This is a genomic window from Pararhizobium arenae (assembly GCF_001931685.1).
GTDB classification, from domain to species: Bacteria; Pseudomonadota; Alphaproteobacteria; order Rhizobiales; family Rhizobiaceae; genus Pararhizobium; species Pararhizobium arenae.
The window spans coordinates 170,817-225,879 of the sequence record NZ_MOOY01000004.1; the positions used below are offsets into that span (position 1 = coordinate 170,817).

Sequence of the window (55,063 nt, forward strand, 5' to 3'; positions counted from 1 at the left end):
GCCGACATGAAGAGGTTGGCCCGTCACCTGAAGGATACGTTCAATTTCGCGCCCGGCGCATCGGTTAGCGTCGAGATGGACCCGAACGACATGGATGAGGCGCGCTTTGATGCTCTGGCTGAAATCGGCATGACACGCGCCTCTCTCGGTATCCAGGATTTCGATCCGAAGGTGCAGCAGGTCATCAACCGCATCCAATCCTTCGAGGATACGGCCCGGGTTGTGGAGAATGTTCGCGCACGCGGCGTCGGTTCGGTCAATCTGGATCTTCTGTATGGTCTGCCGCACCAGACGATGGACGGCGTTGCCACAACGATCCGGCAGACGCTGTCGTTGCGCCCGGACCGGCTGGCACTCTTTGGCTATGCTCACGTTCCCTGGTTTAAGAAACATCAGACGATGATCGACGAGGCGAGCCTGCCGGATGCCGGCGAACGGCTCGCGCAGGCGGACGAGGCCCGGCGGATCATTCTTGAAGCCGGTTACCGGGCGATCGGTATCGATCATTTTGCCTTTGCATCAGACAGTCTTGCGCTTGCCGCGCAAAGCGGTCGGCTGCGGCGCAATTTTCAGGGCTATACCGATGACAGCTGCGAAAGCCTGATCGGGCTGGGTCCATCCTCCATCAGTCAAGTGCCGCAGGGCTACCTGCAGACCATGCCGGCAACAGGCGAGTACATGCGTATCGTCAAATCCGGGCAGATTGCAGCCGTGCGCGGCCTTGCGCTGAGCGAGGACGATCGCGCAAGGCGGTGGGTCATCGAGAGGCTGATGTGCGATTTCGCGTTCGATGGAAACGAGGCCATCAGGCAATTCGGCGCGGCCGCCCATCCGATTTTGCAGACGGCCCTTAGCCTTGCTGCCGGAAACGATCTCGGCTTCAGCCGCCTCGGAGAGCGGTTCGAACTGGCGCCAGAGACCGCCTACAAGACGGCGAGGCTCGTTGCGGCGGCATTCGACGCCTATCTGGGAAGCGGTATGGCCCGGCATTCCGCTGCCATATGACGACGGAACCGGAGACGGGGTAGACGCGTTTCAGCGGCATTGAACCACGGAAGGAAATTTCGATGCTGAAATGGGCGCTTATCTTCTTCGTTATCTCTCTGATTACCGGCTTTCTCGGTTTTTCCGGCGTATCGGCCGCGACCGCCACGATTGCAAAAATCCTGTTCTATATCGCGCTCGTCGTGTTCCTGATTTTCCTCGTGCTCGCCTTCATGGCTGGCAGCGTCGTGGTCTGACCCGTTCGCGAACAGGATGGCCGGCGAAAGGTCCGCCGGCCTTCTTCACGGGGTAGACGCCTCACGTCAGAGAAGCCGCATCCAGCGAACGCAAGTCGTCGTAATGCGCCTGCTTGTCCTGATACATGGCGAGGTCGGCGCGCCGGACAACAGCTTCCAAGGGCTCGCCAGGCGTGCTGGTCGCCGCGCCGACAGCAATGCTGATCGGGGCATTGGAATAATACTGATTGTTGATCTTCAGAAGTTTGTCGACATTGTCGATCATCACCGCGACGTCGGTTTCATCGCCGCCTGGCATGATGATCGCAAATTCATCGCCGCCGATACGCGCGGCGTGATTGGGTAGCGACACGGCTTCGTTCATCACCTCACCAAGACGGCGAAGCAGCGAATCGCCCGCTGCATGGCCAAGCTGGTCGTTGGTCGTCTTCAATCCGTTCAGGTCGATGACCACGATGGAGACCGGACGCAAGGACTTGCGTTCCAGACGGTTCAGTTCATCCGTGTAAAAGGCGCGGTTATGAAGCTTGGTCAACACGTCGTGCTTGCCGAGATATTCGAGATAGGCCTCGGCTTTCTTTCGTGCGGTGATATCGGTGAGCGAGACCTGCACGAGTGACCAGTCCCGTTCCCGACCGGGAAAGACGGAAAATTGCAACAGCACATAACGCTCGCTGCCATCTAGGGCATAATTCACGACCTCGCGCTGGTGGAAAAGATTGCGGTTCCAGAGTTCGATCAGCTGCTCGCGAAAGTGCTTCTCCATTTCGTCGCGAAAGATATCGGCCTGGCGGTGCAGCAGCGTTTTCGCGTCCGGCGCGCAAAAGAGATCAAGCGTTGCCTTGTTGACATCAATGACGCGGATTTCGCTCATGCACTGGCGCACGAATTCCGGATGCACATCGGTAAAGACACGAAAGTCGACGATGCCGCGATCCCGCACCCCGTCCAGCAGGTTCTTCACGCCACTGAAATCCTCCACCCAAAGGGATACGGGCGAATGTTCGAAAACCCCTTCGGCATAGCGGCGCGCGTCTTCGCGGGCTGTCACGTCCTCGGTCGTCAGCAACACCTTGCCCAGTGTGTCCTCGTATCCTGGAAGCACCGAGCCGCGAAGCTGGATATCGAGCCTGCGCCCCGAGAGCGTATAGTTGATGGCGGTGCCGGAAAACTCGCGCCGCCCGTCCCAGAGCTGGGACAGTTCGTTGACGTGGCTGGTCAGCATCTCATCGCGAAAGATGCAGTCGAGATTGGCGACCAGATGATCCCGGTCGTGCGCCTCGAAGAGCTCGAGCGTGCTGCGGTTGACCTGCAGGACCTTGATCTTTCGGGAGCAGGCTGCGACGCGGCTCACATCGGCACGAAGGAAGGTGCGGATATCCTCGATGCCATCTGCCCGCCAGAGGTCGAACAGTCCCTTTACCCCGCTAAAATCCTCGATCCACATCGCGATCGGTGCGAGATCGAAGACATTGGCCTCATCGGCATTCATACGCGCACTCGCTAAATTTACCGATCTGCAACAACGTAGCCACACACCGGAATCGTTTCCTCGATCGAGACGTACACGGCTGCCGGCGACAGCACAACGCGGCAAGCGCGCATGCGTGCTATGCGTAAATGGGGAACGGAAAGGACGATAGTGCGGTCGGTCTGGACTGGATTGTTGATTTAGAGAAGACAATGACTGAGGCTTCGATGGCCAGCGGGAAATAAACTCGACTAAAAATCTTCACCCGTCGCAGGTCTGATACATCCCTTCGCGCGCTCATCGCTACACTTCAGGATTGCGCTTGTTCGAGGCTTTGAAATCGGATTAATTGACCCGTAAGCGACGATTGACCGGGTTTATGGCGACAAGGGGGTGTAGCGTGGCGTTTCGGCTTGGACACAAATACCGCCATCTGGTTCACGGCGCGGCATGCCCCTGCCATAGCCCGGACGCCTTGCAACTCTTTGCGCGCATAGATGCTGGCTTGTCCCGCCGTTCGCTCCTGAAGGTCATTGCGGCCACCCTTGCGGTTCCGGCGCTCGGCAAAGTCAGCCCGGCTTTTGCACAGGCTCCGGCAAGGCCGATCCTGTTTCGCAACCTCAAGATTTTCGACGGGACCGCAAGCGCCTTGATCGAGGGCCAGGGCGTGCTGGTTGAGGGCAACCTGATCAAGGCGCTTGTCCCTGCCGCAGATACCGTCTCGGACGCCGAGGTGATCGATGGCGGCGGACGCACATTGATGCCGGGCATGATCGAGGCGCACTGGCACTCCATATTGGCCGGCATATCCCAGGTCGCGGCCATGACGGCGGATGTGCCCTATGTCCATCTCGTTGCAGCCCAGGAAGCCGAGCGGACCATCTTGCGCGGTTTCACGACCGTCCGCGATGTCGGCGGTCCGGCCTTTGCCGTGAAGCGTGCCATCGACGAGGGACGCATTGCGGGTCCTCGCATCTATCCCTCCGGCGCCATGATTTCGCAGACATCGGGACATGGCGATTTCCGCATGCGGAGCGACCTGCCGCGTACGCCGCAAAGCGATCTCAGCATTGCCGAACAGGCCGGCATATCGGCGATCGCGGATGGAGAGGCGGAAGTGCTGCGTCGGGTTCGGGAACAGCTTATGCTGGGCGCCAGCCAGATCAAGATCATGGGCGGCGGCGGCGTGTCCTCGTCCTTCGATCCGATCGATTCGCTTCAATATACCGAAGCCGAAATGAGAGCGGCCGTATCAGCCGCTGCCGACTGGGGAACCTATGTCTGCATCCATGCCTACACCTCTGCGGCGGTGCGCCGTGCGCTTGATTGCGGGGTGAAGTCGATCGAACACGGGCAGCTGATCGACGAAGAGACGGCCAAACGGATCGCCGATGCCGACGCCTGGTGGAGCATTCAGCCCTTCCTCGCCGACGAAGATGCCAATGCGAAGTCATCACCCGAGCAACGCCTCCAGCAGGAGCAGATTGCCGAGGGGACGGTGCGTGCCATTGAGTTCGGCCGCAAGCATCAGGTGAAGATGGCGCTCGGGACGGATATCCTGTTCAGCCCGACGGGGACCGCGAGCCAGGGACGGCAGCTCGCAAAATTTGCCCGTTGGTATGACAATGCAGACGTGCTGCGTATGCTGACGAGCGGAAATGCCGCGCTGCTGGAGCTTTCGGGGCTGCGCAATCCTTATCCCGCCAGGCTCGGTCGCATCGAAGCGGGCGCCTATGCGGATATTCTTCTCATCGATGGAAATCCGCTGCAGGACATCTCGCTCATTGCCGATCCCGACCGGACGATGAAGCTGGTCATGAAGGACGGACGTATCCACAAGAATACATTGCAGGTTTGAGTGAGGGCGCAATGAAATCTTTAGCTATTACGGCCTTCCTGTTCTTTGTGGTATGCCCGCAGTTCACGCCGGCGATCTGTTTGGTGTGGTAAGTGACCCTGCGGCCGAGGGCGCGGAGGTCGGGCGCCCGGATTGGGCGTTGCAGGTCACCCCGTATCTCTGGGCGACCGGACTTGAGGGGAAAATTTCCCCATTCCGCAACGGACCGTCGCTCCACACCGAAAAATCGTTCTCCGATGTCATGGAAGACCTCAATTTCGGAGGTTTCATCAATGTCTGGGGCCGTAACGACCGTTTTGTTCTGTCCGGTGACATGATGTATGTCGACACCACGGGCAGCCATGCGACCGGCCCGTTGCCGGCCTTCCAGATCCCTGGACTGGGCGTGATCCCGCCGGGTGCGAGCGTCGATGCAGATGTCGATACGACGGAATTCATGGCGACCCTGCAGGGTGGCTATCGCGTTGTCGATACACCGGAGTTCACACTCGATGCGCTCGGCGGCGCCCGTTTCTGGTATATCTCGAACGACGTGTCCGTCACCGCCTCGCATCCTCTGATCGGTACCATCTCCGCCAGTCATGAGGAAAGTTTCAACTGGATAGACCCTGTCGTTGGCGCGCGAATGTTCATAAGCCTGACGGACAAGCTCTCCATCCAGGCGCAGGCCGATGTCGGCGGCTTCGGTGCGGGATCGGATTTTACTTGGTCAGCACTGGCGACGGTGAACTATACATTCACGGATAATCTGTCGGCTTCTGCCGGTTACAAGGTCCTGGATGTCGACTACGAGCATGATGGCCATCTGTTCGATACCCGTCTCAGCGGTCCCGTTCTCGGTATGACCTATCGCTTCTGATGATTCTTATGCAGGGTCCGGACTTGGCGACCCGCCTTCGGCCGGCAGGATGCGGGTTGCCGAAAGTTGATCAATATTGGGCCTATTTCATCGGCCGGCCCGCCGGCCCTTGCGCGGAGCCTGACGTCATGCTGTAGCTAGCGCAGATCAATCCCACGCAGAATTCCGATGGCTCTTTCCGACGAGTTGCGACAGAACGTTGCCGAAAGCCGTTTCGGCGCGCGGCTGTTGGTGTTTCTCGTCCTGCTGATGATTGCCGGCCTTCCTCTGGCCGTCTGGTTCGACGTCAACAATCTGTCCCGCGACGCGCTTCAGCGACAGGCGCAGGACATGAGCTCCCTGATCACCAGCATCCGCTCCTATTATTCGACAAACGTGGTCGGTCGCGTGCTGGCTGCGCATGCGGATGGGCAGACGACGGAAACGGTCCTCTCGCACAATTATGCGACGATCCCCGGCGCGATCCCGATCCCGGCAACACTTTCGCTGGAGCTTGGGAGCGTCATCAAGGAGCAGCAGGCGAATATCTCCTATCGCTTCATTTCGGACCTGCCGTTCAAGAACCGCGCGAAGCATCCGATGGATGCCTTCGAAGTTTCGGCGCTTGCCGCATTGCGCGCGGACCCGAAACGGACGGTGACGAGTGTCGAACGCATAGGTTTCGACAATATCTATCGCCTCGTCACGCCGGTCATCATGGGGCCGGCTTGTGTGGCGTGTCATGACAGCCACCCTGAAAGCCCGAAGAAGGATTGGAAGGTCGGGGATGTTCGCGGCATCCAGGAAGTGACGATCACGCAGCCTTTCGCCAGCAACGCCTTCGCCTTCAAGTATCTGCTGCTTTACTTTTTCTTCGTCGCAGTCGTCGGCATGAGCTTCATTGTGCTGCAAAGGCGGCATGCGCACGTCATCAAGACATTCAACCGCGAGCTGGAGGCGACGAACGAATTTCTCGCCAGCATTTCTCTGAAGATATCGCGTTACCTCTCGCCGCAAATCTACAAGAGCATCTTCAGCGGCCAGAGGGATGTGGTGGTTCACACCGAGCGCAAGCGGCTGACGATCTTCTTTTCGGATATCAAGGATTTCACGGCGACCACCGAGCGGCTCCAGCCCGAAGCTCTGACCGAAATGCTCAATGAATACCTGACCGAGATGTCGAACATCGCGCTGGCGCATGGCGGTACCATCGACAAGTTCATCGGCGACGCAATCCTTGTGTTTTTCGGCGATCCGGAAACCAGGGGAGCTGTCGAGGATGCAAAGGCCTGCATACGCATGGCGATGGACATGCAGCAGCGTCTGGGGGAGTTGAAGTCCAAGTGGCGCAGCGATGGCACCGAAGAGCCGTTCGTGGTGCGCATGGGCATCAACACCGGTTACTGCAATGTCGGCAACTTCGGAAGCAACGACCGGATGGACTACACGATCATCGGAGCGGAGGCGAACCTCGCGGCCCGGCTGCAGAGCATTGCAGAGGGCGGCCAGATCGTCATCAGTTACGAAACTTATGCCCTTGTCCAGGATATCGTCGAAGCGCATGCGCTGCCTCCGATCACCATGAAGGGTATCCAGCGCGAAGTCGTTCCTTATGTGATCGATGGCCTTGTGGCCGGTGCAGACAGGAGGACAAGCGTCCTGAGCGAGCATCTCGCAGGGCTGGACCTGCATCTCGATCTTGATCGGCTTGATTCGGAGGAAAAGCTGCGGGTGCGCAAGGCGCTCTCGGACGCCATAGCGGCAATCGACAGAACGGTCTGACAAACTGTCATTGATTCGAACGAACGTGCAGCCCCATCCGAGCGCGCAGGTCGCAGGGGTATAAGCCGACATCGCCAACGGGACGAAATTCGTTCAAGGGAAACTGTTGTATAGCGCTTGGAAAAATTTGGTGGAGCTAAGCGGGATCGAACCGCTGACCTCTTGCATGCCATGCAAGCGCTCTCCCAGCTGAGCTATAGCCCCATATCGGGTTCCGGCAAGGCCGGTCCGGGAAACCGTTCCGAATTGTTCGTCCGGTCGGGTGGCGGCTTATTACGTGCGCTTTTCGCAGATGGCAAGCCGAAAAATCAGACCGGGTGCAATTTTCTTCGCTGAGCCCAGTTCAGGCCCGCGCGGCAATGGAACAGTCCGCGCGGGTGCCAATTTCAAACCTTATGAAAGGCTTACACTTCGTCGTCGTCGTCGGATACGCCGATCAGGTCGGACAGGCCGTCGTCATCGTCATCTTCGTCTTCTTCGAGGAAGGTGTCGTCGTCGTCGCCTTCGATCTCGACGTCGTCATCGCCCAGATCCGGGATGTCGTCGCCGCTGGCGCCTTCATCGGCTTCTTCCAGCGAGACCAGTTCGACTTCCGTGTTTTCGGTATCGACTTCCTGAACGTCCTCTTCCTCAGCCTTTTCCATGACCTTGGCAACCGAGGTCTCTTCGAAGAAGGACAGCGGATAGGACTTGCCGGTGTAAGGGGAGACGATCGGATCCTTGTTCAGATCGTAAAACTTGCGACCCGTTTCCGGATCGATGCGCTTGGTACCAAGTTCCGCTTTTGCCACGGTCAAAGCCTCTTGTATGGCCGGGAAAGCCGGCATTTGCCGGAAAACCGGCGTTGACGAAGAAATGAATTAGCCGGTCCCCATAATCGTCTTGGCTTTGTCTGTCAAAGCCTAACTTTCCGGGGCGCGCGGCAAGCAAAGGTGGATTTTGAGCCGAAAAAGTCAAGGCGAAACGCTTGGCAGCAATACACTCTTCCATCGACACGGCTTGGCCAGCGTGCCTGTTTTCCGCTAACAGGGAAAACAATGGTCGCGGAATAACCTCTCCCGCGGCCCAATCGAACGCTCGGGGACATGAATGATCATCGCTATCGACGGGCCTGCCGCCGCAGGCAAGGGAACGCTTTCGCGCCGGATTGCTGCCGACTACGGCTTCCACCATCTCGATACGGGCCTGACCTATAGGGCCACCGCCAAGGCGCTGCTCGACGCCGCGTTGCCGCTCGACAACGAACCGGTCGCCGAAAAGATGGCGCTGGAGGTGGAGCTTGCGGGCCTCGACCGCAGCGTGCTCTCCGCCCATGAGATTGGCGAAGCGGCCTCGAAGATTGCCGTCATGCCGTCAGTCCGTCGCGCGCTGGTCGAAGCGCAGCGTGCCTTTGCGGCTCGCAAGCCCGGTACGGTGCTGGATGGCCGCGATATTGGCACGGTCGTCTGCCCGGATGCGCCCGTTAAACTCTATGTGACGGCGTCTGCTGAAGTGCGCGCCCGGCGTCGGTTCGACGAGATGGTTGGAAACGGCTTTCCCGCCGATTATCTCTCGGTTCTGGCAGACATTCAAAAGCGCGACGAGCGCGACATGGGACGCGCCGATAGCCCGCTTCGCCCGGCTGAAGACGCGCACTTGCTTGATACGTCCGAAATGAGTATAGAGGCCGCATTCTTGGCGGCGAAGGCTCTGATCGACGCTGCATTGAACAAATAGTCCGAAAGACCGTCCCCGCGCCGGATTTACTCCCTGATGAAGGGAGCGGATGGATTTTGGACCTGATCAACTCGAACCACCGGCGCCTGTGCCCACGCGGCACACCAGGAGTATTCATGTCTCAAGCCAATCCCACCCGCGACGATTTCGCCGCGCTGCTGCAGGAATCCTTTGCTACGCAGGATCTTGCTGAAGGCTACGTTACCAAGGGTATCGTGACCGCCATCGAGAAGGACGTCGCCATCGTTGACGTCGGTCTCAAGGTCGAAGGCCGCATCGCGCTCAAGGAATTCGGCGCCAAGGCCAAGGACGGCACGCTGAAGGTCGGCGACGAAGTTGAAGTCTACGTCGAGCGTATCGAAAACGCGCTGGGCGAAGCTGTTCTGTCGCGCGAGAAGGCTCGCCGCGAAGAGAGCTGGGTCCGCCTCGAAGTCAAGTTCGAAGCTGGCGAGCGCGTCGAAGGCGTTATCTTCAACCAGGTCAAGGGTGGCTTCACCGTCGATCTGGACGGCGCTGTTGCCTTCCTTCCGCGTTCGCAGGTCGACATCCGTCCGATCCGCGACGTTACCCCGCTGATGCACAACCCGCAGCCCTTCGAAATCCTCAAGATGGACAAGCGTCGCGGCAACATCGTTGTTTCGCGCCGTACGGTTCTCGAAGAGTCCCGTGCTGAACAGCGTTCGGAAATCGTTCAGAACCTCGAAGAAGGCCAGGTTGTTGACGGCGTCGTCAAGAACATCACCGATTACGGTGCGTTCGTTGACCTCGGCGGCATCGACGGCCTGTTGCACGTCACCGACATGGCTTGGCGCCGCGTCAACCATCCGTCGGAAATCCTGTCCATTGGCCAGCAGGTCAAGGTTCAGATCATCCGTATCAACCAGGAAACCCACCGCATCTCGCTCGGCATGAAGCAGCTCGAGTCGGATCCGTGGGATGGCATCGGTGCCAAGTACCCGGTCGGCAAGAAGATCTCCGGTACCGTCACCAACATCACCGACTACGGTGCATTCGTAGAGCTGGAGCCGGGCATCGAAGGCCTGATCCACATCTCCGAAATGTCCTGGACCAAGAAGAACGTACATCCCGGCAAGATCCTGTCCACGACGCAGGAAGTCGACGTTGTCGTTCTCGAAGTCGACCCGACCAAGCGCCGCATCTCGCTCGGCCTCAAGCAGACGCTTGAGAACCCGTGGCAGGCTTTTGCGCACAGCCATCCGGCTGGCACCGAAGTTGAAGGCGAAGTCAAGAACAAGACCGAATTCGGCCTGTTCATCGGTCTCGACGGCGACGTTGACGGCATGGTGCACCTCTCCGACCTCGACTGGAACCGTCCGGGCGAACAGGTCATCGAGGAATACAACAAGGGCGACGTCGTCAAGGCTGTCGTTCTCGATGTAGACGTCGAGAAGGAACGCATCTCGCTCGGCATCAAGCAGCTCGGCAAGGATTCGGTTGGCGATGCCGCCGCTTCCGGCGACCTGCGCAAGAACGCCGTCGTTTCGGCTGAAGTCATCGCGATCAACGACGGTGGCATCGAAGTGAAGCTCGTCAACCACGAAGACCTCACCTCGTTCATCCGCCGTGCCGACCTGTCGCGTGATCGCGACGAGCAGCGTCCGGAGCGTTTCTCCGTTGGTCAGGTTGTTGACGCCCGCGTCACCAACTTCTCCAAGAAGGATCGCAAGGTCATGCTTTCGATCAAGGCTCTGGAAATCGCTGAAGAGAAGGAAGCCGTCGCACAGTTCGGTTCGTCCGACTCCGGCGCTTCACTCGGCGACATCCTCGGCGCGGCTCTGAAGAACCGTTCCGGCGAATAAGCCTTGAAGCCATGAAATGAAGAAGCCCGCGGAAAGCGATTTCCGCGGGCTTTTTATTGGGATGTCTTGGAAAGCCGGTGTTCAGGGACGGTGGTAAAGCCCGTACAGGTCCGCTTCTTCCGCGGTCTCCTCATCCGCCTCGGAAAGTTCCCGATCGGACTTTTCACCGGATGCACCGTCGTCAGGCGACTGTTGCTGTGGAGACCCATCCTGCTCCTCGTCCTGATCGAAGCGGCGGCTTGCCTCCTCCTCGTCAACCTTTTGGGAGGCAACAGGCTTGGCCGGGATCGACATGGCCAGAAAGGGCAGCGTCTCGCGCAGGAAAGTGGCTTCGGGCAGTGCCGATGGCAGCGGTTCTCTCTGCAGGTCTTCCCTTCCTGCGGAGCGTAACGGGGAACGCCCTGCCTCCGTGGAAACGCTGTCTGCCGCCTCGCCCATATCCAGCAAAGCGCTCGCCTCGTCGCCGGCTGCCGCGAGGATAGGTTGGCCGCCGGGTGTCAGCGGTTTGCCGTTGACGGGTGTCGGATTGGCTATGCCTTCGGGCTCCGTCGGCATCATGCTGGCGACAAGCTTTTCCAGAGGTTCGTTCAGGCCGTCGCTCGACAGTGGGATTCCGACGTCGATCAACGTCTTCAACGCATCGGCAATGGTGCGCGCGGCGCGCTCTGAAAGGGGGGTCTCGCCCCTTGGCGGCGACTGTTCGCTCTTCTCGCCGGAAAGTTCAGCATCCGCTTCTTCGGAGATTTCGATGGGTATCGCTGGTCCAGCCGGCTTCTCTTCCGGCGCCTCGGGGTGGGTCATGAGGTCGTAAATCGTGTATTCCGGCTCGGCTGCCGCTGTATTGCCGGCGCTTGGCGGAACCATGTCTTCTTCGCCCGACGCCGCATCCGCGAAAACCTCCGGCACGTCGTGCTCGCTGGGCGTTGTGATATGCTCTGCCGCTTCTGCCTCACCGACCGGCAAAACGGTCTCAAGCGACGTATCCGTGTCCAGCACCTGCTGCACGGTTTCGCGAAGGTCCTCGTCGATGTCATTGCCGATGATGGCAATCACCTGCTCCAGTGTGTCCGGGTTTTCCGTCAGGAAGTGTGCTACGGTATGCAGGGCCGGGATGGGATCGTTGCCTTCCGCTATGGCAAAGCGGACGACCGGCGCTGATGACGCTGCGCGATCCGCCTTCTTCTCCAGCGGATTGTTATCGTCAACTTCCGGCTCGCTTTGATCGGCTGCAAGAGCGTCCGTCCGCGCAGGTTCGTCCATGAAGGCACTTCGCAGAACGACTTGCAGCGCACCTGCATTGAGGCCTGCCGCCATAAAAGCCTGTATCGGCAACTGTTGAGGCGGAAGGACTGCGGGGACGGCACGAAACTCCCCCGCCCGTGATTGTGCCGGCGTCGCAGAGGGCAGGAGGTTCGCCTGAATTTGTCCCTCCCGGCGTACCTGAACGTCCTGAGCCACGGTGCTGGACACGCGGGCCTGCTGGGGCATGGCTTGGGTTACCGGCTGGTGTGTCATGTCCGGTGTGGGGAGCGCCTTGACGATTTCAGCAAGGATGCGAACGGAAAGCGCAAGATTGCGCTGGCCAAGCTGCTTCTCGAGAGCCTGCCGCGCAGCCGGAGGCAGTGCCTCGATCGCGACTGCGATGCGCCTGCCAAAATCGCGAACACTTTCCTGCGGCAAGGGCTGAACCTTCAAAAGCCGCGACAGGGTATCGAGCAGGCGCAGCAGTGCCTCTTTCGGCAAGGTTTCGGTGCCGACAAGATGCCGGTTCAGCGTTTCCAGGATGCGCAGGGCCGCTTCGGAACGCAGTTGCCCAGCCTGGGAAGCGTTTTTCGGTGCAACAGGCTCTTTCGCGCTTACGCTGTGCATGGGGGCGGGTGCAGCAGACGGGGTCACGCTCTTGGCCGTGAGAAGGGGTGTCAGCATCTCTGTCTCCGTCCGATCGTGTTGCGTGAACCGGTCTCGCCGGAATGCCCGAATGCACTTGATCTTCCGCAGGCTGGCGGTGGGGGGATCATCCGGGCAATGGTATGGAAGCGCGTCATGCGCAGGCCCGGAAAGGACAATCTTCCCATCGGCTCTCTGCGGCGTTCTCGATCGCAAGAAGCGATCATGGTTATCAATTTATGACAAAACTCTTGATAGTTTCTTAATCATATTGCAGGTGCGAAGAGAGACGGGATTTCCCTCCCCGTCGCGGCTTGCCGCTCATTCTAGGCTCGCGTACATCTGGCTGATATTATCATCCGCTTCGGGAGGAGCGACATGGATCTCGGCAATCCGATCCTTAATACTGACAGCTACAAATTCGGTCATTTCCTGCAGTATCCGCCCGGCACCCAGGCAATATCGTCTTACATCGAAACCCGTGGCCAGCCGGAGGAGGCGGATGTCCTGTTCTTCGGTCTGCAGATGTTTCTCAAGGAATATCTGACCCGGCCCGTTACCCGAACCCATGTCGATGAAGCCGAGGCGATCGTCATCGCCCATGGCCAGCCCTTCGATCGTGAGGGCTGGCTTCACATCGTCGACAAACACGGCGGTTATCTGCCGTTGCGCATCGAAGCATTGCCAGAGGGAACGCTGGTGCGGCGCGGCGTTCCGCTCGTGCAGGTCGTCAATACCGATCCGCGCTGTTTCTGGCTAACGTCCCATGTGGAAACCGCGCTTCTTCGTGCCGTCTGGTATCCTTCCACCGTCGCTAGCCAAATCCGCAAGCTGAAGCGGTTGCTGCAGCCCATGCTGCAAAAGACGGCGGACAATCCTGATGCGATACTCCCCTTCAGCCTGCACGATTTCGGCGCGCGCGGTGCGACCTCAATGGAGCAGGCGGGTCTCGGCGGTGCCGCCCATCTCGTTCATTTCCGCGCAACAGATACGATGACCGGCGTTCTCTATGCCCGCCGCTACTACGATGCCGCCATGGCGGGTCTCTCCATCCCCGCGTCGGAGCATTCGACGATGACGTCATGGGGCGTGGACGGAGAAACCCGCGCCTACGCCAATATGGTCGACCGATTTGCCGGCAAAGGCAGCGTTTCCGTCGTTTCCGATAGCTTCGACATCAACTACGCTGTTTCGGAAATCTGGGGCGAGGAGTTGCGGGAGAAGGTGATGGCAAGCGGTGGTCGGGTCATCATCCGTCCCGACAGCGGCGATCCCATCGAAACCCCGGTGCATGCGGTGCGCCAGCTGGACTATCATTTCGGTTCCACGTTGAACGGCAAGGGTTACAAGGTGCTGCACCCTTCGGTTCGCGTTCTGCAGGGAGACGGCCTCTCTGCCGCCGACATGGGGCAAATCCTCGGACGGCTTGAAGCTTTCGGCTTCTCGTCCGAGAATATCTCCTTCGCCATGGGCTCCGGTATCCTACAGAAGGTGAACCGCGATACCTATTCTTTCACGATGAAAGCCAATGCGCGCCAGGACGATACGGGGCGCTGGCACGATGTCTTCAAGCGACCGGCAATGATGAACGTAAAGGCGTCCAAAGCGGGCCGTCAGGCGGTGATCAGCGCAGCGCCGGGCCTTGAGGCCGTCCCGCTCGCCACTCTTGGCGAGCGCAGGAACCATCTGGTCCCCGTCTGGGAAAATGGCAGGCTTCTCAAGGACTGGAGCCTTGCTGATATTCGCGACCGCGCGCGGTGAGCAACCTGAACCCTGCCTTCAATCTTGAAGCATTCACCCGGGCGCGCCATCTTGAATGCTACGATGACGACAGGAGTTGCCATGACTGTTCGGCCGCCGCAGGCACTTGCTCCATCCTTCACCCGCGATAGCGGGCTCAACCTGCTCGAATATGAGCTGATGTCCGAGCGAGCGGATGCGCTGGGTCGTCATGGGCTGAAAGTGGAGAGGGCAATTGCCGCGCTTGCCGCCCTGGATGAGGCGACGCCGGCGGAAAGGCGCGAGGCGCTCCTCAACGAGGCTGCGGATATTGTCTGGGCCTTTTTCATCCAGCGGGAGATCTGCGGTTTGCGCTCCAATCGCGATGCGATCCAGCGTTACGGCATCCCTCGGGAGGTGATCGCCCGCCTCGGTATCGTTCGCCCAACGACAAAAGCGGGATAGTCAACCGCTACGCGGTGACTTCGAACGAGCGGATCGATCCATCTCAGCTATGGGCGAAAATATCGGTCTCGTCCCAGCCGAGAAGATCGAGCTTGGCGCGCGTGGGCAGGAACGCGAAACAGGCATCCGCAAGCTCCATGCGACCATCGCGCAGAAGCCGCGCCGTCAACCGTTCACGCAGGGCATGCAGATGCAGCACATCGGATGCCGCATATTCCAGTTGTGCCTGCGACAGCTTTTCGGCTGCCCAATCCGAGGATTGTTGCTGCTTGGAGATATCGACCTCAAGCAATTCTTTCAGGTTGTCCTTCAATCCATGACGATCCGTGTAAGTACGCGTCAGGCGCGAGGCGATCTTGGTGCAGAAAACCGGATTCGTGGTCACGCCGAAGGTATGGAACAGAACGGCAATATCGAAGCGTCCGAAATGGAAGATTTTCTGGCGCACGGGATCGGCGAGCATGGCAACCAGATTCGGCGCCTCCGTGTGTCCGCGTGCAATCTGGATGACATCAGCCGTTCCGTCGCCGGAGGAAAGTTGGACGACACAAAGCCGGTCGCGGCGGGGAACAAGACCCAGCGTTTCGGTGTCGATGGCGATGGCTCCCGCATATCGCGCAGCGTCGGCCGCCGGGATGTCGCCTTGATGAAGCCGTATTGTATTCGCCATGAAAATTCCCCACATATCGCAAAGTTGCATGCGCTATAGCGCATGTCCGGTGGCAGCGATACCGTATCGCCGGGTCTACGTGCAGCGCAAACCGGAGCAGAGAATGTATCCTTCCCGTTTCAGGGCGTGGTTTTTCCTGGGAGTGCTGGTCCCGACGGCGGTTCTCCCCGCAGGCGCCATGGCACAGGATATTAGCCCGTCGAGCGAGGTCGCGCAGGTCTTCAACGATTTGCCGGGCGTTCAGCCGCAAGAGCCCCTGAATGCGCCGAACAAGGTTGTCTGCGAACAGATCGTCGAGCGTCGACCGGGGGTGGAGCCCACGAACGGACCGCTTTATCATGTGCTCAACAGCTGCAGCAGCGATGGCGGCCTGGTCTTCCGCTCACCCATGCTGCCCCGTTCACTGGAGCGGCTGAAGCGTGGTCTGCCTTATTGATACAGCGCTGACAACTTTTGCGCGAAAGCCAAGGTGGCCTGTTTTTATGCTGTATTGATATTTCGCTTGCGAATTAACCGAAGCCCTTGCTTTCCCGGCGTTTATGCTGAATCTTATTGACAGCAGTCATAAGAAGATTCTAATGTGGTTACTATAAGTTTAAAAGCGTGAGGCTTTCCCAGTCTTTCGCGTATTGAGAGGTTTGATTATGTTTAAGAAGACTTTCTTTATTGCGGCGTTGGCGCTTTCGAGCGTCTCGTTTCATGGGCTGGCTCATGCTCAGAGCGTAGCGCAGGCTGATATCGCGATTTCCGCCATTTCCGGCTGCTCTGCCGCGACGTGTGAAGGTCTCGTTGATGCGGCGCTGGCTGAGGCGCAGGCGCTTCCTCCTGGTCCTGAAAAGGATGCTCTTTTGGCGAGGCTTGTAGCCGCGATCGCTGAGGCTGCCGTGAACAACCCTGAAATTGCCACGGCTCTGAATGCCAAGGCGCAGGTTGCAAGCGCTGAAGTTTCGCCAGCAGGCCGTCGCGCGGCCGCGACTGCCGCAACCGGGACGACCGATCCAGGTAGCGACGACGGCGCATCGCGTGGTGATGGTCCTCCTGACCAGGAAGACGACGACGACGCAAGCTAATTGAGTTTAGCTATTTTCTGTTGGAAAACGCCCCTTCTGGGGCGTTTTTTATTGTAGTATCAGGCTTTAAAGTCTGATGGCTGTTTTTTGCGTGGTAGAGCTTTCTTGTTCCGTTGTGCACGTAATCTCTGAGGTGAGGCAGTGAAACTTCAGTATCTGTTCTCGTCTGTCCTTCTGTTCGCTTGCGCGGCGGGAAGTCTTTTTCTGTTTTCAATGGAGATGCGGCCCTTCGTTAATCCGCGATTTGCGGAACTGAGGGCGGAGGGAGTTGTATCTGCTACAGCACTTGGTCATGGCACCTCTTCCTATTCCAAAGAAATTATCATGAAGGACTGCCTGCAGGGGCTCATTGTTCTTGGCCGGGTAGAGATGTTCGACATAAAAAATGCGGTCCTGGCGGAAAAATGCCGGTTACGCTCCGCTGACGTTGTTGAGAATACGCCGACAGATTCCTTTGCTTGGGCGGTAAAGGCACTTTCTTCAGCGCTTCTTGGAAAAACCGAACTTTTGAATACAGCGCTTGTGGCCTCGCAGAGGGTTGGTCCAAATGAGCAATGGATTGCCCGCAGACGTGTGGAAATCGCGGAGACGTTTCTCGCATCTCTCGATACGACGGCGCTCTCCGCCCATGACAGGGACCTAACGCTCCTTGCCGGTAGCTATCGCGGCGTGAGATATCTGGCACGCCGCTATGTGACCAATCCTGATTTCAGATCCCGAATCACGACGGTTGTCGAAAAACTTCCCGCAGAACAGCAGCGTATGTTCCTTGCGAATATAAGACGCGCCATGCGCGAAAATGAAACGTGAAATTTTGAGTGGATAAGCGGACTTTTGGCCGCTGCCAGGGGCATCAGGCTGAGTAATTTCCAGGCTTTAAGGCAGGACAATGCGCGAGGGGAAAGAAGCGCCATGAAATCAGGCACGACCTCAAGCTTACAGCGTAAGCGTCTGCACAGCCAGATCATGTGGGTTATACTGCTCGTCCTGACCGTTGCTCCCTACCTGTTTGGAAGCACGAAACCAGCAGCATGGGCGCTATGGGCGACCGTCGTGTTCGGCTGCGGGGCCTACTTCTACGCGCGCATGGCCTTTCTGAACGAGCCATTGCGCATACCGTTAAGGCGTATGAGGGTCGTCACGTCGATTTTTTTTGTGTGCGCGGCGTTTACCCTTTGGCAGATCGTGCCTGTCGGCTTTCCCTCAGCGCTACCGGAGAATGCGCTGGGCGTTGTCGATCAATATGTCAGCACAATTAGCTTGACGCCTCATGATACTGTTTTTGCGCTGGTCCGTTGGTGCACCTATGGCTTGCTGTTTGTGCTCGTCCTTCAGCTTGCTGCCAATCCGCAACGTGCGCAACTTTTCCTGAAGCTCCTTTACTGGAGCATTGTTCTGCATGCGATTTTATCGCTGATGTTTCTTTTGCAGTTCGGAGATACAATTCTCGGTATTCCGAAATGGAAATATTTCGGAGATGCCCTCGGTGGCTTCATCAATAGAAACTCGTTTGCGACATTTCTTGCATTCGGTAGTGTCTTAGGCCTGAACTTGTTGCTTCCGGGGGCGAGACTTCTAGCAAAACGGGGTGGTAAACCGGCCGATTCATGGGGACGCGACACGCTTATAATGGGCGTCGGGCTTCTGATCATTCTGGTCGCCCTCATCGCGACCAATTCCCGTATGGGCGTTTTTGCGGCCCTTTGCGGTATGTTGTTTTCCGCCGGTCTTGCCGTTTTCAAGCGGAGTGAGGCAGGGGAAGGCTTCCGCATCTGGCCGTTGGTCCTGTTCTTCGTCGTCGCCGCGGTTTTTGGGGCTGTTACTTATGGCGGAACCCTGACCGAGAGACTTGGGCGAACGGGAAGTGATGCCGAAATCCGGCAGAAGCTCTATGCTCAGGTAATCGATATGATCCACCTGCGCCCGCTCACGGGCTATGGGGGCGATAGTTTCGAATATGTGTTCCCGCTCTTCCATCGCCCTCCCGTCAGTGTCGATCTCGTCTGGAGTAAAACGCATTCGACATATCTTGCATTGTGGAGCGACTACGGTCTGCTTTTTGGCTCCTTACCCATATTATTGGTTGCCATCGTCTTTGTGCAACTTGTCGGGGTACATCGGAAAATGAAATCTCAAGACAGTTTGATCCGATGTGGTATTGGCGCTGTCGTTGTCTGCGCAGTACATTCTCTTGTCGATTTCAGTCTGGAAATCCAAGCTGTAACCTTTGTTTTCGTGGCGATACTGGCGGTGGCCTGGGCGAGACGAAGTGAACTCCTTGGAATGATGGCGCAAGAGGATGCCGCATGATCGGCAATCTCTGGAACCTGCTGCAGCGGAAACGACCGTCTCAAACTGTCATGCAGAGAAGGAAGCATTTCCTGGATCAAGGCCCTGACCACCTTTACGCTATTGGTGATGTTCATGGCTGCGAAGATTTGCTTGCCAGCCTCGAAGCAAAAATTGTTGCCGACGCCCTTGCGAGATCCGGCAGCAAATGGATCGTGATGCTCGGAGATTATGTTGATCGGGGGCCAAAGTCTGCCTCTGTCTTGGATCGGCTCACGTTCCGTCCGCCCGAGGGCTTCCAGCGATTTTGCCTTGCCGGCAACCATGAGGAGGTCATGCTCGATTTCCTGAACAACCCGTCCTCAGATCATCGCTGGCTTGATTTTGGTGGGCTGGAAACGCTTTACTCCTATGGCATTCACAAGTTACCGGGCAGTCGTCAGGCGATCCGGAACGTGCTTCTCAGCCATATCCCGCAAGAGCACATCTCCTTCCTTGAGACGCTGCCTTCCTTGATCAGCGTTCCCGGACTGTGCCTCGTGCATGCTGGCATCCGGGAAAATGTTTCACTCGAAGAGCAAGTCGATAGCGACCTTTTGTGGCTACGTCCGCGCCCGACAGAGGGAAATAGCGCTTCGCGGAACTTTACCGTTGTGCACGGGCACACACCGGTCCCGGATGTTGAGATGATCCAGGGCCGCATCAACGTCGATACCGGGGCGTATCTCTCCGCGAAATTGTCGGCCGTCCGGCTGTCAAAGGGAGAAGCGCCGCAGGTTATCCAATGCAGTTAATGATGTTGCAATTTCGCAATTGTCGCTTTGCGTTTATCTGATAAGACTAAAGAGCATAGATCGGCATTTTTCTGCCTGCGAAAAAGTTCTATTTTTTTATTAATAGCGGTGAGTGCCGCATAATAACGGTCGACATATAATGGATGCAGAGATTGATCTGAAAGGCATACTCGGGATAGTCCGTCGCCAAACCTGGCTTATCTTGAGTACAATTGCCGCCATACTTGTTGTCACTATTATATTCACTTATTCCCTTACTCCAAAGTATACGGCAACGGCACTTATTCTGGTTGACACAAGTCAAAAGAATATTCTGGATGCGACGAATTCTTTATCTAATCCCAATGCAGACAATGCTCGCGTTGAGAGTGAGGTCGGTATCCTGAAATCCAACAGGATTTTGCTCGATGTCATCAGAGATAACAATCTCGTGACAGATGACGAATTTGGCCTGAAGGTGTCACTGAAGGATCGAGTCCTGTCGTGGCTACGTGTGCCTCTTCCGCCAGCGCCGACGCCGGATCAGGCAGTTGGGATGGTGCTCGATAAGTTCAAGAACGCGGTGTCCGTCAACCGGTCGGGATTGACCTATCTGATCAACGTGAACGTTGTGTCCGTTGATCCGGCAAAAGCCGCCAAGCTCGCCAATTCCATTTCAGATACCTATATCGAGGCCCAGATCGAGGCGAAGGTGGCCTCGACCCTGGCAGCACGCAACGCGATCCAGAACCGGTTGCCTGCCGCCAGTGCCGCGATCGTGGAGAACGAACGTCGGTTCGATTCCTACATCAACGAAAATATCGATCGACTCGAACAGTCGAATTCCGTCGGCCTCAAGGCGCTTCGCGCCCAACTGGACAGTATCAATGCCCAGCGCGACAACGAGGCGACGCGCATCGACACCATCCAGCGCTCGCTGCAAACGCAGGATTTCGCGTCGCTGGTCAGCGAGCTTGGCAGCGACGCTTTGAAGCAGTTGCAAGAGCAGCGGGAGACTTTGGCGACACAGATGTCGCAGGCTAACGAGGGCAGCGCTCAAGCGCTGAACCTCAAGGCGGAGCTTGCCAAGCTCGATGCTCAGCTCGCGCAGACGGCAAGCAGCGAAGTCAGCGGTCTGCAGCAATCGCTTGCCTCCTATCAGGAAAAGGCCAATGAGGTCCGCACGCAAATTCGGACGACCGTGCTTCAGGGGGATCTGCCGCCGGAAGTGCTGACTGAGTTTCTCGGCTTGCAGCAATCGGCCGAAAATGCCCGCGGTCAGTATCAGAATCTTTTGAAGCGCGTTCAGGATCTCGACGCTCAATCTACGCTGCAACTGCCCGACAGCCGCGTTGCTTCGGCAGCGATGGTACCGAACTCACCGTCTTTCCCGAACAAAACCCTGATCATTTCGCTCGCTTTGCTTGTCGCGATCGGTCTTGGCCTTGGTCTGGCAATCCTTCGCGAATACTTCATCGGCGGCTTCGTCGATGAAAATCAGATTGAAACGGTTTTGAAGCTGCCGCTTTCGGCCATCGCCCCGCGCCAGTCGAGCAACGACGAACACAACAAGCTGGCCACGCCGACGTCGAGCCTCTCGGATCTCATGGTCACTGCGCCGCTGTCGCTCTTTGCTGAATCGGTTAGACGGCTGCGGCTGACGCTCGACCAGCAGGAAAGAAAGCGTCCGCAGGCGGCTCGGGGAGATGGCGAGGAAGGCCAGATCATCATGGTGTCTTCGGCTTTGCCCAATGAAGGCAAATCGACGATGGCGCTTTCGCTGGCACGAGCCTATGCATTGACCGGCAAACGTACGCTGCTGATCGACTGCGACTTGCGCAAGCCGAGCATCAATCGCCATCTCAATCTCGAACCAAATCACGATTTCATCGACTATCTTCGCCAGGATCGCAACACGGCCACGCTGACATCGCTGATCATGCGGGACCCCATGACAAACCTGACCGTGCTTCTCGGCGGCCGCCGCAGCGACATCGCCACCGACGAGCTTGTCATGAGTGAAAAAATGGGGCGCATCCTCGCCAGCGCGCGCAAGCATTTCGATTATATCGTCCTGGACACCCCGCCGATCGAGCCCGTTGTCGATGGCCTTTATCTGTCGCGACATGCCGACATGATCGTGTTCGTGATCAAATGGGCGAGCACACCGCAGTCGAGCGCAAAACACTCGGTCAATGCGCTTAAGGAAAACCGCAATCCTCACGCGGGTATTGTCACCCTGCTCAATCAGCAGGACCGGGCGAAAATGTCCGGAAATTACAGCTATTCCGGCTACTACACCGAGTAGCGCACGCTGGCTTTCATCGGGATCGTCCTGCAAAAACTCCCCGTTCTCGGGGAGTTTTGTTTTTTTCGGACGAGATATCCAGAGACTGGTAGGTTTGGTTGGTGAAATGTAAAGACCTTTGTCAGCTGCGGAAAAGTGTCTTTTTCCAAACGCTTAAATACAGGGCAAAACGTAGCGGACGCATGTCTGGTCGTCCCTCGCAAATCCTCAAATGCCGGATCCGCAGCGGGTACAGCGCGAAAATGTGTGTTTGCGTAAAATTGTACCTATCGATTTAAGCGAGCTGAAAAGGCCCTTTTGTATCGTGTTGATACAGGCGGACGAAGGGAGTGGTTCTCTTCGGTGCATGATGCTCCTCCCCTGATCCGAGATGAACTCGGTTCAACAAAAAGCCTTGGACAGAAGGCTGAACGGACAGGGAAAAGATCATGTTTAAAAAAGCAATCATCGCACTGGCAACCATCGCAGCCCTCGGCGTAACGAGCATGTCCTCGGCGCACGCCATCAATATGGGCCAGAGCCGCAACCTCAAGGTTAGCCGTCAGGCAACGGTTCCGATCGCCTTCTCGCTCTATTGCCTGAAGCACATCAATGAATGCAAGCCTTCCAAGCAGTCGCAGGTGGCCTACACAGCCAAGGTTCGCAACCTTCTCGCCTCGGTCAATAACTCGGTCAACCGCAGCATCCGCCCGGTGCGCGAAAGCCGGGACGTCTGGACGCTGAACCCGACGTTCGGAGATTGTGACGATTACGCTGTCACCAAGCGCAGCCGCCTGATCCGTGCCGGCATTCCTTCGGGCGCTCTTCGGATTGCCGTTGTCCGCACTCCTGCTGGTGAAGGCCACGCCGTCCTGCTCGTCAAGACCTCTGCAGGCGAGTTCGCTCTCGACAATCTGCGCAAGTCGATCGTCAAGCGCAGCCAGACCGGCTACCGCTACGTCAGCGTCGCTTCTGCCAACCCGATGCGTTGGGGCGGCTAAGGCAGCAGCACTGCCGAACGAAGGGGAGGGGCGGTTTGCCTCTCCCCTTTTTTATGTCGCCCAGCGAGAGACCTGCGAATACCCAATAATGGCGCACGGGCAAGAAGAGCGGCCTATCCCAAATCGGCGAATTTCTGTTAGCAAATGCGAATTGACGAATAGCGCGATGTGCTGAAACGTTATCCGCCACGAATGCTGATGAACAGGGGGCTAATCATGAGCATAACCGAAACGACAACGACATCATGGTTTTCCAAACTGAAGAATGGCTTGCTCGGCTTGCTGATCGGCCCATTGCTGATTATCGGCACGATCTGGCTTCTGTCATGGAATGAGGGGCGGTCGGTCAAGACCTATAACTCTTTGCTGGAGGGCGCGGGCGTGGTGGTTTCCGTCGATAGCGGAACCGTGGATGCGGCAAACGAGGGCAAGCTTATCCATATTTCCGGTCCCGTGATGCCGCAGGGCGTTCCGGAGGACCAGATATTTGGCGTGCAGGCGGAAGGCGCAGTGGGGATTAACCGCAAGGTAGAGATGTATCAGTGGGTAGAGGATAGCAAAAGCGAGACGAAGAAGACGCTGGGTGGCGGTGAGGAAACCGTTACCACCTATACTTACCACAAGGAATGGCAGTCACGACCCATCGACTCCTCCGATTTCCGGAATGCAAATGCGCATCAAAACCCTTCCATGCCGTTCGAGAGCGAACGCTTCTGGGTTTCCAGCGCATCGGTAGGTGCCTTCACCGTCGATGGCAAGGCCGTGGCCGATCTCGGTGCGGACAAGCCGCTGAGCGTGACGCCCGAGGTGCTTGAACGTGTCAGCAGTGCCCTCAACAGCGATCTTCCGGTAAGGGCTAACGGCACGACGATCTACGTTTCACAAAACCGTCAGGCCCCTGCCGTCGGCGATCTGAGAATCAGTTTTTCGCGAGAGGATGTCTCGACCGCGAGCTTTATCGGTGCCCAGCGGGGCGATGGTGTTACGGATGATTTCAAGACCAGCAACGGCTATACGGTTTTCCTGACCGCTGCCGGCAATGTTCCCGCGGCTGAAATGTTCGAGACGGCGCAAAGCGAAAACACGCTGATCACCTGGCTTATCCGCTTCGGGGGCCTGCTCGGCATGTTCATCGGTTTCGTCATGATGCTGTCGATCCTCGGCATCATCGCCGATGTCATTCCCTTTATCGGTTCGATCGTCGGGTTTGGAGCATCCATCATCGCAGCGATCCTCACCCTGTTGATCGGCCCTCTGGTTATCGCCATCGCCTGGATCGCCTATCGTCCATTGATTGCCATTGCGGTTCTCGGCCTTGGCGTGGCGCTCGCGGCCGGCCTCATCTACCTGCGGCGCGGAAAGTCCCAGGCCGCGCCGACGACGCTCGGCCGGCCGGCCTGACGCGGTTAGTTGCGCTCGGGTTGCTGCCGTCCTAAGAAGGTGGCCAACCCGGCGCGCTTCCGGCTTCTACACCGGGCGAGGCGCGCCTGCCGAACGACAATTGGGTGCCAGACGAGTTTTCATGTTTCTGATCTCGAAAATCTTCTGGCTGGCAGCGCAGCCGCTCTCGCTTGTCTTTTTCCTTCTGCTGCTGGCCCTGCTTCTCAGCGGCTTCGGTGTACGCGGCGCTCCCGGCTTTTTGGCAGGGCTGGCGACGATCCTGCTGTTCGTGACGCTCTTTACCTCGACGGGGACTGTCATGCTCCAGAAGCTTGAGGATAGGTTCGCGCGTCCGGCAAGCCTGCCGGCTGATCTCTCCTGTATCATTATCCTGGGCGGCGCCTTTGAAAACGAGGTCATGGCAAGCCGCGGGGGTATCGAGTTCAATCAGGCCGCTGATCGCTTCGTCGAAGGCTTGCGCCTGGCGCAAAATCACCCGGGCGCCCGTATCCTGGTGTCGGGAGGCGACGGGTCCTTCAGTGGTGTCTACGAGGGCGATGCGGATGCATCGGAACGCTTTTTCACCACGTTCGGGGTCTCCGCCGAACGTCTCATTCGCGAAGGTGACTCACGGACCACGTTTGAAAATGCCCGAAACACGCGACAGCTTCTGGAAGATGAGCGGCTGTCCGGCTGCGCGCTGGTGACCTCCGCGTTCCACATGCCGCGCTCCGTTGGCCTGTTCCGGAAGCAGGGGATCGATGTCATTCCGTGGCCAACGGACTACCGGACGACGGGCAAGGCGGTGCTCTGGTTCGATTTCAGCCAGCCCGCGCTGAATGCGCAACTGACGACGACGGCCGTTCGCGAATGGATCGGGCTGGTCGCCTACTACCTTACCGGCAGAACGCATGCGGTCTTCCCTCGCTGACATCGGTCCGTGGTCGTGGCATGAGTGGTGGGACGACGGGGAGAGACCATGTCCATTCTTGAATTTCTCGACTACGCCGGGGTTGCAGTCTTTGCGGCAACGGGTGCGCTTGCCGCATCACGCAAACACCTTGATGTCATCGGGTATATCTTCTTCGCATCCGTAACCGGCATCGGCGGCGGCACCCTGCGCGACCTTGTGCTCGGTGCGACCCCGGTGTTCTGGATAGAAAACCCGCTTTACCTGCTCGTCTGCACCGGCTCGGCCATGGTCGTTTACCTGTCCGCCCGCCGTATGGAATCGCGCTATCGATTCCTCGTGTGGCTCGATGCAGTCGGTCTTTCCGCCTATTGTGTGATGGGGGCGGCCAAGGGGCTTGCGGCCACGGGTTCCGCGACAGTCGCGCTTGTTACCGGCGTGTTGACTGCGACGTGCGGCGGCATCCTTCGCGATCTGCTGGCAGGCGAACCCTCAGTGCTCATGCGGCCGGAAATCTATGTCACGGCGGCCTTAATCGGGGCAGGTGTTTTCACGGGGCTGACCTTGTTCGAGGTGCCGATGATTTTCGCTTCGGCGCTCGGTGTTATCTCGGCCTTCTGCGTCCGAGGCGGGGCGCTGAAATACGGATGGACCTTGCCGGTGGGCGATCCCAGGCCGCCCAGGCATCCTGACGACGTGCTTTGAGATAGAAACCGCAGCCGAGGCTGAAAGCCACAAGCAGGTAACTAAGGATCAGCCGCGCTTGTTGCGCAACCGGATCACCACGTCGACATGGGCGATTTCCATGCCCTCCGGCGGTTCTGGCAGATTGCCGATCGTGATATTGTTGACCGGGATGTCCAACACTTCGTTTTCACCTTCGATGAAAAAGTGATGGTGGTCGGAGACGTTCGTGTCGAAGTAGGTCTTGGCGCTCTCGACAGCCAGAACCCGGATCATGCCGGCTTCGGTAAACTGGTGAAGGGTGTTGTAGACTGTGGCGAGAGAAACAGGCACGCCTGCAAAGACAGCCTCTTCGTGAAGTTCTTCGACGGTCAGATGCCGGTCGCCCTTGGCGAAAATCAGCTCCGCAAGCGCCATGCGCTGGCGCGTGGGACGAAGGCCGTACTGGCGCAGGCGCTCTTCCGAACCAATTTCCAGTGCTGTCTTCATCAGGTGCCGCCGAGCCCTTCAGCTATTGCGAAATGCATCTACCCTGCCGATATAACTTTTACGCGGAGCGCTTTCAATAGATGGCAGCGGCTAAGAATGGATGGGAACGGCGAAAACGGCCCGATTCTGGGGGCAAAAGGCAATTAACTCTGGCTGTTATCAAAGCCTTCATGTATGCGACGGCGGCAATAGGCGTTGTGTAGGGTACGGTAAAGCCTAGGAGACCGGCGCAGAAGCGAGCTGCTTTTACTTCAAATCCGTGCCGTCTTGCTCTACACAACATCAACGAAAAATCGAATGCAGCGGGGAAACGGAAACCCATGACGACCAGACAATCCAGCTTCAACTATGAAGAAATTCTCGCCTGCGGTCGCGGCGAGCTGTTTGGTCCGGGCAATGCCCAGCTTCCGCTGCCGCCGATGCTGATGGTTCATCGCATCACCGATATTTTCGAGACCGGCGGCGCCCACGACAAGGGCTACATCCGCGCCGAATACGACGTGAAGCCGGACGACTGGTACTTCCCCTGCCACTTCCAGGGAAACCCGATCATGCCGGGCTGCCTCGGTCTCGATGGCATGTGGCAGCTTACCGGCTTCTTCCTCGGCTGGCTCGGCGAAGAAGGTCGCGGCATGGCGCTGTCGACCGGCGAAGTGAAGTTCAAGGGCATGGTCCGTCCGAACGTCAAGCTTCTCGAATACGGCATCGACTTCAAGCGCGTCATGCGCGGTCGCCTCGTGCTCGGCACGGCTGACGGCTGGCTGAAGGCCGATGGCGAAACCATCTACCAGGCATCCGACCTGCGCGTCGGTCTGTCCAAGGAAAAAGCTGCCTGATCCGCGGTTTGAGCGGCAGGCAGTGAAATCAAAGAAGAGGTCATCGACATGAGACGGGTTGTTGTCACGGGTCTGGGGATCGTTTCCTCGATCGGAAATGATGCACAGGAAGTCACCGCGTCGCTGCGCGAAGCCAAGTCCGGCATCTCGTTCTCCAACGACTTTGCCGAACACGGCTTCAAGTGCCAGGTCTGGGGCGCACCGAACATCGATACGACCGAGCTCGTCGATCGCCGCGCTGCCCGCTTCCTGTCGCAGGGCGGCACCTGGAACCATGTGGCGATGAAGCAGGCGATTGCTGACAGCGGCCTTGAAGAGAAGGACGTCGGCGGCAACGAGCGCACCGGTATCATCATGGGCTCGGGCGGTCCGTCCACCCGCACGCTGATCGATGCGGCCGAAATCACCATCAAGAACAACTCGCCCAAGCGCATCGGTCCGTTCGCCGTGCCGAAGGCGATGTCGTCGACGGCGTCGGCCACGCTCGCCACCTGGTTCAAGATCCACGGCGTCAACTATTCGATCTCGTCGGCCTGCTCCACCTCCGCGCACTGCATCGGCAACGCGGTCGAAATGATCCAGTGGGGCAAACAGGACGTGATGTTCGCCGGCGGTCATGAAGACCTCGACTGGACCATGTCGAACCTCTTCGACGCCATGGGCGCAATGTCCTCCAAGTACAATGATACGCCGTCCACCGCTTCGCGCGCCTATGACGTGTCGCGTGACGGTTTCGTCATCGCCGGTGGTGCGGGCGTTCTGGTTCTGGAAGAGCTGGAGCATGCCAAGGCCCGTGGCGCCAAGATCTATGCGGAAGTCGTCGGTTATGGCGCGACATCCGATGGTTACGACATGGTTGCTCCTTCGGGCGAAGGCGCCGTCCGCTGCATGCGTCAGGCGCTTGCCACCGTGCAGGGTGACGTCGATTACATCAACACCCACGGCACTTCGACGCCGGTGGGCGATTCCAAGGAAATCGGCGCGATCCGCGAAGTCTTCGGCTCGAAGATCCCGCATATTCAATCGACCAAGTCGCTGACCGGTCACTCGCTGGGAGCAGCCGGCGTGCAGGAATCGATCTATGGCCTCTTGATGATGCAGGCCGGCTTCATCGGCGAAAGCGCTCACATCACCGAACTCGACCCGGAATTCGACGGCGTTCCGATCGTGCGCAAGCGCATCGACAATGCCAAGATCGACACGGTTCTGTCGAACTCGTTCGGTTTCGGCGGCACCAACGCGACGCTCGTGTTCCAGCGCTACAACGGATAAGATAATGACCGGCATCATGGCAGGAAAACGCGGCCTCATCATGGGCGTCGCCAACAATCATTCGATCGCCTGGGGCATTGCCAAGGCGCTGGCCGGTGCCGGCGCGGAACTCGCCTTCACCTACCAGGCCGAAGCCCTCGGCAAGCGCGTGAAACCGCTTGCGGCGGAAGTCGGTTCCGACGTCCTGCTGCCCTGCGATGTCGAAGACCTGGCGTCTGTCGATGCCGTCATTGAGGCGCTGAAGGAAAAATGGGGCAAGCTCGATTTCGTCGTGCACGCCATCGGCTTCTCCGACAAGAACGAGCTGAAGGGCCTCTATGCCGACACCTCGCGTGAGAATTTCAGCCGCACGATGGTCATCTCCTGCTTCTCCTTCACGGAAATCGCCAAGCGCGCTGCGGGCCTGATGACAGATGGCGGCGCGATGCTGACGCTGACCTATGGCGGCTCGGTGCGGGTGATGCCGAACTACAATGTCATGGGCGTTGCCAAGGCCGCGCTTGAGGCCTCCGTGCGCTATCTCGCAGCCGACTACGGCGTCAACGGCATTCGCGTCAACGCGATCTCCGCCGGCCCGATCCGCACGCTCGCCGGTGCCGGGATTTCGGATGCCCGCGCGATGCTCTCCTGGCAGCAGAAGAACTCGCCGATGCGCCGCACCGTGACGATCGAAGATGTCGGCAATTCCGCTTTGTACCTGCTGTCTGACCTGTCGCGTGGCGTGACCGGCGAAATTCACTATGTGGACAGCGGCTACAACATCACCTCGATGCCAGCGCTCGACACGCTGCGCAGCGCCGATAGCGAGTAGTATTTGGCTTGAAATTGCCTCTTGATTTTTGAGCGATGGCTCGCCAGTTACGGGCCATCCAACCCACTTAATCGAGGTCCTTCAAGCATGAGCGATGCTACTGAAAAACCTGTCGAAAATCACGTCTTCGAGGCCGATGTCGCCCGCCTCCTGCATCTCATGGTGCATTCGGTCTATTCCGACAAGGACGTCTTCCTCCGCGAGCTGATCTCCAACGCGGCCGATGCCTGCGAGAAGCTGCGCTACGAAGCCATCAGCGCCCCGGAACTTCTGGGCTCGGATCCTTCCCCGCGCATCACCCTTTCGCTTGATGAAAGCGAAAACCGGCTGATCGTCGCCGACAACGGCATCGGCATGAGCCGCGACGAATTGATCGAGGCCCTTGGCACCATTGCTCGCTCCGGCACCCGCGCTTTCATGGAGCGTATCGAGGCGGCAAAGGCCGGCGACGGTGCGCAACTCATCGGCCAGTTCGGCGTCGGCTTCTATTCCGCCTTCATGGTGGCGAACCGTGTCGATGTCGTCTCCCGACGCGCTGGCAGCGAACATGCGTGGCGCTGGTCGTCTGACGGTCAGGGCAGCTATACGGTCGAACCGGTCGCGCTTGCGGATGCGCCGGCGCGCGGCACGCGCATCACCCTGCAGCTGATGGATGACGCGAAGTCCTACACCTCGAAATGGAGCGTGGAGCGTATCGTCAAGGAGCAGTCTGGCCATGTGCCGGTGCCGATCGACCTGATCGAGTTGCCATCCGGCGAAACGAGCCAGATCGGCGACGGCACGGCGCTGTGGACGCGCCCGCGCACCGAGATCACCAAGGAAGAATATGCCGATTTCTACCGCAGCGTTGCCGGCCAATACGACGAGCCGGCGCTGACAGTGCATTTCCGCGCCGAGGGCCGCCACGAATATACCGGCCTCGCCTTTTTGCCGAGCAACAAGCCCTATGACCTTTTCGATCCGACCGGCAAGGGCCGGATGAAGCTTTACGTCAAGCGTGTCTTCATCACCGATGAGGCCGAGCTTCTGCCGCGGTATCTGCGCTTCGTGCGCGGCTTGGTCGATACAGCCGATCTGCCGCTTAACGTTTCGCGCGAGATGATCCAGGAAAGCCCCATCCTGTCGGCCATCCGCAAGGGCCTGACAAACCGCGTTCTGACCGCTATCGAGAAGCTAGCGGAAAGCGACAAGGATGCTTTCACAAAACTCTGGGATGCCTTCGGTCCCGTCATCAAGGAAGGCATCTACGACGACTTCGAGCGTCGGGCGCAACTGATGGCATTGGCCCGCTTCCGCACGACAGCCTCCGTCGAAGCGCCTCGTTCGCTTGCCGAATACGTCAAGGGCATGAAGGACGCACAGGCGGCGATCTATTACCTCACGGGCGACAATCTCGCCCAGCTCCAGGCTTCGCCGCAGCTCGAAGGTTTTCGCGCCCGCGGCATCGAGGTCCTGGTGCTGACAGATTCGATCGACAGCTTCTGGGTCACGATGGCCCCCGATTTCGAGGGCAAGCCCTTCAAATCGATCACGCAAGGCGCCGCCGATCTTGCACAGGTGCCGAAGCTCGACGCCAAGGAGCCGGCGAGCGCGGAGTCAACCGAGGCCGTCAAGGATTTCATCGCCTTCGCCAAGGTAACGCTGGCGGATGCCGTATCCGATGTCCGCGCCTCGGACCGCCTGACGGAAAGCGCCGTTTGCCTCGTGGCCCCGGAACATGGTCCGGACCGGCAGATGGAGAAGATGCTGGCCGGCGCCGGCCGTCTCGACTCAGCCGCCAAGCCGATCCTCGAGGTCAATCCCGACAACAGCTTGATCGCCGCCGTTGCGGCGAATTCGAACGAGGCTTTCCGTGCCGATGCGGTGAACCTGCTTCTCGATCAGGCCCGAATCTTGGACGGCGACCGTCCATCCGATCCGCGTGCTTTTGCGGACCGGCTTTCGCGGCTGTTTGATCAGGCGCTGAAGGGGTAGCTTGAAGCTGTTCAAAGAGTTGCAAAGCCCATCGATGCGCATTATAATGCGCATTGATGGGTCAGGCGATATGTTTATGGAGCGCGACAGCAAGGCAATTATCAAGCGGCTGAAAGCAGAAGGATACGAGCTCGTTACCGTAACTGGCTCACATCACAAGCTCCGCAAAGGTACAAAGACCGTTATCGTACCGCATCCAAGAAAAGACCTGCCGACAGGAACCGCCCGCGCAATCGCGAAACAAGCCGGATGGATTTAAACCATGAAGCATTTCATTGCTCTCGTTCACAAAGAAGAGGAAAGCGCCTATGGCGTAAGTTTCCCAGATCTGCCGGGTGTTTTTTCCGCCGCAGATGCCGAGGAAGATCTTACCGCGAACGCGATGGAAGCCATACGCCTCTGGGCCGAGGATCAGACTGTTCCGTCACCCTCTTCCCACGATGCGGTGATAGGGCGCGAAGATATTCTCCAGGAGTTGGCAAACGGCGCGTTCCTGATGCGCGTTCCGTTTATTGAGGATGATAGCAGGACAGTGCGGGCAAACGTCACATTCGAAAAGGGCATGCTGGACGCGATCGATGCCGCCGCACGCGAGCGGGGCATGACCCGCTCTGCGTTCCTTGCGAGCTGTGCTCGAAAGGAAATAGAGGCCGCTTAAGGTAGCGTTTACGCCACCCACCAAACCCCGAGCAGAACGACAAGCACCACAGCCGCAAAGCCGAGAAACATCACGATCTGTTTTCGTGTATCGCCCAATTCTGCAGTATCAACAGGCGGCCGACCAGAGGTCTGAAAGGCAAGCGGTACCTCGGAGGTCACGCTCTTGCCTTCGTTGCTCTTAATATCCTTCACCATCACTTCCGCAACGCCCTCGGTAATGGGCGGGCGCTGTCCGGCGCTTGAAGCCATCAGCAAAACTCCCTCGGAACGCCGCATGAAGCCACGCGGCTAGGTATTGAGGATGAGCCGGTTTTGGCGATAAAGCAAATTTAAAAAGGAAGCTTAACGCCGGCCCCAGAGAACCTTGAAGCGGGCATTGCGGCAGGTTTCGCCCCATTCCTTGAACGCCTCGGTCATGACCGGCTCGTAGGGCAGGCCGCGATTGGCGACGATCATCACGCGGCCGCCGATCTTCACCGCCTTCGCCGCCATGCGGATCATCGCAGCACCCAGCGCCGGTTCTGCCGCCTGGCTCTCATGGAAGGGCGGGTTCATGATGATCAGGTCGAACTTGTCGCGTGGCTCTTCGCTGGTCAGGTCCTGCCAGTGGAAGCGCGTCGGGATTTTTGGTGCATTGACCGCCAGATTTCCACGCGCCGCTTCCAGCGCGTGGAAATCCGCCTCGAACAGGTCAATACCCTTCAGGCCCGGCGACTTTTCAGCGAGCATGACCGAGAGATAGCCCCAGCCCGCACCAAAATCGGCGGCATGGCCGGTAAAATCGGTCGGCAGGCGTGAGGCGAGAAGCTCGGAGCCGGCATCGATCCGGTCATGGGAGAACATGCCGGGCGCGGCATCGAAGCGGCCTTCGACACGAACCGGCTTCTTGGCATAGCGTTCGATGACGGCGTTTGCATCCGCATCGGTTGGACGGCCGAACCAGAAGGCGACGCCATGATATTTTGGCAGGCTGTCGCCACCCCAGCCGAGCTGGTAGAAGCGCTTGCGCAGCGACTGGATGCCGTCTTCCTTGCCGCCGGCAACGACGATCGTGCCGCCGATCTTCGTGCGCTTCAGCGCCTCGGCGATCCGGTCTTCGTTCTCGCCCTTGTGCTTGCCACAGAGAACCAGCGCCGCGTCATAATCGTCGCCCTCGGGCGAGGTCGTGACGTTCGCACGGGCGGCCTGCAGGGCCTTGTGGAGCGGCTTCAGCGGCTGGACCGCGTCGATAGTGCCGGCAAAGCCTTCCGGCAGCCTGTAGCCCGCCTCGGCGCCAAGAAAGAGCACGCGCTCGCCTTCGCCCGGAGACGGCAGAGTGCCGTTGTCGAAGGGATAGAAAAGGGTTTTCAAAGTGTCGCGGCTCATGGCGGAAGTCCCGTGGAAGATAAAGAAAGGGCGCGGAACGATCTGCTCCGCGCCCGGGTACTTAGAAAGGACGCGATTGCTTATTCAGCAGCTTCGCCTTCGCCCTTCGCCAGTTCCTTGCCGGTGGCCTGGTCGATGACCTTCATGGAAAGGCGAACCTTGCCGCGTTCATCGAAGCCCATCAGCTTGACCCAGACCTTGTCGCCTTCCTTGACGACATCAGAGGTCTTGGCAACGCGCTCGGAAGCGAGCTGCGAGATGTGCACGAGGCCGTCACGCGGGCCGAAGAAGTTGACGAAGGCGCCGAAGTCGGCGGTCTTGACGACCGTGCCTTCGTAAATCTGGCCAACTTCCGGCTCGGCAACGATGGAATGAATCCACTTGCGGGCCGCTTCGATTTCCTTGCCCGAAGAGGATGCGATCTTGATCGTGCCGTCGTCTTCGATGTTGACCTTGGCGCCGGTCTTTTCGACGATTTCGCGGATGACCTTGCCGCCCGAACCGATGACTTCACGGATCTTATCGACCGGGATCTGCATCACTTCGATGCGCGGTGCGAATTCGCCGAGCTGCGAGCGGCCTTCGGTGATGGCATTGGCCATCTCGCCGAGGATGTGCTTGCGGCCGCCCTGCGCCTGGCTGAGCGCGACCTTCATGATCTCTTCGGTGATACCGGCGATCTTGATGTCCATCTGCAGCGAGGTGATGCCGTCAGCGGTGCCGGCAACCTTGAAGTCCATGTCGCCGAGGTGATCCTCGTCGCCGAGGATGTCGGAGAGAACGGCGAAGCGGTCACCTTCGAGGATCAGGCCCATGGCGATACCGGCAACCGGCTTTGCGAGCGGTACGCCGGCGTCCATCAGTGCGAGCGAGGTGCCGCAGACGGTTGCCATCGAGGACGAGCCGTTGGACTCGGTGATTTCCGAGACGACGCGCAGCGTGTAGGGGAACTGCTCCGGGCTCGGCAGCATCGGGCGGATGGCGCGCCATGCGAGCTTGCCGTGACCGATTTCGCGACGGCCCGGGGAGCCCATGCGACCGGTTTCACCGACCGAGTAGGGCGGGAAGTTGTAGTGCAGCAGGAAGCGTTCCTTGTACATGCCGGTGAGGCTATCGACGTACTGTTCGTCTTCGCCGGTGCCGAGCGTCGCAACAACGATCGCCTGGGTTTCGCCGCGGGTGAACAGCGCCGAGCCATGGGTGCGCGGCAGGATGCCGACTTCTGAAACGATCTTGCGGACGGTTTCGAGATCGCGGCCGTCGATGCGGCTCTTGGTGTCGAGGATGTTCCAGCGAACGATCTTGGCCTGCAGGTGCTTGAAGACGGAGCCGATGACTTCAGCGGTGTACTTCGGCTCGACACCTTCCGGGAAGAAGTGTGCCTTGACCTTTGCCTTGACGGCGTCGACGGCAGCGTAGCGTTCAGCCTTCTGCGTGTTCTTGTAGGCAGTGCGCAGCTCGGCTTCGAAATGCTGGAGCATTTCGGCTTCGAGTTCGGAGTAGTCTTCCGGCTGGAAGTCGCGCGGCTCCTTGGCGGCGACTTCAGCGAGCTTGATGATCGCGTCGATCACCGGCTGGAAGCCCTTGTGGCCGAACATGACGGCACCGAGCATGACGTCTTCGTTGAGTTCCTTGGCTTCGGATTCCACCATCAGGACGGCGTCCTGGGTGCCGGCAACAACCAGGTCGAGAACCGATTCGTCCATCTCGTCGAGATGCGGATTCAGAACGTATTCGCCGTTGATGTAGCCGACGCGGGCGCCGCCGACCGGGCCCATGAAGGGAACGCCGGAGATGGTGAGGGCAGCCGATGCTGCAACCATCGACAGGACGTCCGGATCGTTTTCAAGGTCGTGCTGGACGACGGTGACGACAACCTGGGTGTCGTTCTTGTAGCCTTCCGGAAACAGCGGGCGGATCGGGCGGTCGATCAGGCGGGAAACCAGCGTTTCCTTTTCCGACGGACGACCTTCGCGCTTGAAGTAGCCGCCGGGGATCTTGCCGGCGGCGTAGGTCTTTTCCTGGTAGTTGACGGTCAGCGGGAAGAAGTCCTGGCCCGGCTTCGGCGCCTTGGCCGAAACGACGGTCGCCAGAACGACGGTTTCGCCGTAGGTCGCGAGAACCGCGCCGTCAGCCTGACGGGCGATCTTGCCGGTTTCGAGCTTGAGCGGGCGGCCGGCCCATTCGATTTCTACCGTGTGCGTATCGAACATATCTTGTCCTTCTATGCGGGCTTATCCGCGTCGCTGCCGTAAATGACAGGCGCGAGCGGCTTAGGGCCCCGCAAATATGACGCATCATGGGCAAGACAACGGGAGGCTTCGTCATTTCAGCGCAGCTGCGCCGAAGCATCCTGCAATCCTGCCCCATGACAGGTCATCGGTTGTTCCGCAGCGCCGGCCCATCCGGGCTGCTGGAAATAATTGTCTCGCCGGCGCGCCAGAGTGGCTGCCTTAGGCGAAGAACGGGAAAAGCCCCGTCAAAAGCGACCGGCGGACGTCCTTGTCGAACGTCCGCCGGAAGCGAGGTCTTAGCGGCGGATGCCGAGAGCCGTGATCAGCTTGGTGTAGCGCGCTTCTTCTTTCTTCTTGAGATAATCAAGAAGCGAACGGCGGCTGGAAACCATTGCCAGAAGGCCACGACGCGAGTGGTTGTCCTTCTTGTGGCCCTTGAAGTGTTCGGTCAGGTTGTTGATCCGTTCCGTCAGGATAGCAACCTGGACTTCCGGAGAACCGGTATCGCCTTCAACGATTGCGTATTCCTTGATAAGCGCAGCCTTGCGCTCTGCAGTGATCGACATCGTGTGATCCTTTCGATTTTACAGGATTTCGGGACGCCTGCAGCCGGGATGTCGTCTAGCTGCGGCCAAATGGAGCAGAAGGCCGCTTTTATTACGGAGCTTTTGCTGGCGGTGCCTATAAACCATCCTGACACAAAAGGAAAGGGGCGTGCACGAGGCCCGGCCGGCACCCTTCCGGTGCTGTCAACCGGGCGGTGTCCGCGGGCGCATCGGCGCTGATTTCATCGCATCTGCAGCGCAGTCGAGATAGGCGCCAAACACCCAGCCCTGTTCTCTGCCATCGGCGAAAATGCGCAGCCAAAGTTTTTGCCCGACCATGCGCTCTTCCAGCACCCGCACGCTGCTGCCGTTGTCAATTGTCGAGAGAATGCCGCCGTTGGGCTGCGCGCGAACATTAAGCGGCGTTCCGGTCGGGTCAGCGACGGTACAGACGCGATCGGACCCCAAGGTCGGTGCCGCGCCGGCGAGTACCATCGCGGATAACAAGCAGCATGCCCGAACGATCGGCCGCATCGTGTCGCCCCCTCAGCTTTCCTCCACAAGCTCGCCCAGCAAGCGCGCGCGTGGAATGGTGATATGCCATTCGATACCATCGTCATGCATGCTGCGCTTCAGCGTTGCGCCGAGCGCCATAGCCAGCATGCGCTCTAGCACCATGGTTCCGAAACCCTTGCGTGGCGAGCTTGGAATGTCCGAAAGATCGGCCCCGCGCTCGCGCCAGACGATCACGACATCCTCGTCGCCGCTGGTCCAGGCAAGATCGATCGTGCCGTCGCCATTGGCAAGCGCACCGTATTTCGTGGCGTTTGTGGCAAGCTCGTGCAAGGCCATGCCGAGGGTCTGCGAGACCTGTGCGTCGAGCCGCACCGAGGGTCCGAAGATGCGCACGCGCGCCGGATCGTCGGGGATGAAGGGCTGGAGCTGGTTACGGGCGAGTTCGCCGAAATCGACACCCTGAGAAGCGTTGGCGATCATCAGGTCGGTCGAGCGCGCAAGGCCCGCGATGCGCTTGCGGAAGGTGTCGGCGAAATCCTGCCGGCTTTCGGGCGATGTCACCGACTGGTTCAGCATCGACTGGATGACGGTGAGTTGGTTTTTCGAGCGGTGCGCCACTTCGCGCATGAGGAAGCGAATTTCGTTTTCCGCCTTTGCACGCGCCTGTGCGGCATCGGCAATCGCCTGGGAAACCGTTTCGACTTCGGTGATCATGTGCTCGCGCGGGGCGATCGGCTGACCTTCGCCCAGAAGCCGCGCATCCCGCTCCACCATTTTGACGCCCTGGGCGAGGACACGGGCGATCAGCGTGGATCCTGCGACAGCAAAGCCCGCAAACAGCACGGCTCCGGCGGACAGCCAGAGGAACGACCAGAACACCGGGGCATCGACGGCCGAACTCTTCGCCCACGCGACGATCCGCCATCCTGTCGACATGGAAAACTCCGTCACTGTACGGTAGGCGACGCCATCGTGAGACGCCTCGTGGATCCCGACATTCAGGGCCGGCGCGAGATCCATGAAAAACGGCTTTCCAACGGCAAGCGATGGATCGGACGAAGCGATCAGCTTGCCGGTGCGATCCAGCAGCGCGGCGTTCCATCCGGGAGAAAGCACGTCGCGGTTGACAGCCTTGCGCATGCCATCCGCGTTCCCCGTCAGCGTCAGCAGGTAATCCGGCTGGCCAGAAGGCGTGCGGACCGGCAGGTACACGTTATAGACCCAGCGCTGCGCGGTGCGGCCGAAGAAAACGTCGGACACCAGCGGCTCGCCGCTCTGGAAGGCCTGGCTGATCGACTTCGGATCGGAGGCTGGACCAAGCGGGCTTCCGAAGGCAACGCGCGTGTTCAGCAACTGCTGACCGGTGCGATCGATAAGGAGCAGGTTGTTTCCGGTATCGGCGAGAGCGGCAACGGCGCGTGCATGAAGGGCTGCCAGATCGGCCGGATCGATCTGGTTTCCAGGCGACAGCGCCTTCAGCGCCGTCAGCATGCCTTCGATCTCGCGCTCGACGACCCGTGTAACGGCGCCAGTCGAGCCCTTGAGCAAGGCCGTCATGACGCGATCCTGCTCGTCGGTAATACGCTTGAGGATGACAAGCGAGAACACGAAAGAGGGGACGATCGCGATGATCACCAGTGCCGTAAGGTAGAATGACAACGGTCGCCGGAGCCGGTGGCGCAGGTCCGCCGCAAAGGTGCCAAACCGCGCCCGCATGCCTTTGTCCTGCATCGTCGTCAAACGCAGCCCTCGTATATCGCAACCGCCGCCGCGGCATCATTCCAACCTCGGCAGCGGTGCGCCCTGTGCCGAACGCACCTGTGCCGATTCTTTCGGGGCGATCATGCGTCAGGGCGCAGTGGAAGGCAAACTTCCGGTCGCCGCCTGATATCAATCGGTGTTGAACACCCGCTTAGGCCGGAACTCTCCCTCACCGATTTCGCCGATGGCGACGAGCTTGCCGCGCGCGGTGGCATAGGCTTCCGGCTCGGCCAGCGGGGCGTCGCGGCCGCGCATGATAATCGGGTTGCCCATGCGCAGGCGGTGGGCCTGATCGTCACTGATGGCGATATGCGGCAGGTTCGACAGAGCTTCGCCGGTATCGATCAGGAAAGCATCGAGCGCTTCAAGGCGTTCTTCGTCGCTCTCGATCTTTTCCAGCGCCACGAGCTCTGCAAGTGGCACCATCTGCTCTTCGGCAAACGGCGCGACAAAGCTGCGGCGTAGAGAGGCGATATGGCCAAAGCAGCCGAGCTCACGGCCGAAATCGCGTGCCAGCGAACGCACATAGGTTCCCTTGCCGCATTCGATCTCGAAATGCGCAAGGTTCGGGGTGCAGCCGATGAGCGACAGGCGGAACACTTCCACTTCGCGGGCAGGGATTTCGACGGTCTCGCCATCCCGGGCAAGATCGTAGGCGCGCTCGCCATCGATCTTGATCGCCGAGAACTGCGGCGGCACCTGCGAGATGACGCCGGTATAGCTTGGCAGAAGAGCGCGGATCGCCTCTTCCGTGGGACGGTTGTCGGAGGATTTTACGACCTGGCCTTCCAGATCGTCGGTGGAGCGCTCTTCGCCCCAGGCCACGGAGAATTCATAGATCTTGCGGCCGTCCATCACATACGGAACGGTCTTGGTCGCATCGCCGAGCGCGATCGGCAGCATGCCCGACGCCAAGGGGTCGAGTGTGCCGGCATGGCCTGCCTTCTGCGCCTTGAACAGCCACTTGATCTTGGAAACGGCTTCGGTCGAGCCGAAATCGAGCGGTTTGTCGAGGATCAGCCAGCCGGAAATCGGCCGGCCCTTGGGCTTGCGGGGTTTTGACATTGTTCAGGCTCTTTTTTTGCGGAAGGTGGCGGCTGTCTTGGCGACGCTGCCATCCGGCATTTTCTGGCTGTTGCCTTTTTCGTATCCCAGCGCATAGAGGCGGCGGGCGATCAGGTAACCGGCGGCGATCGGCGCGCCGTTGGCGATGCTGTAATCGTCGCCCAGTTCCTCGACGAGGAGCGGCTCTATGGCGCCGAGCGGCGGCTTTCCGGTGGAAGCGGCATCGGTCAGCAGCTTCTCATGATAGGGCGAATAGATGACGGCTTCGAGCACCTTCATCTCGCGGTCACCATGAGCAATTTCCTCGCCCCGACGAAAGGGCAGGCCGGAGGCCACCATCATCTCGACAAGACGCACCGCCTCGGCATTGTCGAAGCGGGCAAGATTGGTGCGATAAAAGGTCTGACGGCGCTCAAAAGTCCAGCTGTTGAGCTCGTCGAGAGTGATATGCTTTGCCATCACTGCCCGTTTTTGTCGTCAGGGCCGTCTTCATCGGTAAGGTCGCGCTGGACTTCCGGCGAGCGCAGAAGCTCATCGATCTTCTTGTAGTTGTCGAAGCTCGTGTCGTCGCGGAAGCGCACTTCCGGCATATATTTCATCTGCCGCAGATGCGGTGTCAGACGTCCGCGAATATACTTGGCATTCTTGTTGAGGGCGGCGATCGGTTCGGCATGATCGGCGACGCCAAGCGGCGTCACATAGGCCGTGGCGATCTTCAGGTCGGGCGACATGCGCACTTCCGAAATCGAAATCACGGTCTTTTCGATCAACGGATCGCGCACCTCTCCCCGCTGCAGAACCTGGGTCAGGGCTGCACGGACTTGCTCGCCGACCCTCAGCATGCGCTGCGAGGGGGCGGATGAGGTTGCTTTGCTCATGGTTTTTCCGCTGTCTGGCGTTTCAATGAACGCAATAGTGGCGGTCAAATGCCTCTTTCGGGTCCAAAGGTCAAGGCTTTCCGGGTTTTTCAGGCTTTCCAACTGGTGAGAATCAGGGGAGGGAGCTTGAAAGCGGCAGGTCTCCATGTTCAATCAGGGCCCAAGATTTTGAAGACAGGAGCAGCCATGCGGGTTCTGGTGGTCGAGAATATGCCTCATTCCAAACTGGGGCAGGTGGGTGTTGCGCTGACGGAAGCCGGTGCCCAAATCGATCTTCGCCGTCCCTATGACGGTGCGGCCTTGCCGGACGATGCGGCGGATTTCGATGCTCTCGTCGTCTTCGGCGGAGAACAGAGCGCCGTCGACGACGAGCTGCATCCCTATCTGCCAAGCCTCGCCCGGCTGATGCGCGTCTTTACCGAGGCCGACAAGGCGGTTCTCGGTATCTGCCTCGGAAGTCAGTTGCTTGCTCGTGGCTATGGCGCTGAAAACCTCCTGAACCGCACGCGCGAATTCGGCTGGCACGACGTTATGCTGACCGCCGAGGGGCGCGCCGATCCGGTGCTGTCTGCCGCTGGCGATGCGTTCAAGATTTTCGAGTGGCACTCCGATACCTTCACCCTGCCACAGGGTGCCGTGCATCTTGCCGCCAACCCCGCCGTCGCCAACCAGGCCTTCCGCGTCGGCCGCGCCGGTTACGGCATGCAGTTCCATTTCGAGGCCTCGACCGATGTGGTGGTCGAATGGAACGATATCTTCCGTCACCAGATCGTCGCGCGGGATGCGCAGTGGCTCGAGGACTATCAGCTTCATGCAGCCGCCGATGGCCCGCAGGCCGATGCGGACGGCTTAGCGTTGGCGCGTGCATGGGTGAAGCAGATCCGCGTCGAGGCGAGCCATGCGCCGCTGCAGGCCCGTGTCGGCTGAGCCTACGCCGGCGGACGCCCACGCGCCTTCAGTTGCTGGATGATATGCCATGAGCGCCGGATGACGGTGATCGCCGAGCCAAGTGCCACGATCGTCAGGGCGATGATCAGGATATCGTCCCGTCCGGACCAGAGCGGTTCGAAGACGGAGATTATGGCCGCTGCGGTGATGGTCGCCATGCGGTGCTGCTTGGCCATCGGGCCGGAGAAATCGGCGGGCAGGCCATTGGCGTGCCCGAGTTCGCGGACATAGGCGGTCAGGATTGCAAGCGCCGCCGCTGCCCAGCCGAGTTCCGGCATGTCGACGCCGGCGCCGACCCCGGCAAAGATGAAGAGATCGGCGGCGCGATCGGGAAACTCGTTCCAGAACGGCCCGTCGGCAGCACCCTTGCCGCCTTCCACCGCCACCATGCCATCGAAAAGGTTGCAGAGCAGCCGAAGCTGGCAGAAGAGTGCCGCAAGCAGCAGCATGACGATGCGCTCGGTATGCTCGCTGTGTCCTGCCCACCAGAATGCCCCTCCGGCCAGCGCGGCCATGACCATGCTGGCTTGCGAAATCTGGTTCGGAGTCACCGAGCGTTCCGCCAGAAAACGGGCGATCCCTTGCGCCCATTTCGTGTTGCGGCTGGCAAGCGGGCGGCGATCCTTCAGTTCTTCCTGCGTCATGTCAGCGACCACCCGAAGCGAACGATATGGAAGAAGATCGGCGCGGAGAAGACGACCGAGTCGAGCCGGTCGATCAGCCCGCCATGGCCTCCGATGAGGTGCCCCCAATCCTTGACGCCCTTGTCCCGTTTGATGGCGGACATCACCAGTCCGCCGAAGAAGCCCATGATCGCGATCGTCAGCGCAAGTCCTGCCGCCTGCAGCGGCGAAAATGGCGTGATCCACCACAGCCCGGCGCCGACCAGCGTCGCGCTCGCAACGCCGCCGACAAAGCCCTCGACCGTTTTTGACGGCGAAAGTCTGGGCGCGATCTTGGTTTTTCCGAAGAGTTTGCCCCAGACATATTGCAGCACATCGCTCATCTGCACGACGATGATCAGGAAGGCGATCAGCAGCACGTTTTTCCCGTCATAGCCGGGAATATCGAGACTGAGCAGCGCCGGCACATGCGAGGCACAAAAGACGCAGATCATCAGCGCCCACTGCACCTCGGCGATGCGCATCAGAAAATGCTCGGTATCCCCCCGGAGCACCGAGATGATCGGCATGAACAGGAAGGCGTAGACGGGGATGAAGATCGAATAGAGCCCGTAATATTCGATCGCGATCAGATAATACTGCACCGGCAGCACGACAAAGAAAGCCGCTGCCAGCGCCCAATGATCGGCGCGGCGGGTGTTGGTGAGTGTCACGAATTCGCGCAGCGCCGCGAAGGAGCAGAAGGCAAAGAGAATGACGACGCCCACCCGGCCGGCAATAAAGGCGATGCCGATCAGCACGACCATCACCCACCAGGCATTGATGCGGGCATTGAGGTTCTCGATGGTCGTGTTGCTGCCGTCAGGCGAAAGCTTCACTCTCAGGACATAGCCGATCACCGAGGCGACGGCGAGAAAGGCGCCGGTGCCGGACAGAAGCAGGATAAGATCCGATTGCGCGTCGTTCATGCCGCCGCTCCCGCGACTTTCGGTGACAGGGCGAGCAGTGCCGCGCGGCTTCGCTCCAGAAAGGCCTCGCGGCTCTCATAGGGCAATATTCTGATGGCGCTGCCGAAGGTGACGGTGCAGATCAGCGGGATCGGCACGATCTCGCCCTTGGGCATCACTCGGTTGAGATTGTCGATCCAGACCGGAACCAGATCGATCTCTGGCCTTAGCGTGGCGAGATTGAAGAGCCCGCTCCTGAACGGCAGCAACGGTTCCTCCGTCTCGTTGCGCGTGCCTTCGGGAAAAAGGATCAGCGAGGACCCGCCATCCAGCGCCTCGGCCATCCGGACGATCGGGTCGCCCGTACGCTTGTCCTTGTCGCGCTCGATCAGCACGGCGTTGAAGACATCCTGGCCGATGAAGCGCTTCAGTTTCGTCGCCAGCCAGTATTCCGCGCCGGCGACGGGCCGCGTGCGGGAACGTATCCAGGGCGGTAGCACCGCCCAGACCAGGATGAAATCGCCATGGCTCGAATGATTGGCAAAGTAAATGCAAGGCTGCTTCGGCAGGCCGCTTTCCGGCCAGATCGCCCGCACGGCCGTCATGGCACGCGCGAAGACCACGATCATGGTGGCGACCGGCCTGGTGATCAGCGCTTTCATGCAGTCCCCTCTTCGCCCGGCCCCTCTTGCCCGGCTAAGTCAATCGAACGTTTCGCGAATGTCAATTATTCGATGAGGATTGAGCGAGCGCCTGATACTCGGCGATAAGCCCTTCATAGGCTTCCATGGGCGGGAAAGTTTTGTAGCTGTGACGGGCGCCGGTTTCGGCAAAGGCCAGCTTTTCCGACGTAAAGGTCTCGATGAAGGGGGCACACCAGCTTGCATCATCGAGCATTGTGGGGCGCATGTTGACGAGCCAGTCCATGCCTGCAGGGCGGGTGAACATCCAGCTCAGGCAATAGTCGCAGAAATAATGCCGCGTTTCACCCTGCAGCCCGCCGATCACCGGCTCGCCTTGAGTGATCTCGAAGCCATCGGTCGGCATGAGCGCGCTCAGCGAATAGGCGCTGGAAGACATGCGCTGACAGCCCGTGCAGTGGCAAGCCATTGTCATGATCGGCGCCTTGGAAATTTTGAGGCGCACGCGTCCGCATCGGCAGCCTCCCTCGCTCGGTAAATCCGGCTTGCTGCTCATATCACTCTCCTCCCGTTTTTCCCTTGTCTATCAGGACGTGGTGCATTTCGGGAGATAGTGCAGGCGCCGGCACCGGCGAGTGACAGACCGATTTTTGGCGGCAAGATTCGCCCATGGATACGTTTGTCGGGGAAGGTGGAGCCGTCATGGCTCATGAAGGTGCGATCAACATCGCGTCGGCGCGGGAAATCCGCGAATGCGACCGGCTGCCTTTCGGCAGTCCGGTCATTTCAGTCGAGACGTTTCGCGTCCTTGTCGGCTTCGCGAATGGCAGCGCCATGATACCAGCTGCTTTCGAGAGCCTCGTAGCAGATGACTTCCGGCTTTTTGCGAAACGCAACAACGCTGCCTGCTTCGGAAAGCGGACGGGAGCGTCTGAACATGCCTGCCGGGAACTGCACGATCTCGGCAGACCCGTGATGCGTATGTATTGCCATATAATGGCCTCCGGTGTTTCGAGCGCGGTGTGCGCTTGGAGGAAATATAGCAACTCTGCCTGCTTTTTGCACTACATGCTGCAAAATATTTCGGCAAATGTTTCTTTTGTAAGCAGTTTACGACGCATCTGACTCGAAAATCCGAATATTGAGTCTTCCGAGTGTTGTGGATGTCTAAAATATAGGCAAAGTTTTGGGCCCCTCGCTAACCCCCCGTGACAACTGCGAGAATCCGTCTGCCGTTGGGTGCGTTGCGGCAAGGAGTTGGTTTTCTTCGCGATTGTCAGGCGTCGTTGGTCAAACTGGCACGCATTATGCTTCTGTAAGTCCGGGTCCTCGATGACCGGGCCGGCTTTGGCCGTCCTTTCAGCGAGGCGTGCTCGTTTTCGAAGCAACTCATGATGAGAGACGTCAAATGACAAAATACAAGCTCGAGTACATCTGGCTCGATGGTTATACGCCGGTCCCGAACCTGCGCGGCAAGACGCAGATCAAGGAATACGATTCTTTCCCGACGCTTGAGCAGCTGCCGCTCTGGGGCTTCGACGGTTCCTCCACGATGCAGGCCGAAGGCCGCTCGTCGGATTGCGTCCTGAAGCCGGTTGCGATCTATCCGGATCCGGCCCGCACCAACGGCGCTCTCGTCATGTGCGAAGTCATGATGCCCGATGGCGTCACCCCGCATCCGTCGAACGCGCGCGCCACCATCCTTGACGACGAAGGTGCATGGTTCGGCTTCGAGCAGGAATACTTCTTCTACCAGAACGGCCGCCCGCTCGGCTTCCCGGAATCCGGTTACCCGGCTCCGCAGGGTCCGTACTACACCGGTGTCGGTTATTCGAACGTCGGCGATATCGCCCGCGAAATTGTCGAAGAGCACCTCGATCTCTGCCTCGCTGCCGGCATCAACCATGAAGGCATCAATGCCGAAGTGGCCAAGGGCCAGTGGGAATTCCAGGTGTTCGGCAAGGGCTCCAAGCGCGCTGCCGACGAAGTCTGGATGGCTCGCTACCTGTTGCTCCGCCTGACGGAAAAGTACGGCGTCGACATCGAGTTCCACTGCAAGCCGCTTGGCGATACCGACTGGAACGGCTCGGGCATGCACTGCAACTTCTCGACCGAGTACATGCGCACCGTCGGCGGCAAGGAATACTTCGAAGCCCTGATGGCGCAGTTCGACAAGAACCTGATGGAACACATCGCGGTTTACGGCCCGGACAACGACAAGCGTCTGACCGGCAAGCACGAAACCGCTCCGTGGAACAAGTTCTCCTACGGCGTTGCCGACCGTGGCGCTTCGATCCGCGTTCCGCATTCCTTCGTGAAAAACGACTACAAGGGCTATCTGGAAGATCGCCGCCCGAACTCCCAGGGCGACCCCTACCAGATCGCATCGCGCGTTCTGAAGACCATCTCCGAAGTTCCGCTCGCCGGCTCCGCCACGGCTGCAGCCTGATCGGCTTCTCCCAAGACTGAAAGGGCGCGGTTTTGAACCGCGCCCTTTTCCGTTTCATCTGTTTTGCGGGGCTATCCTCCCCTCAGTGTGGCTTTGCCGTCCTGAGTTCGGGATAAGCCTCCGACAAATCCGCGCCACCGATATGGCTGTCATCATAGCCTTCAAGTGTCACGGAAATCGCATCCTCAACATCAACACCACCTTCGCGGCGCACCGCTATGCGTTGGCCATTGGTGCGAACCAGGGTCGCCTCGCCTGAAAAACCCTGCTTCATCAGCCAGTCGCGCGGGGCATTGAGGCGAATGCGGACCTGACGCGTGTTGTCGTCTTCCTCACGGGCAACGACCAGCTCGTAGGCAACAGGCTCCGAATGGCCGTTGATCTCAAGCTTGCCCTGTCCGTTTCCTTCTGCTGCAAAGGTCAGCATTCGCGTCTCCTTTTTTCTATCGACGGATCGCTCGTCCAACGGCAATCAGGATGCATGCGCCGATAAAGCCGATGATCAGATAAGCGAGCCATCCGGTAAACGCCATGCCGGCAAAGGCAAGGATGGCGTTCAGAACGATGGCACCGATGATGCCGAGAATGATGTTTATGAAGAGGCCCATGTTCGACTTCATGAATTGTTCAGCGAGCCAACCGGCCAAGCCCCCGATGATGATTGCTGCAATCCAGCCAACCCCGTTCACGTCCATAGTCCATCTCCATTTGGTTCAACTTCAGTGAAAACGAGGTGCTGCCGTGATTGTTCCCGAAGAGGTCGAAAACGGCCCTCGATCGGCGGGAAGGAACGGGACATCAATTTTCCTCATCATATCCCCGACAAATATGAATTTGCAGACGGGCAGGCTGCCGTCTACAGCCATCATGGTGGCGAAGTCGGGAGATGAGAGCATGGATCAGCGTTCAGCGAACGCGCAAGAACTCGGCAACGGCAAACAGGCTGCCGGCCCGGGCGCGTCTGCCCTTCTTGGCGGGCTGATGTGCCTTCTGTCCATGTCGAGCGTCCAGTTCGGATCGGCATTCTCGGCGCCGGCAATCTCTGCCTATGGTCCGGCCGGGACGACCTGGATGCGGTTGGCATGGGCAGCGCTCATGCTTCTCGTCATCGTGCGCCCGCCGATCTTCCGCTACAGCCTGCATCAATGGAAAATGGCGATCACGCTTGGCGCCTGCATGGCCGGCATGACGCTGTGTTTCTTTGCGGCGATCGAGCGCATTCCGCTCGGTCTTGCGGTCGCCATCGATTTTCTGGGGCCGCTTCTGGTCGCGACCTTCGCCTTCGGAATCGGCTGGCGGCTCGTCTGGCCGCTGATCGCGGGTCTCGGCGTCCTGTTGCTCGCCCATGATGGCGAAGGCTGGGTCGGCGAGCCCATCGGCATTCTTTTCGCCTTCGGTGCCGCCACGGGTTGGGGGCTCTACATCATTCTCATGAAGAAAGCCGGTACGGTGTTCCATGGGCTGCAGGGGCTTGCCATGTCGCTGATGGTTGCAGCCATCGTCGCAACCCCGTTCGGGCTCATGGATTTGCCGCGGATGACAGGCGAAGGCCTGATCCTCATCGCCGGGCTCGCGATCCTCGTGCCGCTTCTTCCCTATGCTTTGGAGATGATTGCGCTACGCCGCATGAGCACCGCTTCGTTTGGCATCCTGATGAGCCTTGAACCGGCGCTTGGCGCCATCGCCGGTTTCGTGGTGCTCTCCCAGCCGATGACCGCATTGCAGATCGGCGGCACCTTGCTCGTCGTCGCAGCCAGCGCCGGCGCCACCATCAGCGCCGGATAAACCTGATCCGCTGCGCGCCCGCGTTGCAAAACCTCAATTATTTCCGCGCTTTTTCAAAAGCCGGTGCTAGGATGCCTGGCGTCAGGAGCCCGTAATATCGCCAAGGGGAATGTATGTTTCCACTCTCGCATATGATGAAGGCCTTTATCCGCAAGGGACAGTTGACCGTCATCGATGCCGCGGGAAAGCGGCATGTGTTTTCAGGAACACCCGGTCCCGAAGTCACCATGCGCCTCACCGATCCCAGGCTTTACCGTTCGCTTGTCTTCAATTCCGAGCTTGCCGCCGGCGAGGCCTATATGGACGGCACGTTGCGCTTCGAGGATGGCTCGACGCTGCGCGATTTTCTTCAGCTCTTTTCGCTCAACCGCCTGTCGCTCGGGTCGTATCCGATCCAGAAGGCGATCCGCGCCATAAAGATGCGCTTCCGCAAGCGCCAGCAGTCCAACATAAAGGGTGAAGCGCAACGCAACGTCGCCCATCATTACGATCTTGGAAACGAATTCTACAAGCTCTTCCTCGATGCCAACATGCTCTATTCCTGCGCCTATTTCCGGGAGCCGGACGAGACGCTGGAGCAGGCGCAGCGCAACAAGCTCAGGCTGCTCGCCTCAAAGCTGTGCTTGCGGCCGGGCATGAAAGTGCTGGATATCGGCTGCGGCTGGGGCGATCTCGCACTTTACCTTGCCAAGCTGGAAGATGTCGAAGTGCTCGGCGTGACGCTTTCGAAAGAACAGCAGGCCCTTGCCACCGAGCGGGCGCGGGCGGCCGGACTTGAAAACCGCGTCCGCTTCGAGCTGCGCGATTACCGCGATGTCGATGAAACCTTCCATCGTATCGTCTCTGTGGGCATGTTCGAGCATGTCGGCGTGCAGCATTACGACGAGTTCTTCAAGAAGCTGAACGCGCTGATGCCGGATGATGGTATCGCCGTCCTGCATTCGATCGGTCATATGAGCCCGCCCGGCATGGCGAGCGCCTGGCTGCGCAAGTACATTTTCCCCGGCGCTTATTCACCGGCCCTTTCGGAGGTTTTCGAGGTCGTCGAGCAGAACAGCCTCTGGGTTACCGATCTCGAGTTTTTGCGCGTGCACTATGCCACCACGCTCAAGCACTGGTGCGATCGCTTCGAGAAAAACCGCGACAAGGTCGTCGCCATGTATGACGAGCGCTTCGCCCGCATGTGGGAATTTTACCTGATCAGCTGCGAGATGATGTTCCGCACCGGCAGCCAGCTCGTCTTTCATATGCAACTGTCGCGCACCCGCGATTCAGCTCCCATCGTGCGGGACTACATCACAGACCGGCAGAAGGCCTATATCGTGCGCGAGCAGACGCTGAAGCTGACGCTTTAGGCGTTCAGTCCGGCTCCCATTGCAGCCGCTTATAGTCGAAACCGTATTCCAGCGTCGGCTTCACGATGGCGAAATAGGGTGAAAGGTCGAAGTCGCGCGGCGTGTAAAGCGAATGGTGGCGAATGTGCAGGATTTCGGCCCGTGAATAGGTCGAGGTTGCTGCGGCCCGACCCGGCGCGCGGGTGATCTCCGGCAGGATCGGATATTGTATGCCGGCAAAGGCCTGGGCGATCAGCGTCGAGCAGATCGCCCGTGTCGGATCGCCCGAGCCGAAGGCCAGCATGCGCCTGCGAAAACGCACCGGCACCGGTGGCGTCGGCAGGAAATAGCGCAGCATGTCGAAGATATTCTTCAGGTCGTACTTCAGGCCGAGCCGCGAGATCATGAACGACAAGACCTTGTCGCGATCCTCCGGCATAAGACCCACGGGCCGGCAGATGCGGGTATTGTAGGTCGAATATTTGCTGAGCGGCACTGCCACGCAGCCTTCTCCCAGATTGACCTCGATCAGCTGCGGCCGTTCGATGACAGGTAGGGTGGCCTGATCGAGGGTCAGCGGGATTTCGTCGCCGGCGAAGAAAGCCGCATGCGACCAGGTGGATTGCGTCAGGTATTTGATTGCCGAGGAAACCTTCTGGTTGCCTTCGATGAGAAGAATGTCGCAAGGGCGCAGCGTGCGCGCCAAGGTCTCGGGATCGGAAGGGGTATAGGGCTCGTAGCCGGATGTCTGGCGCGTCAGTTGTCCGGCGATACGCCGGCCCACGCGATCGAGGAAGGTGTCCTTGCTGGCATAAAGCGGGTTCATCGCACTCGCTGCTTTCGGCTTTTCCTTTATTTAGGAAGCCTGGAGGCCATCTGTCGAGTCCAGGGGGCAAGCATCAGTCCGTTCCTTCCAGCTTGACGCGCGTGCTCTAAGTGTCTAGTTTAGAATTATTCTAAAGTAGGTTTCATCATGTTTCTGTCCCGCCTGTTTTCCCGTCGCCCCCTGTCGGCCCTGACCGAACAGGAAGTGCTTGCCCTTGCCATCGCCAGCGAGGAAGACGATGGCCGGATTTATCTCGCCTATGCCGATGCCTTGAGACCAAACTATCCCAATTCCGCTGCCGTTTTCGACGAGATGGCGCAGGAGGAGGATGTTCACCGCCAGAGGCTGATCGACCTGCATATTCGCCGCTTCGGCACGCGCATTCCCCTGATCCGCCGCGAGCATGTGCGCGGTTTTCCGGATCGCAAGCCGGACTGGCTGGTGGCCTCCATGCCGATCGAGCAGGCCCGGCGGCAGGCCGAGGCGATGGAGGAGACAGCGCAGCGCTTTTACGAGCAGGCGGCGGCCATCACCACGGATGCGGAAACCCGAAAGCTTCTGGGTGACCTCGCCATGGCCGAGCGTTCGCATCAGTCGCTGGCGCAGCGGCTGGTCGAGCAGCACGCAACGGGCGATGCGGCTGATGAAGAAAAGCAGATGGAGAAGCGCCAGTTCCTTCTGACATACGTACAGCCGGGTCTTGCCGGCCTGATGGATGGCTCGGTCTCGACACTGGCTCCGATCTTTGCTGCAGCCTTCGCCACGCAGGATACCTGGCAGACCTTCCTTGTCGGCCTCTCCGCATCGGTGGGTGCCGGCATCTCCATGGGCTTCACGGAGGCCGCCCATGACGATGGCAAGCTTTCCGGTCGTGGCTCGCCTGTCAAGCGTGGGCTTGCCTCAGGCATCATGACGGCGCTTGGTGGTCTCGGCCACGCGCTGCCTTATCTGATCCCAAGCTTCTGGACGGCGACGGTGATTGCAACAATCGTCGTCTTCTTCGAGCTGTGGGCGATCGCGTTCATCCAGAACCGATACATGGAAACGCCGTTCTTCCGTGCGGTCTTCCAGGTGGTGCTTGGCGGCGGGCTGGTGCTGGCGGCGGGTATCCTGATCGGCAATGCCTGATCCAACAGAAAAGGCGCCACGATGGGCGCCTTTTTCGAGACTGTTTGTGCCGATCAGTTGCCGACAGAGCCGACCAGAACTTCCGCGCCATTTTCGATGGTCACCCAGCGGCCGCTATTGAAGGAAGCCTGTCGCTTCAGGAAGCGATAGGGGGTCTTGGTCCAGATCTTCGCTTCATCGTCCAGATTGTCGAGAATGAAGTCGCCCTGGGCTGTGCGCACGGTCAGAACAGCATGACCTTCGCCATCCGGCTTGCGCACGACGGTCATGAGCAGATCGGAAGCGGCAAAACCCTTCTCCATCAGGCGCTCGCGCTTCAAGAGCGCTATGTCTTCGCAGTCCCCGGCGGTGTCCGGATAGGTCCAGAGCTCTTCCTCGCCGTAGAGGTCCTCATCGGTAACAGGGGTGATCTCATGGTTCACCGACTGGTTGATGTCGTTGATCACCTTCCAGCCGAACTCGGTCACGCGCGGAGCCGGCGCGGAGGTCGACTTTATATCGCATTCGGATTTGTGACTGCGGCAGAATTCGTAATGCCCGATCGGCTGCGACGTAACGGCGCCGGTCTGCATGAAGAGCGATGTGGCGTTCGGGGCCGGAATGGCCGCACCTGCCGATGCAACGACAACGGCTATCGCCGCAATCATTGCCTTAACCCCAGTCAACTGCGCCATGCACATCCCCTGTGGCGCGGTTATCCGGTTCATTCCGGACGCCCCGCAAAGTTTGGAATTCTTGGCGGCGTCACGAACTGTTCCCCTCGTGCGCTGCTCTAATCGTTAAAAAAGAGTTAACAACGTAGGTCGGGTTTCGTCAATCTGCAGAATTAGGGATCAATCCCTATGGTTAACGGGCCGAAAGCCGGCTTTCAGAGGCTTGACAAGGCTGAGTATGTAGCAACGTGAGTCGCGCTGCTTCGAAACGGCACAGCAATACCGTCCCTTCTTGCGGAAGGCTGATGTACGGCACAAGTAACTTGCTGTCAGTTCGCCAGGATGCCGTCGATTGCGGCGATCATGCGGGCAATATCCTCCGGTCGTGAAAGCCGGTGGTCGCCGTCCCGGATCAGTGTGAGCACCACGTCGTCGGCGGGCAGATGCTCGACCAGCTTCAGTGCGTAAGCGTAAGGCACGTCCGGATCTTCCATGCCCTGCAGAATATGGATCGGGCAGCCGGTCTCGATAATGCCTTTCAGCACGCTATTTTTCCGGCCGTCTTCGATCAGCAGCGCTGTGTAGATGTTTGGCTCCGGTCCATAAGGCGTCGGCTCCTCGAAATATCCGCGTTCGGCAAGGGATGTCTTCTCCGTTTCCGTGAGGTTCGGCTCGATCAGTTCGGCGGTGAAGTCCGGGGCCGGCGCGATCAGGACAAGGCCGGCGATGCGTTTTCCTTCGCCGCGCTTGCGCAGTTCCTCGATCACCCTGAGCGCGATCCACCCGCCCATGGACGAGCCGATCAGGATCATCGGCCTTTTCACGATATGGTCGATGACCGCAAGGCTCTCGTCCAGCCAACGGGAGATGCTGCCGTCGCGAAAGGCGCCGCCGGACGCGCCGTGGCCGGAATAATCGAAGCGCACGCAGGCGGCCCCGATTTCAGCGGCATGTTTTTCCAGCTCAACGGCTTTCGTGCCGCTCATATCCGAGCGGTACCCCCCGAGCCAGACGAGCGTCGGCAGTCCGGGTTTGGTCGCGGGCATGAGCTTCATGGCGATCCGGCGCGATTCGGCCCCGGTTCCGACGTCGAGATAGGTCGGTTCGGTGTTTTCCTGCGGGTTCATCATCGAATTTCCCTCAATGCGACGTGCGAATGCTGTTTTTCCTTCTAAAACAGATTTTTCAGGCGCATGACAGGTGGTGATTTTCAGATTGAGCTGTGCTAAAGACTCCGCCTCAGCAATTCATGCCGGCATTTGCAGCAGTTGAGCGGCCCTTGGCCGGGATTGCGCAATGCCCCATATAAGACGCATCGTAACAACTCGAGGAGAGTACGACCATTCGCAGACCCTTCAAAACGGATGCCCCGGTTAAGGACGGCCCCCGCTCAAACAAGGAAATCCGGGTTCCCCGGGTTCAGCTGATCGATGCCGAAGGCGGCAACCAGGGCATCGTGCCCACGGACCAGGCGCTCCGCATGGCGGAAGAAGCCGGTCTCGATCTGGTGGAGATCTCGCCAAACGCCGAACCGCCGGTGTGCAAGATCCTCGACCTCGGCAAGCTGAAATATGCGACCCAGAAGAAAGCCGCCGAAGCCCGCAAGAAGCAGAAGGTCATCGAGATCAAGGAGATCAAGATGCGCCCCAACATCGACACGCATGACTATGACGTGAAGATGAAGGCGATGAACCGCTTCTTCGAAGATGGCGACAAGGTCAAGGTGACGCTCAAGTTCCGCGGCCGCGAAATGGCCCACCAGGAACTGGGCATGAAGCTGCTGCTTCAGGTGAAGGAAGACACGACCAGCATCGCCAAGGTCGAGGCCGAGCCGAAGCTGGAAGGCCGCCAGATGATGATGGTGCTGGCGCCGAAGTGATCGAGCGAAAGCTTGGGTGAGGAAAGCCGCCTTCCGGGCGGCTTTTTCGATGAAACGGCTTGGTTTCCGGAAATCCGGGATGTTGCGGCGAATCCCGTTGCACTTTTCCGGCACTTCGGTTACAAGCCCCCGTCCGAACGGTCCGGCAGGGCATGCCGTGGCCGTTCTTTACGCTGGAGACGACCATCGTCAGTCGATCTCATATCAAGAACATGGAGTAGCAAAATGCCCAAGATGAAGACGAAGTCCTCTGCCAAGAAGCGGTTCAAGATCACCGCCACCGGCAAGGTCGTAGCGGCTGCCGCAGGCAAGCGCCACGGCATGATCAAGCGGTCCAACAAGTTCATTCGCGACGCCCGTGGCACCATGGTGCTGGCCGAGCCCGATGGCAAGAAGGTCATCAAGAACTACCTGCCGAACGGTCTCTAAGACATCTGGCACTTTTGGATTTTAAGGAGATCATGACATGGCACGTGTAAAACGCGGCGTAACCGCTCACGCCAAGCACAAGAAGACACTCAAGGCAGCCAAGGGTTTCTACGGCCGCCGCAAGAACACCATCCGCGCTGCAAAGGCTGCGGTTGACCGTTCCAAGCAGTTCGCTTACCGCGACCGCAAGGTCAACAAGCGCAACTTCCGCGCTCTGTGGATCCAGCGTATCAACGCCGCCGTCCGCGAATTCGGCCTGACCTACGGCCGCTTCATCGACGGTCTGAACAAGGCCGGCATCGAAGTCGACCGCAAGGTTCTGTCCGACATGGCTATCCATGAGCCGGCAGCCTTCGGCGCGCTCGTCGAAGCTTCCAAGAAGGCGCTCGCCTATCTCAAGGACGCCGGCACGGCAAACGAGTTTGAAAGCGCGGTCAAGTAAACCAGCGCTTCCCAGACTTGCATTATTAGTATTGGGAAACCCGCGCTGGCAGGGCTGGCGCGGGTTTTCTTATGGCCCGAACGGTCCATGTGCGCAACGTCTTGAACAGGAAAGCGAAGGGCGGCAGATGCTCCCCGAACTGAAGGACGAGGATATCGCGATCATGCTGGCAGCCCTTGCCGGCGGGACCGGCCGTGTCCAGCGGGTCTCGCTTTCTGATCGCGATGTCTGGATCAAGCGCTACAATCGCCTCGGGCTGCGGGTCGGGCAGCGTTGTCTCTGGGTCTTCTCAAGGCTGCTCAGGCAGCCGGTTCTTCGTCCGGCTCCCCTTCTTGATGCCAAAGGCCTGATCGATCGCGAAGTGAGACAGATCGAGCGTTTTTCGGCAGCGGGTTTCCTGGCGCCGACTGTTTTCTACAGTGGCCGCACAGCCATCGTCCTGTCTCATCTCGGCCAGCCGGTGGAACGGCGGATGAAGGAAGTCGCAAAGGCCGATCCGGCCATCCATGACAAGCTTCTGGTGCGTTGCGGGCTGGAACTCGGCCGCCTGCATGCGGCCGGCCTTTGCCATGGCCGCCCGCATCCCCGCGACTTCATTATTGAAGATAGCCGTATCGGGTTCCTCGATTTCGAAGAGGAGCCTGCTGCCGTCATGCCGCTCGCAACCGCGCAGGCGCGCGATATATGGCTGTTTTTCCTGCAGGTCGCAAGC

General features: G+C 59.2%; 58 protein-coding genes, 1 tRNA gene and 1 pseudogene (2 of these 60 only partly in view). 36 read left to right on the plus strand and 24 right to left on the minus strand.

What is annotated here, in order from left to right:
• Window positions 1-1,005 carry the 3' portion of an oxygen-independent coproporphyrinogen III oxidase gene (hemN, locus tag BLX89_RS10150; RefSeq protein WP_075290702.1) on the plus strand. 330 nt of this gene lie to the left of the window's left edge, so only the last 1,005 of its 1,335 coding nucleotides appear in the window; its start codon lies off the left edge, out of view; it ends in the stop codon at window positions 1,003-1,005.
• Window positions 1,006-1,067: 62 nt separating this feature from the next.
• Entirely contained in the window at window positions 1,068-1,241 is a 174-nt protein-coding gene (locus BLX89_RS10155) for a DUF1328 domain-containing protein (RefSeq protein WP_075290704.1), read from the plus strand.
• A 61-nt stretch (window positions 1,242-1,302) separates the two neighbouring features.
• On the opposite strand, the gene BLX89_RS10160 is transcribed toward BLX89_RS10155, so the two are convergent.
• Window positions 1,303-2,733, minus strand: coding sequence for a sensor domain-containing diguanylate cyclase (locus BLX89_RS10160; RefSeq protein ID WP_075290706.1), 1,431 nt, complete (start codon window positions 2,731-2,733; stop codon window positions 1,303-1,305).
• A 379-nt stretch (window positions 2,734-3,112) separates the two neighbouring features.
• Between BLX89_RS10160 and BLX89_RS10165 the strand changes: the two genes are divergently transcribed.
• From BLX89_RS10165 to BLX89_RS10175, 3 genes are all read left to right on the plus strand, one after another.
• Window positions 3,113-4,570 (plus strand): metal-dependent hydrolase family protein, encoded by a 1,458-nt coding sequence (locus BLX89_RS10165; protein WP_198935140.1) that lies wholly within the window; start codon window positions 3,113-3,115, stop codon window positions 4,568-4,570.
• A gap of 52 nt (window positions 4,571-4,622) precedes the next feature.
• The gene (locus tag BLX89_RS10170) at window positions 4,623-5,429 is read left to right on the plus strand and encodes a porin family protein (RefSeq protein WP_075290708.1); all 807 of its coding nucleotides are present in this window, start codon (window positions 4,623-4,625) and stop codon (window positions 5,427-5,429) included.
• Between the two features lie 168 nt (window positions 5,430-5,597).
• Window positions 5,598-7,190, plus strand: coding sequence for an adenylate/guanylate cyclase domain-containing protein (locus tag BLX89_RS10175; RefSeq protein ID WP_075290710.1), 1,593 nt, complete (start codon window positions 5,598-5,600; stop codon window positions 7,188-7,190).
• Window positions 7,191-7,318: 128 nt separating this feature from the next.
• Here BLX89_RS10175 and BLX89_RS10180 read toward each other — a convergent pair.
• Together BLX89_RS10180 and BLX89_RS10185 are read right to left on the minus strand one after the other, a co-directional pair.
• Window positions 7,319-7,394 (minus strand) — tRNA-Ala (locus tag BLX89_RS10180).
• Window positions 7,395-7,594: 200 nt separating this feature from the next.
• Window positions 7,595-7,981 carry a TIGR02300 family protein gene (locus tag BLX89_RS10185; RefSeq protein WP_075291092.1) on the minus strand — a complete coding sequence of 129 codons (387 nt, stop codon included), beginning with the start codon at window positions 7,979-7,981 and terminating at the stop codon, window positions 7,595-7,597.
• A 298-nt stretch (window positions 7,982-8,279) separates the two neighbouring features.
• On the opposite strand from BLX89_RS10185, the gene cmk reads away from it, so the two are divergent.
• Together cmk and rpsA are read left to right on the plus strand one after the other, a co-directional pair.
• On the plus strand, window positions 8,280-8,906 hold the full coding sequence (cmk, locus tag BLX89_RS10190; protein ID WP_075290712.1) for a (d)CMP kinase: 627 nt from the start codon (window positions 8,280-8,282) through the stop codon (window positions 8,904-8,906).
• Window positions 8,907-9,022: 116 nt separating this feature from the next.
• Window positions 9,023-10,726: a 30S ribosomal protein S1 gene (rpsA, locus tag BLX89_RS10195; RefSeq protein WP_075290714.1), complete on the plus strand. Its 1,704-nt coding sequence runs from the start codon at window positions 9,023-9,025 to the stop codon at window positions 10,724-10,726.
• A gap of 81 nt (window positions 10,727-10,807) precedes the next feature.
• Here the strand turns inward: rpsA and BLX89_RS10200 are convergent, their stop codons facing one another.
• A complete protein-coding gene (locus BLX89_RS10200) occupies window positions 10,808-12,652 on the minus strand; it encodes a hypothetical protein (protein ID WP_075290716.1) in 1,845 nt (614 codons plus the stop codon).
• A gap of 339 nt (window positions 12,653-12,991) precedes the next feature.
• Between BLX89_RS10200 and BLX89_RS10205 the strand changes: the two genes are divergently transcribed.
• Both BLX89_RS10205 and BLX89_RS10210 read left to right on the plus strand, forming a co-directional pair.
• Window positions 12,992-14,374, plus strand: coding sequence for a nicotinate phosphoribosyltransferase (locus tag BLX89_RS10205; RefSeq protein ID WP_075290718.1), 1,383 nt, complete (start codon window positions 12,992-12,994; stop codon window positions 14,372-14,374).
• An 81-nt stretch (window positions 14,375-14,455) separates the two neighbouring features.
• Window positions 14,456-14,797, plus strand: a complete 342-nt coding sequence (locus BLX89_RS10210; protein WP_075290720.1) for a DUF6665 family protein — start codon at window positions 14,456-14,458, stop codon at window positions 14,795-14,797.
• 43 nt (window positions 14,798-14,840) lie between these two features.
• Here BLX89_RS10210 and BLX89_RS10215 read toward each other — a convergent pair whose 3' ends face one another.
• Window positions 14,841-15,467: a ribonuclease D gene (locus BLX89_RS10215; protein WP_075290722.1), complete on the minus strand. Its 627-nt coding sequence runs from the start codon at window positions 15,465-15,467 to the stop codon at window positions 14,841-14,843.
• 103 nt (window positions 15,468-15,570) lie between these two features.
• On the opposite strand from BLX89_RS10215, the gene BLX89_RS10220 reads away from it, so the two are divergent.
• The 11 genes and pseudogenes from BLX89_RS10220 (at window position 15,571) to BLX89_RS10265 (ending at window position 25,882) form a co-directional block, all read left to right on the plus strand.
• A complete protein-coding gene (locus BLX89_RS10220; RefSeq protein ID WP_075290724.1) occupies window positions 15,571-15,903 on the plus strand; it encodes a hypothetical protein in 333 nt (110 codons plus the stop codon).
• A 208-nt stretch (window positions 15,904-16,111) separates the two neighbouring features.
• Entirely contained in the window at window positions 16,112-16,537 is a 426-nt protein-coding gene (locus BLX89_RS10225; protein ID WP_075290726.1) for a hypothetical protein, read from the plus strand.
• 141 nt (window positions 16,538-16,678) lie between these two features.
• Complete coding sequence (locus BLX89_RS10230) at window positions 16,679-17,347, plus strand: hypothetical protein (RefSeq protein ID WP_075290728.1); 669 nt, start codon at window positions 16,679-16,681, stop codon at window positions 17,345-17,347.
• Between the two features lie 102 nt (window positions 17,348-17,449).
• Window positions 17,450-18,847: an O-antigen ligase family protein gene (locus BLX89_RS10235; protein ID WP_075290730.1), complete on the plus strand. Its 1,398-nt coding sequence runs from the start codon at window positions 17,450-17,452 to the stop codon at window positions 18,845-18,847.
• Window positions 18,844-19,620 (plus strand): metallophosphoesterase family protein, encoded by a 777-nt coding sequence (locus BLX89_RS10240; protein WP_075290732.1) that lies wholly within the window; start codon window positions 18,844-18,846, stop codon window positions 19,618-19,620. Before BLX89_RS10235 ends, BLX89_RS10240 begins: the two co-directional genes overlap by 4 nt.
• Window positions 19,621-19,759: 139 nt before the next feature.
• Window positions 19,760-20,029 (plus strand): annotated as a pseudogene (locus BLX89_RS25470) (Wzz/FepE/Etk N-terminal domain-containing protein); the annotation flags it as partial.
• Window positions 20,030-20,050: 21 nt separating this feature from the next.
• Window positions 20,051-21,907: a GumC family protein gene (locus BLX89_RS10245; protein WP_245292803.1), complete on the plus strand. Its 1,857-nt coding sequence runs from the start codon at window positions 20,051-20,053 to the stop codon at window positions 21,905-21,907.
• 428 nt (window positions 21,908-22,335) lie between these two features.
• A complete protein-coding gene (locus BLX89_RS10250; protein WP_075290736.1) occupies window positions 22,336-22,887 on the plus strand; it encodes a transglutaminase-like cysteine peptidase in 552 nt (183 codons plus the stop codon).
• A 216-nt stretch (window positions 22,888-23,103) separates the two neighbouring features.
• Window positions 23,104-24,288 carry a TMEM43 family protein gene (locus BLX89_RS10255; RefSeq protein ID WP_075290738.1) on the plus strand — a complete coding sequence of 395 codons (1,185 nt, stop codon included), beginning with the start codon at window positions 23,104-23,106 and terminating at the stop codon, window positions 24,286-24,288.
• 121 nt (window positions 24,289-24,409) lie between these two features.
• Window positions 24,410-25,198 (plus strand): YdcF family protein, encoded by a 789-nt coding sequence (locus BLX89_RS10260; RefSeq protein ID WP_075290739.1) that lies wholly within the window; start codon window positions 24,410-24,412, stop codon window positions 25,196-25,198.
• A 48-nt stretch (window positions 25,199-25,246) separates the two neighbouring features.
• A complete protein-coding gene (locus BLX89_RS10265; RefSeq protein ID WP_075290741.1) occupies window positions 25,247-25,882 on the plus strand; it encodes a trimeric intracellular cation channel family protein in 636 nt (211 codons plus the stop codon).
• 48 nt (window positions 25,883-25,930) lie between these two features.
• Here the strand turns inward: BLX89_RS10265 and irrA are convergent, their stop codons facing one another.
• Window positions 25,931-26,350, minus strand: a complete 420-nt coding sequence (gene irrA / locus BLX89_RS10270) for an iron response transcriptional regulator IrrA (RefSeq protein WP_075290743.1) — start codon at window positions 26,348-26,350, stop codon at window positions 25,931-25,933.
• Window positions 26,351-26,670: 320 nt separating this feature from the next.
• On the opposite strand from irrA, the gene fabA reads away from it, so the two are divergent.
• From fabA to BLX89_RS10300, 6 genes are all read left to right on the plus strand, one after another.
• Window positions 26,671-27,186 carry a 3-hydroxyacyl-[acyl-carrier-protein] dehydratase FabA gene (fabA, locus tag BLX89_RS10275; RefSeq protein ID WP_075290745.1) on the plus strand — a complete coding sequence of 172 codons (516 nt, stop codon included), beginning with the start codon at window positions 26,671-26,673 and terminating at the stop codon, window positions 27,184-27,186.
• A gap of 48 nt (window positions 27,187-27,234) precedes the next feature.
• Complete coding sequence (gene fabB, locus BLX89_RS10280) at window positions 27,235-28,458, plus strand: beta-ketoacyl-ACP synthase I (protein ID WP_075290747.1); 1,224 nt, start codon at window positions 27,235-27,237, stop codon at window positions 28,456-28,458.
• 4 nt (window positions 28,459-28,462) lie between these two features.
• Complete coding sequence (gene fabI / locus BLX89_RS10285) at window positions 28,463-29,269, plus strand: enoyl-ACP reductase FabI (protein WP_075290749.1); 807 nt, start codon at window positions 28,463-28,465, stop codon at window positions 29,267-29,269.
• Window positions 29,270-29,356: 87 nt separating this feature from the next.
• Window positions 29,357-31,243 carry a molecular chaperone HtpG gene (gene htpG, locus BLX89_RS10290; protein ID WP_075290751.1) on the plus strand — a complete coding sequence of 629 codons (1,887 nt, stop codon included), beginning with the start codon at window positions 29,357-29,359 and terminating at the stop codon, window positions 31,241-31,243.
• A 76-nt stretch (window positions 31,244-31,319) separates the two neighbouring features.
• Window positions 31,320-31,502, plus strand: coding sequence for a type II toxin-antitoxin system HicA family toxin (locus BLX89_RS10295; RefSeq protein WP_075291093.1), 183 nt, complete (start codon window positions 31,320-31,322; stop codon window positions 31,500-31,502).
• Window positions 31,503-31,505: 3 nt separating this feature from the next.
• Window positions 31,506-31,901, plus strand: a complete 396-nt coding sequence (locus tag BLX89_RS10300) for a type II toxin-antitoxin system HicB family antitoxin (RefSeq protein ID WP_075290753.1) — start codon at window positions 31,506-31,508, stop codon at window positions 31,899-31,901.
• Window positions 31,902-31,909: 8 nt separating this feature from the next.
• On the opposite strand, the gene BLX89_RS10305 is transcribed toward BLX89_RS10300, so the two are convergent.
• The 9 genes from BLX89_RS10305 to rbfA all read right to left on the minus strand — a co-directional run bounded on the left by BLX89_RS10305 (window position 31,910) and on the right by rbfA (window position 40,267).
• Window positions 31,910-32,152 (minus strand): hypothetical protein, encoded by a 243-nt coding sequence (locus BLX89_RS10305; protein WP_075290755.1) that lies wholly within the window; start codon window positions 32,150-32,152, stop codon window positions 31,910-31,912.
• A gap of 93 nt (window positions 32,153-32,245) precedes the next feature.
• Window positions 32,246-33,268 (minus strand): class I SAM-dependent methyltransferase, encoded by a 1,023-nt coding sequence (locus tag BLX89_RS10310; RefSeq protein ID WP_075290757.1) that lies wholly within the window; start codon window positions 33,266-33,268, stop codon window positions 32,246-32,248.
• 80 nt (window positions 33,269-33,348) lie between these two features.
• Window positions 33,349-35,481 carry a polyribonucleotide nucleotidyltransferase gene (pnp, locus tag BLX89_RS10315; protein WP_075290759.1) on the minus strand — a complete coding sequence of 711 codons (2,133 nt, stop codon included), beginning with the start codon at window positions 35,479-35,481 and terminating at the stop codon, window positions 33,349-33,351.
• A 317-nt stretch (window positions 35,482-35,798) separates the two neighbouring features.
• Complete coding sequence (gene rpsO, locus BLX89_RS10320) at window positions 35,799-36,068, minus strand: 30S ribosomal protein S15 (protein WP_056317704.1); 270 nt, start codon at window positions 36,066-36,068, stop codon at window positions 35,799-35,801.
• Window positions 36,069-36,251: 183 nt separating this feature from the next.
• The gene (locus BLX89_RS10325; RefSeq protein WP_075290761.1) at window positions 36,252-36,581 is read right to left on the minus strand and encodes an SH3 domain-containing protein; all 330 of its coding nucleotides are present in this window, start codon (window positions 36,579-36,581) and stop codon (window positions 36,252-36,254) included.
• A gap of 12 nt (window positions 36,582-36,593) precedes the next feature.
• Window positions 36,594-38,279 (minus strand): sensor histidine kinase, encoded by a 1,686-nt coding sequence (locus BLX89_RS10330; protein ID WP_075290763.1) that lies wholly within the window; start codon window positions 38,277-38,279, stop codon window positions 36,594-36,596.
• Window positions 38,280-38,453: 174 nt separating this feature from the next.
• Complete coding sequence (truB, locus tag BLX89_RS10335) at window positions 38,454-39,389, minus strand: tRNA pseudouridine(55) synthase TruB (RefSeq protein WP_075290765.1); 936 nt, start codon at window positions 39,387-39,389, stop codon at window positions 38,454-38,456.
• A gap of 3 nt (window positions 39,390-39,392) precedes the next feature.
• Window positions 39,393-39,848: a hypothetical protein gene (locus BLX89_RS10340; protein WP_075290767.1), complete on the minus strand. Its 456-nt coding sequence runs from the start codon at window positions 39,846-39,848 to the stop codon at window positions 39,393-39,395.
• Window positions 39,848-40,267 carry a 30S ribosome-binding factor RbfA gene (gene rbfA, locus BLX89_RS10345; protein WP_075290769.1) on the minus strand — a complete coding sequence of 140 codons (420 nt, stop codon included), beginning with the start codon at window positions 40,265-40,267 and terminating at the stop codon, window positions 39,848-39,850. The genes BLX89_RS10340 and rbfA overlap by 1 nt, the downstream gene beginning before the upstream one ends.
• A 186-nt stretch (window positions 40,268-40,453) precedes the next feature.
• Here rbfA and BLX89_RS10350 point away from each other — a divergent pair, with 186 nt between their 5' ends.
• Window positions 40,454-41,194 (plus strand): type 1 glutamine amidotransferase, encoded by a 741-nt coding sequence (locus tag BLX89_RS10350; protein WP_075290771.1) that lies wholly within the window; start codon window positions 40,454-40,456, stop codon window positions 41,192-41,194.
• 2 nt (window positions 41,195-41,196) lie between these two features.
• On the opposite strand, the gene BLX89_RS10355 is transcribed toward BLX89_RS10350, so the two are convergent.
• From BLX89_RS10355 to BLX89_RS10370, 4 genes are all read right to left on the minus strand, one after another.
• The gene (locus tag BLX89_RS10355; protein ID WP_075291094.1) at window positions 41,197-41,859 is read right to left on the minus strand and encodes a CDP-alcohol phosphatidyltransferase family protein; all 663 of its coding nucleotides are present in this window, start codon (window positions 41,857-41,859) and stop codon (window positions 41,197-41,199) included.
• Window positions 41,856-42,806: a phosphatidate cytidylyltransferase gene (locus BLX89_RS10360; RefSeq protein WP_075290773.1), complete on the minus strand. Its 951-nt coding sequence runs from the start codon at window positions 42,804-42,806 to the stop codon at window positions 41,856-41,858. The genes BLX89_RS10355 and BLX89_RS10360 overlap by 4 nt, the downstream gene beginning before the upstream one ends.
• Window positions 42,803-43,447 carry a lysophospholipid acyltransferase family protein gene (locus BLX89_RS10365; protein ID WP_075290775.1) on the minus strand — a complete coding sequence of 215 codons (645 nt, stop codon included), beginning with the start codon at window positions 43,445-43,447 and terminating at the stop codon, window positions 42,803-42,805. The genes BLX89_RS10360 and BLX89_RS10365 overlap by 4 nt, the downstream gene beginning before the upstream one ends.
• 61 nt (window positions 43,448-43,508) lie before the next feature.
• Entirely contained in the window at window positions 43,509-43,982 is a 474-nt protein-coding gene (locus BLX89_RS10370) for a GFA family protein (RefSeq protein ID WP_075290777.1), read from the minus strand.
• 113 nt (window positions 43,983-44,095) lie between these two features.
• Here BLX89_RS10370 and BLX89_RS25005 point away from each other — a divergent pair, with 113 nt between their 5' ends.
• Both BLX89_RS25005 and BLX89_RS10380 read left to right on the plus strand, forming a co-directional pair.
• A complete protein-coding gene (locus BLX89_RS25005; RefSeq protein WP_245292804.1) occupies window positions 44,096-44,551 on the plus strand; it encodes a hypothetical protein in 456 nt (151 codons plus the stop codon).
• A gap of 283 nt (window positions 44,552-44,834) precedes the next feature.
• Window positions 44,835-45,875 (plus strand): glutamine synthetase beta-grasp domain-containing protein, encoded by a 1,041-nt coding sequence (locus tag BLX89_RS10380; protein ID WP_075290781.1) that lies wholly within the window; start codon window positions 44,835-44,837, stop codon window positions 45,873-45,875.
• A gap of 82 nt (window positions 45,876-45,957) precedes the next feature.
• Here BLX89_RS10380 and BLX89_RS10385 read toward each other — a convergent pair whose 3' ends face one another.
• Window positions 45,958-46,302 carry a hypothetical protein gene (locus BLX89_RS10385; protein ID WP_075290783.1) on the minus strand — a complete coding sequence of 115 codons (345 nt, stop codon included), beginning with the start codon at window positions 46,300-46,302 and terminating at the stop codon, window positions 45,958-45,960.
• A gap of 16 nt (window positions 46,303-46,318) precedes the next feature.
• The gene (locus tag BLX89_RS10390; RefSeq protein ID WP_075290785.1) at window positions 46,319-46,570 is read right to left on the minus strand and encodes a GlsB/YeaQ/YmgE family stress response membrane protein; all 252 of its coding nucleotides are present in this window, start codon (window positions 46,568-46,570) and stop codon (window positions 46,319-46,321) included.
• Window positions 46,571-46,769: 199 nt separating this feature from the next.
• Between BLX89_RS10390 and BLX89_RS10395 the strand changes: the two genes are divergently transcribed.
• Window positions 46,770-47,660 (plus strand): EamA family transporter, encoded by an 891-nt coding sequence (locus tag BLX89_RS10395; RefSeq protein WP_075290787.1) that lies wholly within the window; start codon window positions 46,770-46,772, stop codon window positions 47,658-47,660.
• Window positions 47,661-47,773: 113 nt separating this feature from the next.
• Window positions 47,774-49,015 (plus strand): SAM-dependent methyltransferase, encoded by a 1,242-nt coding sequence (locus BLX89_RS10400; protein WP_075290789.1) that lies wholly within the window; start codon window positions 47,774-47,776, stop codon window positions 49,013-49,015.
• A 4-nt stretch (window positions 49,016-49,019) separates the two neighbouring features.
• Here the strand turns inward: BLX89_RS10400 and BLX89_RS10405 are convergent, their stop codons facing one another.
• Window positions 49,020-49,820: a C40 family peptidase gene (locus BLX89_RS10405; protein WP_075290791.1), complete on the minus strand. Its 801-nt coding sequence runs from the start codon at window positions 49,818-49,820 to the stop codon at window positions 49,020-49,022.
• A gap of 147 nt (window positions 49,821-49,967) precedes the next feature.
• Here BLX89_RS10405 and mbfA point away from each other — a divergent pair, with 147 nt between their 5' ends.
• Window positions 49,968-50,948 (plus strand): iron exporter MbfA, encoded by a 981-nt coding sequence (gene mbfA / locus BLX89_RS10410; protein WP_075290793.1) that lies wholly within the window; start codon window positions 49,968-49,970, stop codon window positions 50,946-50,948.
• 53 nt (window positions 50,949-51,001) lie between these two features.
• On the opposite strand, the gene BLX89_RS10415 is transcribed toward mbfA, so the two are convergent.
• Together BLX89_RS10415 and BLX89_RS10420 are read right to left on the minus strand one after the other, a co-directional pair.
• The gene (locus BLX89_RS10415; protein WP_075290795.1) at window positions 51,002-51,622 is read right to left on the minus strand and encodes a transglutaminase-like cysteine peptidase; all 621 of its coding nucleotides are present in this window, start codon (window positions 51,620-51,622) and stop codon (window positions 51,002-51,004) included.
• Between the two features lie 308 nt (window positions 51,623-51,930).
• Window positions 51,931-52,731, minus strand: coding sequence for an alpha/beta hydrolase (locus BLX89_RS10420; RefSeq protein ID WP_075290797.1), 801 nt, complete (start codon window positions 52,729-52,731; stop codon window positions 51,931-51,933).
• Window positions 52,732-52,943: 212 nt separating this feature from the next.
• Between BLX89_RS10420 and infC the strand changes: the two genes are divergently transcribed.
• The 4 genes from infC to BLX89_RS10440 all read left to right on the plus strand — a co-directional run.
• A complete protein-coding gene (gene infC, locus BLX89_RS10425; RefSeq protein WP_075290799.1) occupies window positions 52,944-53,480 on the plus strand; it encodes a translation initiation factor IF-3 in 537 nt (178 codons plus the stop codon).
• Between the two features lie 225 nt (window positions 53,481-53,705).
• The gene (gene rpmI, locus BLX89_RS10430; protein ID WP_029620731.1) at window positions 53,706-53,909 is read left to right on the plus strand and encodes a 50S ribosomal protein L35; all 204 of its coding nucleotides are present in this window, start codon (window positions 53,706-53,708) and stop codon (window positions 53,907-53,909) included.
• Window positions 53,910-53,946: 37 nt separating this feature from the next.
• Window positions 53,947-54,351, plus strand: a complete 405-nt coding sequence (gene rplT / locus BLX89_RS10435) for a 50S ribosomal protein L20 (protein ID WP_075290801.1) — start codon at window positions 53,947-53,949, stop codon at window positions 54,349-54,351.
• A 127-nt stretch (window positions 54,352-54,478) separates the two neighbouring features.
• On the plus strand, window positions 54,479-55,063 hold the 5' portion of the coding sequence (locus BLX89_RS10440; protein ID WP_075290813.1) for a BUD32 family EKC/KEOPS complex subunit. It continues 210 nt past the right edge of the window; 585 of the gene's 795 nt are visible here — the first part of the coding sequence; its start codon is at window positions 54,479-54,481; its stop codon lies off the right edge, out of view.

Excerpts from the sequence above, each read along its gene's own strand:
- BLX89_RS10155 (WP_075290704.1), top strand. The coding sequence starts at position 1,068 with ATGCTGAAATGGGCGCTTATCTTCTTCGTTATCTCTCTGATTACCGGC.
- BLX89_RS10160 (WP_075290706.1), bottom strand. The coding sequence starts at position 2,733 with ATGAATGCCGATGAGGCCAATGTCTTCGATCTCGCACCGATCGCGATG.
- BLX89_RS10170 (WP_075290708.1), top strand. The coding sequence starts at position 4,623 with ATGCCCGCAGTTCACGCCGGCGATCTGTTTGGTGTGGTAAGTGACCCT.
- BLX89_RS10175 (WP_075290710.1), top strand. The coding sequence starts at position 5,598 with ATGGCTCTTTCCGACGAGTTGCGACAGAACGTTGCCGAAAGCCGTTTC.
- cmk (WP_075290712.1), top strand. The coding sequence starts at position 8,280 with ATGATCATCGCTATCGACGGGCCTGCCGCCGCAGGCAAGGGAACGCTT.
- rpsA (WP_075290714.1), top strand. The coding sequence starts at position 9,023 with ATGTCTCAAGCCAATCCCACCCGCGACGATTTCGCCGCGCTGCTGCAG.
- BLX89_RS10200 (WP_075290716.1), bottom strand. The coding sequence starts at position 12,652 with ATGCTGACACCCCTTCTCACGGCCAAGAGCGTGACCCCGTCTGCTGCA.
- BLX89_RS10205 (WP_075290718.1), top strand. The coding sequence starts at position 12,992 with ATGGATCTCGGCAATCCGATCCTTAATACTGACAGCTACAAATTCGGT.
- BLX89_RS10210 (WP_075290720.1), top strand. The coding sequence starts at position 14,456 with ATGACTGTTCGGCCGCCGCAGGCACTTGCTCCATCCTTCACCCGCGAT.
- BLX89_RS10215 (WP_075290722.1), bottom strand. The coding sequence starts at position 15,467 with ATGGCGAATACAATACGGCTTCATCAAGGCGACATCCCGGCGGCCGAC.
- BLX89_RS10220 (WP_075290724.1), top strand. The coding sequence starts at position 15,571 with ATGTATCCTTCCCGTTTCAGGGCGTGGTTTTTCCTGGGAGTGCTGGTC.
- BLX89_RS10225 (WP_075290726.1), top strand. The coding sequence starts at position 16,112 with ATGTTTAAGAAGACTTTCTTTATTGCGGCGTTGGCGCTTTCGAGCGTC.
- BLX89_RS10235 (WP_075290730.1), top strand. The coding sequence starts at position 17,450 with ATGAAATCAGGCACGACCTCAAGCTTACAGCGTAAGCGTCTGCACAGC.
- BLX89_RS10240 (WP_075290732.1), top strand. The coding sequence starts at position 18,844 with ATGATCGGCAATCTCTGGAACCTGCTGCAGCGGAAACGACCGTCTCAA.
- BLX89_RS10250 (WP_075290736.1), top strand. The coding sequence starts at position 22,336 with ATGTTTAAAAAAGCAATCATCGCACTGGCAACCATCGCAGCCCTCGGC.
- BLX89_RS10255 (WP_075290738.1), top strand. The coding sequence starts at position 23,104 with ATGAGCATAACCGAAACGACAACGACATCATGGTTTTCCAAACTGAAG.
- BLX89_RS10260 (WP_075290739.1), top strand. The coding sequence starts at position 24,410 with ATGTTTCTGATCTCGAAAATCTTCTGGCTGGCAGCGCAGCCGCTCTCG.
- BLX89_RS10265 (WP_075290741.1), top strand. The coding sequence starts at position 25,247 with ATGTCCATTCTTGAATTTCTCGACTACGCCGGGGTTGCAGTCTTTGCG.
- irrA (WP_075290743.1), bottom strand. The coding sequence starts at position 26,350 with ATGAAGACAGCACTGGAAATTGGTTCGGAAGAGCGCCTGCGCCAGTAC.
- fabA (WP_075290745.1), top strand. The coding sequence starts at position 26,671 with ATGACGACCAGACAATCCAGCTTCAACTATGAAGAAATTCTCGCCTGC.
- fabB (WP_075290747.1), top strand. The coding sequence starts at position 27,235 with ATGAGACGGGTTGTTGTCACGGGTCTGGGGATCGTTTCCTCGATCGGA.
- fabI (WP_075290749.1), top strand. The coding sequence starts at position 28,463 with ATGACCGGCATCATGGCAGGAAAACGCGGCCTCATCATGGGCGTCGCC.
- htpG (WP_075290751.1), top strand. The coding sequence starts at position 29,357 with ATGAGCGATGCTACTGAAAAACCTGTCGAAAATCACGTCTTCGAGGCC.
- BLX89_RS10295 (WP_075291093.1), top strand. The coding sequence starts at position 31,320 with ATGGAGCGCGACAGCAAGGCAATTATCAAGCGGCTGAAAGCAGAAGGA.
- BLX89_RS10300 (WP_075290753.1), top strand. The coding sequence starts at position 31,506 with ATGAAGCATTTCATTGCTCTCGTTCACAAAGAAGAGGAAAGCGCCTAT.
- BLX89_RS10305 (WP_075290755.1), bottom strand. The coding sequence starts at position 32,152 with ATGGCTTCAAGCGCCGGACAGCGCCCGCCCATTACCGAGGGCGTTGCG.
- BLX89_RS10310 (WP_075290757.1), bottom strand. The coding sequence starts at position 33,268 with ATGAGCCGCGACACTTTGAAAACCCTTTTCTATCCCTTCGACAACGGC.
- pnp (WP_075290759.1), bottom strand. The coding sequence starts at position 35,481 with ATGTTCGATACGCACACGGTAGAAATCGAATGGGCCGGCCGCCCGCTC.
- rpsO (WP_056317704.1), bottom strand. The coding sequence starts at position 36,068 with ATGTCGATCACTGCAGAGCGCAAGGCTGCGCTTATCAAGGAATACGCA.
- BLX89_RS10325 (WP_075290761.1), bottom strand. The coding sequence starts at position 36,581 with ATGCGGCCGATCGTTCGGGCATGCTGCTTGTTATCCGCGATGGTACTC.
- BLX89_RS10330 (WP_075290763.1), bottom strand. The coding sequence starts at position 38,279 with ATGCGGGCGCGGTTTGGCACCTTTGCGGCGGACCTGCGCCACCGGCTC.
- truB (WP_075290765.1), bottom strand. The coding sequence starts at position 39,389 with ATGTCAAAACCCCGCAAGCCCAAGGGCCGGCCGATTTCCGGCTGGCTG.
- BLX89_RS10340 (WP_075290767.1), bottom strand. The coding sequence starts at position 39,848 with ATGGCAAAGCATATCACTCTCGACGAGCTCAACAGCTGGACTTTTGAG.
- rbfA (WP_075290769.1), bottom strand. The coding sequence starts at position 40,267 with ATGAGCAAAGCAACCTCATCCGCCCCCTCGCAGCGCATGCTGAGGGTC.
- BLX89_RS10350 (WP_075290771.1), top strand. The coding sequence starts at position 40,454 with ATGCGGGTTCTGGTGGTCGAGAATATGCCTCATTCCAAACTGGGGCAG.
- BLX89_RS10355 (WP_075291094.1), bottom strand. The coding sequence starts at position 41,859 with ATGACGCAGGAAGAACTGAAGGATCGCCGCCCGCTTGCCAGCCGCAAC.
- BLX89_RS10360 (WP_075290773.1), bottom strand. The coding sequence starts at position 42,806 with ATGAACGACGCGCAATCGGATCTTATCCTGCTTCTGTCCGGCACCGGC.
- BLX89_RS10365 (WP_075290775.1), bottom strand. The coding sequence starts at position 43,447 with ATGAAAGCGCTGATCACCAGGCCGGTCGCCACCATGATCGTGGTCTTC.
- BLX89_RS10370 (WP_075290777.1), bottom strand. The coding sequence starts at position 43,982 with ATGAGCAGCAAGCCGGATTTACCGAGCGAGGGAGGCTGCCGATGCGGA.
- BLX89_RS25005 (WP_245292804.1), top strand. The coding sequence starts at position 44,096 with ATGGATACGTTTGTCGGGGAAGGTGGAGCCGTCATGGCTCATGAAGGT.
- BLX89_RS10380 (WP_075290781.1), top strand. The coding sequence starts at position 44,835 with ATGACAAAATACAAGCTCGAGTACATCTGGCTCGATGGTTATACGCCG.
- BLX89_RS10385 (WP_075290783.1), bottom strand. The coding sequence starts at position 46,302 with ATGCTGACCTTTGCAGCAGAAGGAAACGGACAGGGCAAGCTTGAGATC.
- BLX89_RS10390 (WP_075290785.1), bottom strand. The coding sequence starts at position 46,570 with ATGGACGTGAACGGGGTTGGCTGGATTGCAGCAATCATCATCGGGGGC.
- BLX89_RS10395 (WP_075290787.1), top strand. The coding sequence starts at position 46,770 with ATGGATCAGCGTTCAGCGAACGCGCAAGAACTCGGCAACGGCAAACAG.
- BLX89_RS10400 (WP_075290789.1), top strand. The coding sequence starts at position 47,774 with ATGTTTCCACTCTCGCATATGATGAAGGCCTTTATCCGCAAGGGACAG.
- BLX89_RS10405 (WP_075290791.1), bottom strand. The coding sequence starts at position 49,820 with ATGAACCCGCTTTATGCCAGCAAGGACACCTTCCTCGATCGCGTGGGC.
- mbfA (WP_075290793.1), top strand. The coding sequence starts at position 49,968 with ATGTTTCTGTCCCGCCTGTTTTCCCGTCGCCCCCTGTCGGCCCTGACC.
- BLX89_RS10415 (WP_075290795.1), bottom strand. The coding sequence starts at position 51,622 with ATGGCGCAGTTGACTGGGGTTAAGGCAATGATTGCGGCGATAGCCGTT.
- BLX89_RS10420 (WP_075290797.1), bottom strand. The coding sequence starts at position 52,731 with ATGATGAACCCGCAGGAAAACACCGAACCGACCTATCTCGACGTCGGA.
- rpmI (WP_029620731.1), top strand. The coding sequence starts at position 53,706 with ATGCCCAAGATGAAGACGAAGTCCTCTGCCAAGAAGCGGTTCAAGATC.
- rplT (WP_075290801.1), top strand. The coding sequence starts at position 53,947 with ATGGCACGTGTAAAACGCGGCGTAACCGCTCACGCCAAGCACAAGAAG.